We start from the raw sequence: 56518 nt of genomic DNA on the forward strand, positions 1-56518 counted from the left end.
GGGGGTTTTCTATAACACATAATTTTCGTTTTTCGGGGACCACGCCCTCCCCCCCTCGCGGGGGGGGGGCCCGCCCCCCCCCCCCCCCCGGGTCGAGGGCCGCGCCCCAGTCGTCGTCGTCCTGCGAGGGGTGTCCGGCCCACTTGTAGAAGAGGTACGCGCTGTAGGGGACCGTGGGGCGCACGGCTCCCCCCAGCAGATCGGAGACGGGCCGGCCGACGAGCTTGCCCTGGATGTCCAGGCACGCGACGTCGAACGGCGACATGACGCGGTCCACGGTGCTGCTGCCGGTGACCATCCCGGACATGCCGTCGCCACCTGTGGTGTCCACCCCCAGCGCGCGTGTGGTGCGGGCGATCAGGTCGTTGAGGCTCCAGACGTCCATGCCGGTCAGTTCGGTGGCGGCGCGGCGCAGCCGTTCCAGATGCACCGTGCCGCCGTAGGTCTCGCCGATGCCGCTGATCCCGCTCTCCGTGGTGATCTCCACGACGGTGCGCAGCGCGTACGGCTCGTGCACGCCGACCGTGTTGAGCAGGGGGTGGTCGCGGAAGGCCACGGGGGTCACGGTGACGTCGGCGATGCGTTCGGAGGTGTGCGTCATGGTGACCGTCCTCATCAGATCGACGTTCTCATCCATGGACATCATTTGTATGTGTGGACGTATGTCGGCGTCAATGGGCTGAGGGGGAGGCTTCCGGTACCGGGGTGAGCAGGACCCCCTCCGTCATGAACCGCCGCAGATTGCGCAGGGCCAGATCGCCCATGGCCGCACGGGTCTCATGGGTCGCGCTGGCGATGTGCGGGAGCAGCACCACCCGGTCCGACTCCAACAGGGCCCGGGGCACGTTCGGTTCGTCGGCGAACACGTCGAGCGCCGCGCCCGCGATCCGCCCCGCCGCCACCGCCGCGACCAGGGCCGGCTCGTCGACGACACTGCCCCGTGCGACATTGACCAGGTATCCCTCGGGGCCGAGAGCGTCCAGCACCGCCGCCGACACCAGCCCCTCGGTGCCGCTCCCTCCCGCGACGGTGACGACGAGCGCGTCGGATGCCTCGGCCAGGGCCTCCGCGGTGGGCAGGTGGCGGTAGCCGACGCCAGGAACAGGTGAGCGCGTGCAGTACGAGACCCGCACGCCGAAGCCGTCGAGCCGTCGCGCGACGGCCCGCCCTATGCGTCCCAGCCCCAGGACGCCCACCCGCTTCCCGCTCATCCGGGAGGCGAGCGGGAAGGGCGCGGTGCCCCAGCCCCCGGCGCGCACGTAGCGGTCGGCGGCCGACATCCGGCGCATGACGTCGATCAGGGCGCCGACGGCGAGGTCCGCCACACAGTCGGTGAGCACGTCGGGGGTGTTGCTGACGTCGATGCCCCGCGCCCTCGCCCGGACCACGTCGGTGGTCTCGTAGCCGACACCGAAGTGCACGATCGCCCCCAGCCGCGGCAGGGCGTCCATCAGGACGTCGTCGACGCCGACCCGGGCGCTCGTCACGGCGGCCACCACGTCCCCGCCGTGGTCGCGCAGGTAGGCGGCGGGGTCCGGCAGGTCCGGCAGGCGGACCGTGCGGAAGTGCTCCGAGAGGGTCTCCTCCAGGGCGGGAAGCAGGGCGGACACCTGGAGGACGGTGTCCGGGGCGCATGCCGGGAAGGGTGGGTTCGGCAACGTGGCACTCCGGTTCTTCGTCGACGGTTTCGGGGGTGTTCGGCGCTCGGCGGCGTCCGCGAGGGACCCGGCGCGTGTATGCCGGATCTTCCGCATGTCTTGACGCTGCCGCCGCACCGGTTTAGCTTCGCGTTCACGGATACGGACTGAGTACGCAACCATAGACGGCTGATGGTGGTCGGCCTCATACCCCAGTGCTCGGAATGCGACACATCAGCGATCCCCGGAGACATGTGACGATGAAGTCCTCCGTTTCATCCACCCGGCGCGCTGCGCCGAAGCGACCCCGCAGGCTGACAGCGACCCTGCTGGCAGGCGCTGTCCTCACGTCCAGCGGGTGCGCCGTGGCCGACAGCGCCGGCGGCGGGACCGGCCGCGCCGACGGCCGCACCCTGAGGGTGGTGCTCACTCAGGAACCGCCGACCCTGGAACCCTGTGAGGCATCACTGACCGGCACCGGCGTCGTCGTCCGGTCCAACATCACCGAGCCCCTGGTCGAACGAGATCCCACCTCCGGCGAACTGAACCCCCTGCTGGCGACCGGCTGGAAACAGACCGCGCCCCGCACCTGGGCCTTCGACATCCGCTCCGGGGTGACCTTCCAGAACGGCGCACCCTTCACCGCCGAGGACGCCGCCTTCTCCATCGAGCGAGCGGTCAACTCCGACCTCGCCTGCAACGTCGAGGGGTACGTCTTCGGTGACGAGGACCTCCAGGTGAAAGCGGCGAACGACGAGCGGCTGACCGTCACCACCGAGAAGCCGGACCCCATCCTGCCGCTGAGGCTGAGCTTCGTGGAGATCGTGCCCCGTACGACCGACACGGACGCCAAGGTGCGCATCCCGATCGGGACCGGACCCTACGCCGTCCGCTCCTGGCAGCCCGGTGCCGCGATCTCCCTCGACCGCTTCGGCGACTACTGGGGTGAGGCCCCGCCCTTCGCACGGGCCCGGTACGTCTGGCGCAGCGATGCCGGTGTCCGTGCCGCCATGATCGACAAGGGTGAGGCGGAGATCGCGGTGGCGCTGGACCCGATGGAGGCGGAGAAGAGCACCACGGTGGCCTACCCCAACAACGAGACGACCGCCCTGCGGCTGGACGGCCGCGAGGCTCCGCTCGACGATCTGCGGGTGCGGCGGGCCATCGACCTGGCCGTGGACCGACAGGGCATCACAGGTGCCCTGCTGGGCGGTCTCGCCGAGCCGGCCGGCCAGCTGGTCCCGCCCGGAGTGGTGGGACACAGCGATGAGATCGAACCGCCGCAGCAGGACGTCGCCGAGGCCCGCGCGCTGGTGGAGGAAGCGGCTGCCGACGGCGTACCCACCGGCCGGCAGATCACCCTGGTCGCCCGCAACGGCATGTTCTCCGGGGTGTCGGAAACGGCGGAGGCACTTCAGTACCAGATGGGGCGGATCGGGCTGAACGTGCAGGTCCGTATGGCCGACACCGCCACCCAACTCCAGTACCAGCTCCGCCCGCTGCCCGAGGACGTCGGACCGATCGCCCTGCTGATCATGCACGGGAACCAGGCCGGTGACGCGGCCTTCACCACCAGCCAGTACCTGCTCAGCGACGGCCCCCAGTCCGCCTTCGGCACGAAAGCCCTCGACAGGCGCATCACCGAAGCGGCCGTGCTCTCCGGCGAGGAGCGGCAGCAGGCCTTCGCAGGTCTGCTCGCGGAGCAGAACGAATCCGTCGTCCAGTACACACACATCGCCCACATGACCGGGCTGCTCGGCCTGTCGCCGTCCGTCCGGTACCGGCCCGACTCCGCCACCGGGGACGAACTGCGGCTCGCCCAGGTCGGCCCGGCCGAGGGGGCGAAGCGCTGATGATCTTCTTCCTGCGCAAGCGCGTGCTCTCCAGCGCCGTACCCCTGGTCTGTGTCGTCCTCGGCGTGTTCCTCCTGGCCCGGATGACAGGCAACCCCGTCGACCTCTACCTCCCCCTGAGCGCCACCCCCGAACAACGCGCGGAGTTCTCCGCCGCGCAGGGTTTCGACCTCTCGATCCCGGCACAGCTGTGGAACTACCTCGCCGATGCCGTGCGTTTCGACTTCGGCACCTCGCTGCGGACCGGCCGGCCGGCGAGCTCGATGGTGCTCGACGCCTTCCCCGTCACCCTGCAACTCGCCGGCGTGACCATGGTGCTCGCGATCACCGGGGCGTTGCTGGTCGGCAGCCTGGCCGCCTACCGTCCCAACTCCCTGATCGACAGGATCGCCAGCCTGCTGTCGATGACGGCCGCCAGCATCCCCGACTTCTGGTTCGCCATCATGGGTGTACTGGTCTTCGGTGTGAGCCTCGGACTGCTGCCGACCTCGGGCACGATGGGCGGCCCCGAGATCTGGGTCCTGCCCATCGCTACCCTGCTGATCCGCCCGTTCGGCGTACTGGTGCAGGTGGTCCGGGGCAGCATGGTCACCGCGCTCTCCGCGCCCTACGTCAAGATCGCCCGGAGCAAGGGCGCCACGCCCGTGCGGGTGGTCTTCGGCCATGCCCTGCGCAACGCCGTCACACCGGTGCTGACCGTGGCGGGCGACCTGGCGGTCGGACTCGTCAACGGCGCGGTGATCGTCGAGACGATCTTCGGCTGGCCCGGCATCGGAAAGCTCATGATCGACTCCATTCTCCAGCGTGACTTCGCGGTCCTCCAGGCGGCCGTCCTCCTGACCGCCGTGACGATCTTCGCCCTCAACATCCTCGTCGACGTCTGCCACGCGCTGACCGACCCCCGAGTGCGTCAGGCGGTGCCGGCGTGAGCGAAGGAAGCACCATGACCCGAGAAGAGTCCTCCACCGAGGACAACCCCGCCCCCGCCCGCACGACGCGGCCGAGCCGGTGGCGGATGCTGGGCCGGGACAGAGCCGCGGCCGTCGGCGCCGCGGTCCTCACCGTGGTCGCCCTCGTGGCCCTCTTCGGCAGGCTGGTCATCGGTGACCACGCACAGCGGCAGGACCTGGACGCCTCCCTGAGGCCGCCGTCCCTGGCCGACGGGGTGTACGGGCTGCTCGGTACGGACGTCCTGGGACGCAGCATGGTCGCCCGGCTGATCGAGGCCTCCGCCACGACGCTCTCCGTGGCCGTCCCGGCCGTCCTGTGCTCCCTGGTGATCGGCTCAACCGTGGGCCTGTGGGCCGGTTACCACGGGGGACGCCGCGAGAGCGTGGCCATGCGGATCGCCGACGTGATCCTCAGCTTTCCCTCGCTGCTGATCGCCGTGGTGGTGCTGTACGTCTTCTCACCCAGCGCGCTGAACCTCGTGCTGATCCTGGCCGTGACCCGTATCCCCGTGTACCTGCGCACCGCGCGGGCCGAGGCGGCAGAGCTGCGGAGCCGGCTGTTCGTCGACGCGGCGCGGACCTTCGGTACCGCCGGACGGATGATCATCTACCGGCACATCCTGCCGATCGCCCTGCCGACCCTGCTGACGGTCGCCACCCTCGACTTCTGCTTCGTGATGCTCACCGAGTCGTCGCTGAGCTTCCTCGGAATCGGTATCCAGCCCCCGGACGTGAGCTGGGGCCTGATGGTCGCCCAGGGGCGGCAGTACCTCCAGACCGCATGGTGGATCACCGTGCTGCCCGGGCTGGCCATCGTGCTCACGACGGTGTCCGCCACGGTGCTCGCCGCCTGGGCCCGCATCGCCACCGACCCCGCCCAGCGCTGGCGCCTGACGCTGCCGAAGAAGCGCAGGGCCCCGTCGGCCGCCGTCCCCCCGGAGATGATCCAGTGACGACCACCACCAGCCCCTCCCCGTCCGGCACCGACACCCCGGCCCTCGCCGTCGAAGGGCTGTGCGTGGACCTGACCACGCCGTCCGGGACCGTACGGGCCGTCGACGGGGTCAGCTTCAGCGTCCGCCGCGGACGCACCCTGGCCCTCCTGGGCGAGTCCGGCTGCGGCAAGTCGATGACCGCCCTGTCCGTGGTCGGACTGCTGGACCCCGCGGCCGCGGTGACCGGCGGAGCCGTCCGGGTGAGGGGCGAAGACACCCTTCGCATGAGCCCGGCCCGACGCCGAAAGCTGGCCGGACCCGTTCTGTCGATCGTCTTCCAGGACGCCCTGACCGCCCTCAACCCGGTGCAGCCGGTCGGCAGACAACTCGGCGAACCCTTCCGGATACACCGTGGGCTCTCCCGGCGCCAGGCCCATGAGAAGGCCGTCGAGCTGATGACCCGGGTGGGCATCCCCGAACCGAGGCAGCGGGCCCGCTCCTACCCCCACCAGTTCTCCGGCGGGATGCGGCAGCGGCTGCTGATCGCGATGGCCGTCGCACTCGCCCCCGACGTGCTCATCGCCGACGAACCCACCACCGCTCTCGACGTGACCGTGCAGGCGCAGATCATGCGGCTGCTGCGGGATCTCCAGGACGAGGGGGACATGGCCCTCGTGCTGATCACCCACGACCTGGCGGTGGTCGCCCGACGTGCTGACGACGTGGTCGTGATGTACGCGGGCACGGTCGTGGAGAACGGACCGGTGCACGACGTCTTCTCCGCGCCCCGCCACCCCTACACCCGGGGACTGCTCGAATCGGTTCCGGAGGACAGCGTGCGCGGGCGCCCGCTGCCCGCCGTGCCCGGCAGCCCGCCCGAGCTGAGCGCGGTGCCGTCCGGCTGTGTCTTCCAGGCCCGTTGCCCGCTGGTGCGGGACCGCTGTGTCCAGGAACGGCCGTCCCTGCGTGCAGCGGGCGACGGCCGTTCGGCCGCCTGCCACTTCTCCGAGGAGCTCGCCCGTGTCTGAGTCCCGTGCCACCACCGCCGCGTCCGGGGCCGGCGCGGACGGTCCGCAGGAGAACCCTCCGCTGCTGGAGGTCCGAGGGGTCACCAAGACCTTCGGCAGCGGCCGGCGCCGGCTGACCGCCCTGGACGGGGTGGACATGCGGGTCGGCCGCGGGGAGACCCTCGGGCTCGTCGGGGAGTCGGGCTGCGGCAAATCGACCCTGGCCCGGGTGCTGCTCGGGCTGGAGCGTCCGGACGCGGGCACCGTGCGCTTCGACGGAACCGACCCCTTCGCCCTGCACGGCAAGGAACTGCTGGCCTGGCGCCGCCGTGTGCAGATGGTCTTCCAGGACCCCTTCGCCTCGCTCAACGCCCGCATGTCGGCCGCCGACCTGATCGGCGAGCCCTGGGCCACCCACCGGGACGTCGTGCCGGGCGCCAAGGCCCGCGAGAAACGGATCCGTGAACTGCTGAACCTGGTCGGACTCAGGGAGAGCGACGCCCACCGCTACCCCGCCGAGTTCTCCGGCGGGCAGCGCCAGCGCATCGGCATCGCGCGCGCCCTGGCCCTGGACCCCGACCTCATCGTGTGCGACGAACCGGTCTCCGCGCTCGACCTCTCGGTGCAGGCACAGGTCCTCAACGTGCTCTCGGAGCTGCGCACCCGCCTGGGCGTGACCTACGTGTTCATCTCCCACGACCTGTCCGTGGTGCGCTACATCTCCGACCGGGTGACCGTGATGTACCTGGGGAAGGTCATCGAACAGGGAGACACGGAGAGCGTCTTCGAACGGCCCCAGCACCCCTACACCGCCGCGCTGATGTCGGCGGCTCCCGTCCTGAAGCCCGCCCGCGACTCCCGCCGCCAGGAGATCCACCTCCAGGGGGAGATCCCCTCACCCTTCGACATCCCCTCCGGGTGCCGCTTCCGTACCCGCTGCTGGCGTGCCGAGGACCGGTGCGCGACCCACACCCCTCCGGTCGTCACCAGGGAGACGGAGGGTGTGGCCGAACCGCACACAGCCCTGTGCCACGTGCCCCTGGAGGCAGAGTCCGCGTGGGTGTGACCGGCCTGGAATTCGCCCTGCTCTGTGTGACGGTGGGGGCGGGCGCCCTGCTCCAGGTCTCCATCGGCTTCGGCCTCGGGATGATCGCCGCACCGGTCTTCTCCCTGGTGGATCCGGCGCTGGCCCCGGTCGCGGTCCTGATGCTCGCCGGCGGGGTGACGGCCACGGTACTGGCGAGCGAACGCGGCCGGGCGGACCTGCGCGGCTGCGGATGGGCACTGGCCGGACGGGTGCCGGGAGTGCTGGCGGGCACCCTGCTCGTGGTCACCCTCCCTCCCCGGTACCTCGCCCTGCTCATCGCCGGCGTGGTCCTCGCGGGTGCCGCGGTGAGCACGGCCGGCTACGTTCCCCGGCAGCGGCGGTACGCGGTGGTCCTGGCAGGTGCGGCCTCCGGCCTGATGGGCACGGCGACATCCATCGGCGGCCCGCCCATGGCGATGGTGTGGCAGCGGCTGCGCGGACCGGAACTGCGCGCCACGATGAGCGCGTTCTTCCTCGTGGGCTCCCTCATGAGCCTCGCCGCGCTGACGGCAGCCGGTACGGTCGACGCCCATGCCCTGTGGGGCGCCGTGCTGCTCTCACCCGCCGCCGCGGCCGGGGTTCTGCTCGCCCGGCCGCTGACCCGGCGGCTGAACGTGCGGCGCACCCGCACGGCAGCCACGGCACTGGCGATCGCGGGTGCCTCGCTGCTGGTGGTGCAGCAGTTCGTCTGACCGGTACGGACGCGCGTACCGACGGCCTCTCAGGCGGTCAGGAGACCGTCGTCCGGCTGCGTACCGGCGGGCCTGCGGAGCGCGGGGGAGACCGTGGCCCGCAGGCCGAGCATGGTGTCGGCGACGTGGAGGGCCTGTGGAACGGCCCGGGTTCCGGTCATCACGCACAGCGTGTAGGCCGCGTCCTCCAAGGCCCGGACGGTCGCGTCCGTGGAACGGCGCGCGTCCTCGATCCGCGCGTCGGCGTAGCGGGCGAGGGCCACTCTCAGGTCCTGGGGACCGGGTGTCAGCACAGCGGGTCTTCCTCCGGTTCGATCCATGTCCGAACGGCGCGCCGGGAATCGGGGCCGTCGCCGGGCCGCCGGGGCGGTGTCGTTCACACGCCGTCAGGTGACCTGGTGTCCGGCGCCTACCCGCTCCTGGGCGGAGTACGCACTCGACCTGCGTGTACAACGGCGCCTGCCGGTTCGGGCGTTCTACGGTTCACCGATGTGCTCTGTCCCTCGGTGGGTCCTGTTCTCCTCGTTGTCCGCCCCGATCCTCCTCGTCGGTGGCTGGGCCGTCTCCGGAGAGCTTCAGGGCCCTGGCTACGATCCCGGGTCGGCGACGATCAGTGTCCTCGCCGCCGACGGCGCCGACGGGTACTGGGTGATGACATCGGCGCTGCTCGCCCTCGGCGCCTGTCATGTGATCACCGCTTGCGGACTGCGACCCGCCGCGCGGGCCGGGCGGGTGGTGCTGGCCGGCGGCGGACTCTCGGCGATGCTGCTCGCCGTGTTCCCGGCGCCGAGCAGCGGTGGCTCGTTCGCCCACGGAGTGGTGGTGGCCGTGGCGTTCTCGCTGCTCGCGATCTGGCCGGTCCTGGCCGTGCGACGTGGCGAGCCCGCTCGGCGCACCGGGGCCGGGCGCCGGGCGGACGACGGCCCGCGTGCCGCGGAACCGCCGTGGGGTCTGCGGACCCGGCCGTCCACCACGGCGGCGGCGCTGATGTGGCTCGGCGGTGCCTGGTTCCTGCTCGCGCTGTTCGTACTCGACAGCGCGGGAGCGGCCGAGCGTGCCCTCACCTTCGCCCAGTCGTTCTGGCCCCTCGTCGTGGTCCTCTCCTGCGTCCGGAGCGGTGACCGACCGGAGTGACGGCAGGGTCCTGCTGGCCCGTCCCGGGCCGTCGCCCTCGATCAGGGCGGCGGTCCCGGACGCGGGGACCGGCTACGGCTTGCGGCCCACCGCCACGTAGCCCGCGCTGACGATGTCGTCCTGGCCGGGAATCGGCTCACCGAGTCCGGGATGCCAGGCTTCCGCCGCCACGATGCCGGGCTCGACGACGTCGAGGCCGTCGAAGAAGCGGGCGAACTGGTCGTGTGTGCGGGGCGCCAGGGTCAGCGTGTTGGCCTTGTACATCTCGTTGACCTTGCCGGCCTCCGCCGGGTGGAAATCGGCGGTGAGGTGCGAGATCACCACGTGGCTGCCCGGCGCGAGCACCTCGGTCAGCCGCTCCACCAGCTCGTAGGCACCGTCCTCGTCGCTCACGAAGTGCAGCAACGAGATCAATGAGAGCGCCACCGGCTGACCGAAGTCCAGGGTCTTGCCGGCGTGTTCGAGAATGGCGTCCACTTCGCGGGCGTCCGCCTGCACATAGTCGATGGCACCCTCCGGAGAACCCTTCAGCAGGGCTTCGGCATGGGCCAGGACGATGGGGTCGTTGTCGCAGTAGACCACCCGCGCGGACGGCGCAGCCTGCTGGGCCACCTGGTGCAGATTCGGTTCGGTGGGTATCCCCGTCCCGATGTCGAGGAACTGCCGGATGCCCTGGCCGGTCAGCCATCGCGTGGCGCGGTGCATGAAGGCCCGGTTCACCTTCGCCATGACGGGGACCGAGGGCTCCACGGCGAGCATCTGCCGGCCCAGGGCCTCGTCCACCGGGTAGTTGTCCTTCCCACCGAGGAACCAGTCGTACATCCGGGCGGGGTGGGGTCTGCTGGTGTCGATGCGCGGGGTGGTGGCATCGTTCTCCGGTCGGGACATGACGAACTCCTGGGTGTGCGCGGCAGCGGATGATCGGCTTGCGAACAGAATAGGGAACGTACGTGCCCACCGAGGCCCGTGTCGGCTCATGAAGGAGCCTGTGAACGAAGGTTGTCGAAGCCGGAGGGCCGGCGGCAGGGCCGCCGCCCCTCCGGTGATGTGTCCGGGTGTCAGCCCGTTCCGCAGGTGACGGTGGGCCAGGTCCAGTTGCCGTTGGCCTGGATGGTGGTGCCCCAGGTGTTGCCGTTGCCGTTGGGTGTGGCGGTGAGTGTCTGTGCGCTGGGGTAGGTGGCCGCGGTGTTCCAGGTGGAGAGGACTCTCGCGGGGGAGGGGATGTTCATGGTGACGGTCCAGTCGGCGGCGCCGGTGACCGAGACGTTGAGGTTGTAGCGGTCGCTCCACTTCTCGCCCGCGGTGACGGTGGCCGTGCAACCACCCCCACCTGCGCCGCCACCGTCGGGGGCCACCGCGCGGCCGGTCTGCGGGGAGATCATGCCGGCGCAGAGTCCTCGGCTCGCCAGACCCTGCGCGATGCGCGGCACGGCGGCGAGTGTGTTGGCCGACCAGTCGTGCATGAGGATGATCTGGCCGTCGGTGAGCCGGGCGTTCGCCTGAACGATCGCGTCGGTGCCTGCGCCGTTCCAGTCCTGTGAGTCGACGTCCCACGTGATCTGGGTGAGACCGTACCGGGCGGCGGCCGCCCGCACCGTGGCGTTGGTCTCGCCGTACGGAGGCCGGAACAGTTTGGGTGTGCCTCCGCCGCCGGCCGCGATGGCCTGCTGGGTCCGGGAGAGCTCCGACTCGACCTGCGCCTGGCTCTGCTGGGTCAGGTGCGGGTGGGTGTAGCTGTGGTTGCCGATCCACATACCCGCGTCCACCTGCGCCCGGACCAGTGCGGGGTTGGACGCGGCGTGCTGGCCCTGGTTGAACATGGTGGCCCGCAGCCCGTTCTGTCTCAGGGCGTCGAGCAGGCCGGGGGTGCTGCTCGACGGGCCGTCGTCGAAAGTGAGCCCGACGTACCCGTTGCACACGGCTGAGGTGGCGGCATGGGAGGGCGTGGTGTCGACCGCGGTGGTGACGGTCGCTGCCATCGAGGCGACGGCCAGTGCCGTGACCACGGGCCGTAGGAACTGACGTGGCGTGATACGCATGCGGGTGAGCCCTTCTCGTCCAGGCGGACATGGGGAAAAGGCCGGGTGCGGGACGGCGGCGAGCCCGGGCAGGCCGCGTGGTGCGTGTGCGTGTTTCCTCCTCGTCCTCGTGGTACCGGGTGGGGTCCGGGCAGAGCGGGACGCCGTGTGGGGGTGCGAGTGGACAGGCGTTGACCCCGACCGCGCGTCGATGTCGCTTGTCCCGGCCGGTGATTGAGGTCTGCCGACGGCGAACAGTGTTGATCTGGCCTCGATGGGTGTCAATGGTTGCGGCAGGAATTACGAAACCATCGCTTCTGGATCCTGCGACACCGTGAGGTATTACGCCAGGTCAACAGGTGTTGCATGTCGGCGTTAACGCTTCATGTGTGATGGGCATGGAAGGTCTGATCGAATCAGGAGCGTCATCCAGTTCGAAAGTTTCGATAACTTCCGGGATCCTCGTGTGCAGGGGGCTGGCCATGGAAGCGGGCGGTGGCGGTTCCCTCCGGAACCGCTACCGCCCGCGACCGACGTCGCGCCGTGTCAGCGCTTGCTCGCCTCCCTGAGCGCGATGTTGAGCTCCAGTACGTTCACCCGGGGTTCGCCCATGAATCCGAGGACGCGGCCCTCGGTGTGCTCGGCCACGAGCTTCGCGACCCGGTGGACGGGGAGGCCGTTGCGCTCGGCGACCCGGTGGACCTGGAGCTCCGCGTACGCGGGGGAGATGTGCGGGTCGAGACCCGAGCCGGATGACGTGACCGCCTCGGCGGGTACGTCCTCGGGTCGCACCGTGTGGGACGGGGTGGAGTTGTCCGCGATGACCGCGGCCTTCGCCTCGGTGACCCACGTGATCAGTTCGGCGTTGTCCGCGGAACGGTTGGTGGCACCGGAGAGGATCAGCGAGTACCGCAGATTGACGCTGTTGCCGCCCAGACCGTTCGAGGGGCGCGGCTGGAACCACTTCAGGTCCGGCTTCGCCGCCTCCTGCGGATCGTCCGGGTTCTGCTTCGGCAGGTCGTACGTCTGCCCGATCAGGGACGACCCGACCGTGCGTCCGCTTCCGTCGCCGATCTCGGAACCGTTGGCCTTTCCGCTGAAGAGCGCCTGGGCGGCGCCCGTGACGGCGAGAGGGTAGAGGACGCCGCAGATGACGCTCAGGACGAGCAGGGCGCGCAGCCCCGCCCCGAGCAGCCGAGCGGTGTTACTGAGGGAGGTGTTCATGGCTGATCAGCCGTTTCTGGTTCAGGAGAGCCCGGGAACGAGGGAGAGGAACAGGTCGATGATCTTGATGCCGACGAACGGGGCGATCAGGCCGCCGAGTCCGTAGATCCCGAGGTTGCGCCGGAGCATCCTGTCGGCGCCGGCCGGCCGGTACCGGACACCCCTGAGTGCGAGCGGTACGAGGGCGACGATGATCAGTGCGTTGAAGATGACGGCGGACAGGATCGCGGATTCCGGCGACGCGAGACCCATCACGTTGAGCTTGTCCAGGCCGGGGTAGACCACCGCGAACATGGCCGGGATGATCGCGAAGTACTTCGCCACGTCGTTGGCGATCGAGAACGTGGTCAGTGCGCCCCGGGTGATGAGGAGTTGCTTGCCGATAGCGACGATCTCGATGAGTTTGGTGGGGTCGGAGTCCAGGTCCACCATGTTCCCGGCCTCCTTGGCCGCCGAGGTGCCGGTGTTCATCGCCACACCGACATCGGCCTGCGCGAGCGCGGGGGCGTCGTTGGTGCCGTCTCCGGTCATCGCGACGAGCTTGCCGCCCGCCTGCTCCCGCTTGATGAGGGCCATCTTGTCCTCGGGGGTGGCCTCGGCGAGGTAGTCGTCGACCCCGGCCTCCTCGGCGATCGCCTTGGCGGTCAGCGGATTGTCACCCGTGATCATGACGGTCTTGATGCCCATCCGGCGCAGTTCGTCGAACCGCTCCCGCATTCCGTCCTTGACGACGTCCTTCAGGTGGATGACACCCAGGACCCGGGCCCCCTTCGCGTCCTCGACGGCGACCAGCAGCGGCGTACCGCCGGCCTCCGAGATCCGGTCGGCGAGCAGGCCGGCGTCATCGGCGACACGGCCGCCCCGCTCCCGCACCCAGGCGATGACCGAACCGGCGGCTCCCTTGCGGGTCCTCACGCCGTTCAGGTCCACTCCCGACATCCGGGTCTGAGCCGTGAAGGCGACCCACGTGGCCTGGGTGAGCTCGTCCCGGCCGCGTTCGCGCAGACCGTACTTCTCCTTCGCGAGCACCGCGATCGAGCGCCCCTCCGGGGTCTCGTCCGCCAACGACGACAGTTGTGCGGCATCGGCCAGTTCGGCCTCGGTGACACCCTCGGACGGTACGAACTCCGCGGCCTGCCGGTTTCCGAGCGTGATGGTGCCGGTCTTGTCGAGGAGGAGTGTCGAGACGTCACCCGCAGCCTCCACCGCACGCCCCGACATGGCCAGGACGTTGCGCTGGACGAGACGGTCCATCCCCGCGATGCCGATCGCGGAGAGGAGAGCGCCGATGGTCGTCGGAATCAGGCAGACCAGCAGGGCGGTGAGCACGATCATCGACTGGCCGGCGCCGGCGTACACGGCGAACGGCTGGAGGGTCACGACGGCGAGCAGGAAGACGATGGTCAGCGACGCGAGCAGGATGTTGAGCGCGATCTCGTTGGGGGTCTTCTGCCGGGCGGCTCCCTCGACCAGGGCGATCATCCGGTCGATGAAGGTCTCGCCGGGCTTGGTGGCGATCCTGACGACGATCCGGTCGGAGAGCACCTTGGTGCCACCGGTGACCGCGCTGCGGTCGCCGCCGGACTCCCTGATCACCGGGGCGGATTCACCGGTGATGGCGGACTCGTCGACGGACGCGACCCCCTCGACGACGTCGCCGTCGCCCGGGATGATGTCTCCGGCCTCGCAGACGACCAGGTCGCCGACGCGCAGGAGTGCTCCCGGCACCTCCACCTCGTCGTGGCCGTTCAGCCGACGGGCGACCGTGTCGCTCTTGGCCCTGCGCAGGGTGTCGGCCTGGGCCTTCCCTCGTCCCTCCGCGACCGCTTCGGCGAGGTTGGCGAAGACCGTGGTCAGCCACAGCCAGGCCGTGATGGCCCAGCCGAACCAGTCACCCGGATCCTGGAGTGCCAGCACGGTGGTGAACACCGAGCTGACGAACACCACGAACATGACCGGGGACTTGACCATGACCCGCGGGTCGAGTTTTCTCACCGCGTCCGGGAAGGACGTGAGCAGCTGCTTCGGGTCGAAGAGCCCACCGCCGACACGGCCTGACGCGGCGGTCGTGTCGCCGGGCGGTTCGTGCGGGGCACGGGTGGGGGTGACGGTACTCATGAGGCGAGTCCTTCGGCGAGCGGACCCAGCGCCAGGGCCGGGAAGTAGGTCAGACCGGTGATGATGAGGATCGTGCCGACGAGCAGGCCCGCGTAGAGGGGCTTGTCGGTCCGCAGGGTGCCCGTGGTGGCCGGGACGGGGCGTTGCTCGGCGAGTGAGCCGGCCAGTGCCAGGACGAACACGATCGGCAGGAACCGGCCGAGCAGCATCGCGATGCCGATGGTGGTGTTGAACCACTGCGTGTCGGCGTTCAGCCCGGCGAACGCGGAGCCGTTGTTGTTGGCGCCGGAGGTGTAGGCGTAGAGGATCTCGGAGAACCCGTGGGCACCGCTGTTCGTCATCGAGTCCGCCGGAGTGGGCAGCGCCATCGCCATCGCGGTGAAGCCGAGGACCAGTGTCGGCGTGATCAGGAGGTAGCACGCGGCGAGCTTGATCTGACGGGTGCCGATCTTCTTGCCGAGGTATTCGGGGGTACGACCGACCATGAGGCCCGCGATGAACACCGCGATGACGGCCATGACCAGCATGCCGTAGAGGCCCGATCCCACACCCCCGGGGGCGATCTCACCCAGCTGCATGCCCAGCATGGTGATGCCACCGCCCAGCCCCGTGTACGAGGAGTGGAAGGAGTTGACCGCGCCGGTCGACGTGAGCGTGGTCGCCACCGCGAAGATCGATGACCCGGCTATGCCGAAGCGGGTCTCCTTGCCCTCCATCGCCCCGCCGGCGATCTCGGGAGCAGGACCGTGGTGGGCGAACTCGGTCCACATCATCAGGGCCGTGAAGCCGATCCAGACCGTGGCCATCGTGGCGAGGATCGCGTAGCCCTGCCGCAGGTTGCCGACCATGCGGCCGAAGGTGCGGGTCAGCGCGAACGGGATCAGAAGGATCAGGAAGATCTCGAACAGGTTGGAGAAGGGGTTCGGGTTCTCGAAGGGGTGGGCGGAGTTGGCGTTGAAGTAGCCGCCGCCGTTCGTCCCCAGCTCCTTGATGACCTCCTGCGAGGCGACCGCACCGCCGTTCCACTGCTGGGTGCCGCCCGTGAACTGTCCGACCGTGTGGATGCCGGAGAAGTTCTGGATGACACCGCACGCCACCAGCACGAGCGCGCCGATCACCGCCATCGGCAGCAGGATGCGCAGGGTGCCGCGTACCAGGTCCGCCCAGAAGTTGCCGAGCTCGCCGGTGCGGGCACGCGAGAAGCCGCGTACGAGGGCCACGGCCACGGCCATGCCGACGGCGGCCGAGACGAAGTTCTGCACCGCGAGGCCGCCGGTCTGCACGACGTGCCCCATGGCCTGTTCGCCGTAGTACGACTGCCAGTTGGTGTTCGCCACGAAGGACGCGGCGGTGTTGAAGGCCTGGTCCGGGTCGATCGACACGAAGCCGAGAGAACCGGGCAGGACCCCCTGCAGGCGCTGGAGCGCATAAAGGAAGAGAACGCTCACCGCGGAAAAGGCGAGTACGCCGCGGAGATAGGCGGGCCAGTGCATCGAGGCCGACGGATTGGCTCCGATGGCACGGTAAATCCACTTCTCCGGCCGGTAATGCTTTTCCGAGGAGTAGACCCGGGCCATGTAGTCACCGAGCGGACGGTATGCCAGGGCCAGCGCGGAAATCAGCGCGAGGAACTGGAGCACACCAGCTGTTACGGGGCTCATATCGGGCTCAGAACCTCTCCGGGTACACGAGCGCGAGCACGAGGTAGACCAGCAGGGAGACGGCCACGACCAGGCCGGCGATGGTTTCGGCGGTCACAGCTTCGTCACCCCCCTTGCGATGAGAGCCACCAGCGCGAAAACCGCGATCGTGATGACGACGAAGGCCAGATCGGCCATCGTGAGCTCCTGTAGGAAGTGAACGAGTGGAATCAGCCGGTGCGGCCGATCAAAAGCAAACCCCAGGAACAGTCGCGTGGTGAGCGCCTTTGACGGGCTCCATACGAGCCCCGCTGATTCCTTGACGCGGTCCGTACGCGGAGACGCCGGATTTCCGGGTGGCCGCGGGCCTCATGGAGATCGAGCCGGTCACGGTCACGGTATCGGGGGCGGGCGGGTTTGCCGGGCTCCGGGCCGTGCCCCGCGGGGCACGCCGGGGACTCCGGACGCGCTCAGGCTCCCGGGCTGTCGCCCTCTTAGGGGTACCAGCCATTTGCCTAAGCCTCCTAGGAAACCGCATAATCGAACCCGACGATCAGGAGGGTGGCCATGGCAAGAGCAGGACTGTCAGCAGAACGCCTCACGCGGGCCGGGGCCGATCTGGCCGACGAGGTCGGCTTCGACAAGGTGACCGTCGCGGCACTCGCCCGGCAGTTCGGCGTCAAGGACGCGAGTCTCTACTCGCATCTGAAGAACTCCCAGGACCTCAGGACGAGGATCGCCCTGCTGGCCCTGTCCGAACTCGCCGACCGCGTCGCCGCGGCTCTGGCCGGGCGAGCCGGAAAGGACGCGCTCGAGGCGTTCGCGAACGCCTACCGCGACTACGCGCGGGAACATCCGGGCCGTTACGCCGCGGCACAGCTCAGGCTCGACCCGGAAGCGGCCGCTGCCAGCGCCGGCGTCAGGCACGCCCAGATGACACGGGCGATCCTGCGCGGCTACGACCTGACGGAGCCGGACCAGACGCACGCGGTCCGGCTGCTGGGCAGCGTATTCCACGGCTACATCAGCCTGGAGTCCGGCGGAAGCTTCAGTCACAGCGCCCCCGGCACGCAGGAGACCTGGTCACGGGTCCTGGACGCACTCGACGCACTGCTGCGGAACTGGCCCGCATCCTGATCCCGCCCGGCATCTCCTATCGACCGGTCACACACCCCCGGAAGGCGGCACGAATGAGCACCCGGCCCCAGCTGATGGACACCCCCCTCACCGAAGACCTCCTGCGTGGCGCCCTGGAGCTGGAGCGCACCGGGCGAGGCCTGCTGCCGCACCGGCTGCCCGCCCGCGCCCGCGCACAGAACACCGACGACCGGCTCGCCATGGCAGAGGTCCAGCCCTCCGGCGTACGGATCGTCATGCGCACGCGGGCTACCGTCGTGGAACTGGACACCCTGCCCACCAAGCGGGTGTACGTGGGTGCCCCGCCCAGGCCGGAAGGGATCTACGACCTGCTCGTCGACGGCCGCCCGGCGGGCCGGGCCGGCGCGGCCGGTGGCAACACCCTGACCATCGACCTGGCCACCGGATCGGCGGACGTCCGGCCGGGGCAGGTGAGTACCCTCCGCTTCGGTGGTCTGTCCGCCGCGTCGAAGGTTGTGGAGATCTGGCTGCCGCACAACGAGACCACCGAACTGATCGCTCTGCGCACCGATGCCCCCGTGGAGCCGGTGCCGGACCGGGGCCGCGCGGTGTGGCTGCACCACGGAAGTTCGATCAGCCACGGGTCCGACGCCGCGAGCCCCACCACCACCTGGCCCGCGCTGGCGGCGGCCCTCGGTGGCGTGGAGCTGGTCAACCTCGGGTTCGCCGGCAGCGCTCTGCTCGACCCGTTCACCGCCCGCACCCTCCGCGACACCCCCGCCGACCGGATCAGCGTCAAGCTCGGAATCAACCTGGTCAACACCGATCTGATGCGGATGCGCGCCTTCACACCGGCCGTCCACGGCTTCCTCGACACGATCCGTGAAGGCCACCCCACCACTCCGCTGATGGTCGTCTCGCCCATCCTGTGCCCCATCCACGAGGACACGCCCGGACCCAGCGCACCCGACCTCGGCGCACTGGGCGAGGGCAAGCTGATGTTCCGTGCCGGAGGGGACCCCGCGGAAACAGCTGCCGGAAAGCTCACCCTGACCACCATCAGGGCCGAACTCGCCCGTGTCGTGGCGCAGAGGGCGGCCGAGGACCCGAACCTGCACTACCTCGACGGCCGCGGACTGTACGGCGAGGAGGATGCCGCCGAACTGCCGCTCCCCGACTCCTTGCACCCCGACGCCGCCACACACCGGCGCATGGGCGAACGCTTCGCGGAGCTGGCCTTCCGTGCGGGCGGCCCGCTCGCGGTCGAGGCCGTCTGACACACACGAGCGGGCACGGACCTCCGGCGCCCTTCCACGCCGGCTCCGGGACGGATACCCTCCTGTGCGGCGAGTGACCGACGAGGAGTTGAGGGCATGCCCGGTCGTCCGAGCGCGCGTTGACGTCGTAGGCCGTGAGCGGCCCGTCATCGCGTGCTGCCCCTGACATGCGGCACAGCGAGCCCTCCCCGACCCCCTGGACTGCCGGCGTCCGTTACCGCGCGCCGGGTGGCGGGCCTGTATCCCCGCGCTCCCGAGGGGCACCGTGCCGTCCACTTCCTCCGCTTCGTCTTCTTCCTCCGCGTCCGGTTCCGATGGCCCGGTCCCACTGAGGCGTCTGTCGTCCGACCGTGACTTCCGCAGGCTCTGGGTGGGCCAGACGGCCTCCCAGCTCGGTGAACACACGGGACTCGTGGTCCTGCCGCTGTTCGCTGTGCTGACCCTCGACGCGAGCGCCGGGCAGGCCGGCGCCCTCCGCGCGGCGGGGCAGGTGCCCGTGCTCCTGCTCGCGCTCCTCGCCGGGGCGTGGGTGGACAGCCGACGGACCCTCACGGTGATGGTACTGACCGACATCGGTCGGGCCCTGGTACTGGCGGCCGCTGCCGTGGCCGGGTTCCTGGGCACGCTCGGACTGCCGGCCCTGTTCGTCGTCGTCTTCCTCGCCGGTGCCCTGTCCGTCTTCTTCGACGTGGCGTACCAGGCCGCACTCGTGCGTCTGGTGGACCGCGATCAGCTGCTGCGCGGCAACAGCGCGCTCGAGGGCAGCCGGTCGGCCGCCCAGTTCGGCGGCCCCGCCCTGGGCGGCGCGCTGGTCTCGTTCCTTTCGGCGTCGGCCGGTGCGGCGACGAGCGCCGCGTTCTTCGCCCTGTCCTTCCTGTCGATCAGGCGGATCCGCCGCCGCGAGCCGGTCCCCGGGAGCCAGGAACGCCCCCCTCGCGTCCTGCGGCGGATCAAGGAGGGCCTCGGTTTCGTGGCGGGAGACGCCGCGCTGCGGGCCGTGAGCCTGGCCTCGGCGGCCTTCCAGCTCTTCCTCGCCGCCACGATGACCGTGTATCTGCTCTTCCTGCCCCGGGAACTGCATCTGTCCGGCGCCGCCATCGGGCTGGCGCTCGCCGCGACGGGGCCGGGTGCGCTCCTGGGCTCGTTCCTCGCCGCGCGGCTCCCGGGCCGTCTGGGATACGGCCCGGTGCTCGTGTGTGCGGCAGGGGCCGGCGACGCCGTGATGCTGTGCGTGCCCGCGCTGCACGGATCACCGACCGTGACGGTCCCTGCCCTCATGGCGGTCAATTTCGTGTTCGGGGCCTTCGGTCAATTGGTCAACGTCATGCTCATGGCCGTCCGGCAGGCCGTCACACCGCACGGGATGCAGGGCCGGGCGGCAGCGACGATCAACTTCGCCGGGCTGGGACTCGCCCCGTGCGGATCCCTGCTCGGCGGCTGGCTCGCGCAGGGGTGGGGGCTGCGTACCGGACTCCTGGTGGCGGGCGCGGGCATGCTGGTGTCCCCGGTGGTGCTGGCGCTCTCTCCGCTCGCCCGCATGGGGCGGGCCCTGCCCGTACCGGATACCGGAGCTGAGCCAAACGGCTGCGACGGGGCGGGGGCGGTTGAGAGAGGGGGCACACCCGGGCATTCTTGAACAAAGGTCGCGTATGTGTGTTCGTGGGCGGCCTGCCGAGGCGGTGAGGACGAGTGATGGGCCCATGAGCATGGACGAGCCGGGCCGTGCGGATCCGCCTGCGGGCAGCGGCGAGTCCTCGCCGTCGGGTGCGGGTGACGGACGGCCCGCCCCCGCGGCACTGCCCGATGAACTGCGCCGCCAGATCCTGGAACAGCTACCGGTGCCGGTGGCCTACTTCGGCAGGGACCAGCTGCTCGCCATGGTCAACAGGGCGGCGGCCGATTCGGTCAGCAAGCCCGAGGGGGCGATCCTGGGGCTGCGGCCCGGAGAGATCGAGCCCGGACTGTTCCTGGAGGGCGGGGAAGGCCTTGCCGAAGCCATCGGACGGGTGCTGCGGACGGGGGACGGTGAGCCTTACGAGACGCACCTCATGATGTCGGGCAGCGAGCACATCTGGCAGGCGGCGATGACGCCGGTGCGGGATGCCTCCGGCGCGGTGCAGGGAGTGGCCGTCGTGACGCTCGACACGACGGACCAGTTCTGGGCGCGCCAGCGCCTGAACATGCTGAACAAGGCCAGCCTGCGCATCGGCAGCACTCTCGACGTGGGCCGCACCGCCGAGGAGCTGGCGGAGCTCGGCATCGAGGGCTTCGCCGACTTCGTGACCGTCGACCTGCTCGCCGAGGTGATGGCGGGTGACGAGGCGCGCTCCGTGCTGCACCGGGACAGGATCTCGTTCCACCGGGCGGCCCAGCGCTCGGTGCTCGAAGGCTGCCCCGAATCGGTCGTCCCGCTCGGAGAGATCCATGAATACGACCGGGACTCCGTGGTGGGCCGCGCTCTGATCGCCGGAGAGCCGTCGCGCCACACGGTCGACGAAGAGGCTCTGCAGCGGTGGACGGCGGAGAAGCCGGAGCGAGGGCGGTACATGCGGGAGAACAAGGTCCATTCGGTGCTCGTCATCCCGCTGCAGGCACGAGGCATCACCCTCGGTATCGTGATCTTCTCCCGCCACCGGGCCACCAAGGGATTCGGCAGGGCGGATCTGCAGCTCGCCGCCGAGCTGGTCTCGCGAGCCGCGGTCTGCGTGGACAACGCCCGGCGTTACACCCGTGAACGGGCCACGGCACTCGCACTCCAGCGCAGCCTGCTGCCCCGTCGGGCCGCCCGCCAGCAGGCGGTCGAGGTCACCGCGCGCTACCTCCCGAACACCAACGGCGCCGGCATCGGAGGGGACTGGTTCGACGTCATCCCGCTGTCCGGCGCCCGGGTCGCCCTGGTCGTCGGAGACGTCGTCGGCCACGGCCTGCACGCCTCGGCCACCATGGGCAGGCTCCGCACCGCCGTACGGACCCTCGCCGATGTCGACCTCGCCCCCGAAGAGCTGCTCACACAGCTCGACGATCTGGTGCTGACCCTGGACCGTGAGGAGCCGGCGGACAGCGGCGTGGGCACGACGGTCGCCGGTGCCACCTGCCTCTACGCCGTGTACGACCCGGCGGCCGGATGCTGCACGATGGCCAGGGCCGGCCACCCCCCGCCGATGCTGGTCCTCCCCGACGGCACCGTCGAACAACTGGCACTGCCCGCCGGGCCGCCTCTCGGCGTGGGAGGCCTGACCTTCCAAGCGGCTGAGTTCGAGCTGCCCGAGGGCAGCCGGCTGGCCCTGTACACGGACGGTCTGATCGAGGCGCCCGGCAGGGACGTCGACGCCGCACTGGCCGAGCTGCGTGAGCTGCTCGGCCGGCCCACCGACTCCCTCGAAGAGACCTGCGACACCGTCATGGACGCGCTCGTTCCCGAGCAGCCGGACGACGACGTCGCCCTGCTGCTGGCCCGAACCCGGCGACTGGACGCGGAACACTACGCCTCGTGGGACCTGGCAGCGGACCCGGCCGTGGTGGCGACCGCCCGAAAACGCGCCTCCGCGCAGCTGCTGGAGTGGGGGCTGGGCGAGGCCGTGTTCACCACCGAGCTGGTCGTCAGCGAGCTGGTCACCAACGCCATCCGTTACGGCGGTGATCCGATCAGGCTCCGCCTCATCCTGGACACCGCACTCATCTGCGAGGTCTTCGACGGCAGCAGCACCGCCCCCCACCTCCGCCGTGCCCGGATCTACGACGAAGGCGGAAGGGGCCTTCTGCTCGTCGCGAGCCTCACCGAGCGCTGGGGCACCCGCTACACCGGCACGGGCAAGACCATCTGGGCCGAACAGCCGCTGCCGGAAGCGGACGAGTCGAACCTGGTGTGAGCTCGTTCCCGCCTGACAGCCGCGAGGCTGTCGCGGCAGCCGCAGGGCACGCAGCCTGACCGCGCGTCGATCCCGGCCGCGGTCGACGGTTCCGTACAACGCGCCGTGGCCGTGGCGCTGTTCAGGCACCGGCGTCAACCGATGAAGTGATCATGGGGCCGTGGGCGGTCCGGGTCACTACGCTGAGCGCCTTCAGGCCCTGGGAGGTTCGGTTGGTGCGGCGGAGCGCGCTCGGGCAGGACTTCCGGCGGTTGTGGGGCGCCTACGCGGTCAGTGCGGCAGGCAGTGCCGTCGGCATGGGGGCGTTGCCGCTGATCGCCCTCCTGGTGCTGGATTCCTCCGCGTTCCAGGTCTCTCTGCTGGCCGCGTTGTCCGCTGTGGCCAGCGGGGTGATCGCCCTTCCGCTCGGTGTGCGCATCGAGCACCGGTACAAGCGGCCGGTCATGATCGCCGCTGATCTGGCCCGCTGCGCGGTGCTGGCGAGCATTCCGGTCGCCATGGCTCTCGACAGGCTCACCTTCACCCAGCTGTGTGCGGTCGGTATTCTCCAGACAGCGGCGTCAGTCGCGTTCGACGCGGCGAGTGGGGCGCACCTGAAGGCACTTGTCCTGCCCGAGCACCGTCTTCGTGCCAACAGCCTTTTCGAGACGACCAACTGGATCAGCGTCAGTGCCGGCCCGCCGGTCGGCGGGCTCCTGATCGCGGCAATGGGCGCGGCCGCCACGATGGTCGTCGACGCGCTGTCCTTCCTCGGATCGGCCCTGGGTATCCGTCGCATCCGGCAGCCTGAACCCGTCCCGCCTGCGCGCGCCGCCACCTCTCACCCGGGCCGCGACATCGCTGCCGGCTGGCAGTACCTCCTGCGGCACCCAGGACTGCGGCCGTTGTTCTTCAACGCGCTGCTCTGCGGCGGCTCCGTCATGATGGCCTCACCGCTGATGGCCGTCCTCATGCTGGACGACCTCGGTCTGGCACCGTGGCAGTACGGACTCGCCCTGGGACTGCCGTGCCTGGGCGGCGTGCTGGGATCACGACTGACCCCGCTGCTCACCCGGCGATTCGGACAGCGTCGCATTCTGCTGCTGTCCGGTGTCGCGCGCACGCTCTGGACGGTCCTGCTGCCTCTGATGCCCTCCGACGCCCTCGGCGTGTTCGTCGTCGTGGCCGCCGACTTCGGCCTGCTCTTCTCGGCCGGGATCTTCAACCCGTCGTTCACGACGTACCGCATGGCTGCCACACCGGACACTCTCATGTCCAGGGTCGGCACCTCCTGGTCCGTCGGCTCGAAGGCATGCCAGGCCGCCTTCATGATCGCCGGTGGCCTCGTCGCCGCCGCAGCGGGGGTACGTGGCGCCCTGCTCATCGCCGGCCTGTTGTGCATGGCGAGCGCGCTGCTCCTGCCATGGCGAAAGGTGCGCCTTCCGGCCGGGCACCTGCCGGCGTCCGCGACGGAAGCGGTTCCGTCCCTGGCCACGGACAGTCCCTCCGCGTAGCGGTTCCCGTCAGGGGTGGGGCAGCGGGAGGTCAAGGCGGAAGGGGCACCGGCCGAAGACTCAGGTATGTCACACGCACACACACGAAGGACCGTCCTGGCGAGCGGTGCCCTGCTGGGCGCGGGTGCCCTGCTCGGCGCCGCCGGCCCCGCCCGTGCCACCGGGCAGGCCATCACCGAACGACGACTCGACGAACGACTGGTCGAACTCACCCTTGACTCACCGGCCCTGGGCGCGCGGAGCACCGTGGCCCTGCTGACACCGCGGGGCTGGGACCGGCGCCGTCCCGGTGACCGCTGGCCCACGCTCTACCTGCTGGCCGGCGGGGACGGCGATCACACGACCTGGACGAACTTGTTCAAGGTGCAGGAACTCGCCGAGCTGCGTGATGTCCTGGTGGTCATGCCGGCCATGCCGCTGTTCGGCTTCTGGACCGACTGGTGGAACCACGGAGAGGCGGGCGCACCCCGAGTCCGTACGTATTTCCTCCGTGAAGTCGTGCCCCTGGTGGAGCGGGACTACGGCGCGGGGCCGAACAGGGCCGCCGCGGGGGAGTCACAGGGAGGGTTCGGTGCCCTCGGGCTCGCGGCGCGGGTCACGGGGCTGTTCGGTGCCGTCGCCGCTTTCGGGGCGCCCGTGCATCCGGTCCGGCATCCGGAGATGTGGCTCTCCGGGGCGAAGTTCGTCGGAGTGGACGGCTACGCGATCTTCGGCGACCCGTGGAAGCAGTGGAGGACGTGGATCGACTGGGACCCGTATCACCATGCAGCGGGACTGCGCCGCACCCCCGTCTATCTGGCCTCAGGCGACGGGAAGCCCGGCCCGCTCGACGGTGACGAACCCGACCCCCACATCCCCGGCACCGAGAAGTGGGTGGCGCTCGCCGACGACGGTGTCACGTCCGTCACCGAAGCCGTCTGCGGCGAGGAGACGCGCATGCTCGACGCCCGCCTCACCTCCCTGGGCGCACCCGTGACCACCCATCTCTACCCGGGCGGTCACAGCGGAACCTACGGATACAGGGAACTGCGCCTCGCCCTGCCGATGCTGACGGCGGCCCTGCGCCGGTGACCGTCCGGGGCCGGCGGCTCCCCGCTGCTGCCTCGCGGCACAGGGAACCGCCGCCCGGACGGATCAGACCGCCGGAGCCGGGTAGGTCGGGTACTCGACGCCGGAGACGTGCTGGACGACCCGGACGACCTGTGAGGAGTAGCCGAACTCGTTGTCGTACCAGAGGTAGAGGATGGCGTTGTCGCCCTCGACCTTGGTGGCGCCCGCGTCGACGATCGAGGCGTGGCGCGAACCGATGAAGTCGCTCGAGACCGCGTCGGGGGCGGTGATGAAGTCGATCTGGCGCCTGAGCGGTGAGGTCAGTGACACGTTGCGGAGGTGGTCGAGGACTTCCTCCCTGCTGGTGCCGCGCCCGAGCTGCAGGTTGAGGATCGCGATGGAGACATCCGGCACCGGTACGCGGATGGAGCTTCCGGTGATCTTCGCCTGGAGGTCTGGCAGCGCCTTGGTGACGGCGGAGGCGGCGCCCGTCTCGGTGATGACCATGTTGAGCGGCGCCGAGCGTCCCCGGCGGTCCGAGTTGTGGTAATTGTCCAGCAGGTTCTGGTCGTTGGTGAACGAGTGGACGGTCTCCACGTGACCGCGCAGCACGCCGTACTCGTCCGCCATCGCCTTCAGCGGCGGGACGATCGCGTTGGTGGTGCAGGAGGCGCAGGAGATGATCTGCTCGTCCGGCTTGATCGTGTCGTGGTTGACGCCGTGCACGATGTTGGGGACGTCACCCTTGCCGGGGGCGGTCAGGACGACCTTCTCGATGCCGGGGCGGAGGTGCCTGGACAGGCCCTCGCGGTCGCGCCAGCGACCCGTGTTGTCGATGAGGATGGCGTCCTTGATGCCGTGCGCCGTGTAGTCCACCGACGTCGGGTCGTCGGAGTAGATCACCTGGATCTCGTTGCCGTTGGCGATGATCCTGCTGTTCGCCTCGTCGACGGTGATGGTGCCCTGGAACTGGCCGTGGATGGAGTCGCGGCGCAGCAGCGAGGCGCGCTTCACGAGGTCCTGGCCGGCGCCCTGGCGTACGACGATGGCGCGCAGCCGCAGTCCGTTGCCCGAGCCCGTCTTCTCGATGAGCAGGCGGGCCAGGAGGCGGCCGATGCGGCCGAAGCCGTAGAGGACCACGTCGCGCGCCTCGCGGCGCTCCGTCTTGTTGGCGCCCGTCGCCCCCGCCACGGCTTCGGCGGTGAAGTCGTCCACCGAGAGGCCGCGGTCGTCGGTCCGGTACGTCGCCGCGAGCATGCCGATGTCGATCTGTGCCGGACCCAGGTCGAGCGCGGTGAGGGCGTCCAGGAACGGCAGCGTCTCGGTGACCGAGAGCTCCTCGCCGGCGATCTGCCGGGCGAAACGGTGGGTCTTGAGGATGCTGACCACCGACTTGTTCACCAGGGAGCGGCTGTGGAGCAGGATCGTGACGTCCCGCTCCCGGTGCAGCTTCCCGATGATCGGGATCATCGACTCCGCGATCTCCTCGCGGGTCTTCCAATTGGTGAACGAGTCCTCGGTGGCAGTCACAAGTCCATCTTTCGAGCTAGGCGGTGCTCATATGTTAACCGTACTCGATTTTGATCATGCAATCGGTGCGGTGTCCCGAGACCGATCCACCGAGCGCCGCGGCGTCGAGGATCGAGATCTCCAGCTTGCGCAGCAGCCGTGCGAGCTGCCGGCGCACGGAGGGGGAGAGCCCTCCGAGCATCCGGTTCTCGTTGTCCAGGTGTTCGGCGAACGCCGTGTCCACCGTGGCCAGCCCCTTCTCCGTAGAGGAAGAACGTCGTGCACGAGGCGAACAGGGCGACCTGGACGCGTGGGCTCAACGCCCGCCAGGTCCACGCCGCCGACGGCAGCCCGTGGACCGAGGAATCCTTCCGCGCCGAGATGAACCGACTGGGAGCCTGACCATGACGCTGTCTTCCTCGGCCTCCGCCGACCACATCTACGCCACCGGTCTGCGCAACCAGTGGCACCCGGTCGTCCCTTCCCACTTCGTGGCCCCGGGCGCGATGCGCAAGGTGACCGCGCTCGGCGAGGAGTGGCTGCTGTTCCGGCGCTCCGACGGCGCCCTGTCCATGCTGGCCGACCGCTGCCCGCACCGCGGCGCCCCGCTGTCGCTCGGCAAGCACCTCGGGGACCGTGTCGCCTGCTGGTACCACGGCGTGGAGGTCGATCCCGACGGCACCGTCTCCGCCGTCCCCGGCCTGCCGGGCTGCAGCCTGGAGGGCAAGAAGCTGGTGACCTCGCTGCCGGTACGTGAGGTCGCGGGCGCGATCCTCGCCTACTTCGGTGACGAGGAGCACCCCGAGCCCGTCGAGCTGACCCTTCCGGAGCCGCTGACCGACCCCGGCGTGGACGCCTTCCTCTGTTACGCGGAGTGGGACGCGCCGTGGCGGTACGCGGTGGAGAACCTGCTCGACCCGATGCACGGCGCGTTCCTCCACCACGATTCACACACCATGTTCGACGGTGACACGACGGCCAAGTTCCGCATCCGGGAGACCGCGCGCGGCTACTTCTTCGAGAAGACCGACCAGCGTGGCGTCAACTTCGACTGGGTGGAACTCTGCCGGACCGGGGTGGACTGGGTCGACCTCTCCATCCCGTACCCGCCGTCGGCCGGCCCCGGGGGGCCGTTCGGTATCGTCGGCATGGTCCGTCCGGTGGACGAGAGGCGCAGCGGCGTCTTCTTCTGGCGCTACCGCCGCGTCGAGGGCTGGCAGCGCGCGTCGTGGCGCTTCCTGTACCGGACGCTGATCGAGCAGCGGCACTGGGACGTCCTCGAACAGGACCGCGTCATGCTGGAGGCCATGCCCGCCGATGCCGACCCGCGGGAGAATTTCTACCAGCACGACCTGGGCGTGGTGCGGCTGCGCCGGCTCTACCGCGCCGAGGCCGAGGCCCAGTCCACGTCGGGGGTCTGACAGGGGCGTTCATTCCCCGTGGACCGTGCCGGCCGGACCGTCGTCCGCCCGCTCCCGTTCGAGGTGGGCGTGGACGCGGCGCAGCAGGGAGGCGAACCGGTCACGCTCCGCCTGGGACAGCGGGGTGAGGAGACCGGCCTCGGCGGCGGACACGGCGGAGTCGAGCCGGGCCAGGGTCAGCCCGCCCGCGGGTGTCAGGGCGACCTCGATCCGGCGGCGGTCCAGGGGGTCGCGGGCGCATTCCACGTAGCCGGCCGTGTCCAGGTCGGTGACGGTCCTGGTCAGATCGCTCTGGTTCATGTCGAGTCGTGCCGCGAGGTCCCCCTTGGACAGGGGGCCTGCCTCGTCCAGCATGGCCAGGACGGTCAGGTGCCACATCCGTAGTCCGTGAGGACTCAGCGTGTCCGTGAGCGCGCGGCGTGCGGCCTTGCCCGTCGCGTACACGAGGTAGGCGTTGAGGCCCAGCACGCGCGACGGCGTCGCGCCCCCGGCCCGGGGGGCGCGATCCGTGACCGGGGGGCTCGGCTGTCGCATGGTTCTTCCTTGACGTGACGAGGCGGGAGACCGGAAGGTCAGGGCCGGCCGGTGAGGTAGCCGCCCATCGAGGTGAAGTACTCGGTGGCGGGCATCTCCTCGCCCTCCTCCGTACGCACCCGGGTGATGGCCAGGCCGCGGTTGCGGCCCGTCCTGGCGTCCGCCCCGGCGACGATCACCACACCGTCACCCTCGCGGTAGAAGATCCGGCCCGGGGTGCCGCCGTAGCGCCCTTCCGACACCACCGCCGTCACGATCTCCAGACGCTTGCCCCTGTGGTGGGTGAACGCGCTGGGGTAGGGGGCGGACTGGGCGCGCACGAGACGCTCCAGGTCCTCGGCCGGCCAGTTCCAGTCGACGCGGATGTCCTCCTCCGCCCGCTTGTGGAAGAAGGTGGCCAGGGACCGGTCCTGCGCGGTGAAGTCCGTACGCCCCGAGGCGATGAGCTCCAGGGCGTCCGTGACGACGGGGGCGATGAGGTCGACGGTCTTGTGGAACAGGTCCGTGGCCGTGTCGGCGGGACCGACCTCCACGGCGCGCTGCACCACGATGTCGCCGGCGTCGAGTTCGGCGTCCATCAGGTGCGCGGTCACGCCCACTTCGCGCTCCCCGTTGATCAGTGCCCAGATCAGCGGCGAGAAGCCCGCGTACTTCGGCAGCAGCGAATCGTGCACGTTCAGCGTGCCGTGCCGGGGGAGCCCGTAGATGTGCGGGGGAATCCACGTACGCCAGTTGTTGGCCACGATGATGTCCGGATCCACCTCCTTGAGGCGGGCGAGCAGCTCCTCGTCGTCGGGCCGGCTGCGGATGAGGACGGGCACGCCGTTCTCCTCGGCGAGGTCGGCGACCGAGTCGCTCCAGATCTTCTCGTAGGCGTGCTCACTCCTGGGGTGCGTCACCACCGTCACCACGTCATGGCCGGCGTCCAGGAGAGCCCGCAGGGTCCGGTGTCCCCACGTCTGATAGCCGAACATGACAACCCGCATGAATTTCTCCTCGGAACGACGATGGGTGATACTTAGTAAAGCAAGCCTAACCTAAGCGTGCAATCCCTATGGCGCAAGCGCGAGTTGACGTGCCCTCGCGCGAGAGCTGCCCGTTTTGCCCGGTCGACAGCGTGTCATGATGAGGTTAGCTTTACCTAAGTTGCTATGCGGCTGCCGCTCCGGCGGTATGCCCTGTTGCTGTCCCCACGTCCGCCAAGCGGCTGCCCCCGCACGATGGGAGTCCCATGTCACAGCCTTCACCCGACGACGCACCACTGGTTCATGACCTCATAGGGATCGGCTTCGGGCCGTCCAACGTGGCCATGGCCATCGCGCTCACCGAGCGCAACTCGCGCGTCGGCAGGCAGCAGGCCGTCACCGCTCACTTCTTCGAGAAGCAGCCGCGATTCGGCTGGCACCGAGGGATGCTGATCGACGACGCCACGATGCAGGTGTCCTTCCTCAAGGACCTGGTGACACTGCGGAACCCGTCGAGCGAGTACAGCTTCCTCTGCTACCTGCAGAGCCAGGGGCGCCTGATCGACTTCGTCAACGGCAAGAGCCTGTTCCCGCTGCGGGTCGAGTTCCACGACTACTTCGAATGGGCCGCCGCCAAGGTGGACGACATGGTGTCCTACGGGCACGAGGTCATCTCCGTCCGGCCCGTCGTGTGTGACGGTGTCGTGGAATACGTGGACGTGACCTCGCGATCGGGATCGGAGGTCGTGGTCCACCGGGCGCGCAACCTCGTCATCGGTACGGGCCTGCGGCCCCAGATGCCCGACGGCGTCAAGCGGACGGACCGGATCTGGCACACCTCCGATCTGCTGACAAGGGTGGACGGCCTGGACGAGGCGGGGGCCCCGACCCGCTTCGTCGTGGTCGGTGCCGGTCAGAGCGCCGCGGAGAACGTGGCGTACCTGCACCGGCGTTTCCCCGACGCCGAGGTCTGCGCGGTCTTCTCCCGCTACGGTTACAGCCCCGCCGACGACAGCGGTTTCGCCAACCGCATCTTCGACCCGGGCGCGGTCGACGAGTACTTCACCGCCCCGGACGAGACCAAGCGCAGGTTGATGGACTACCACGGCAACACCAACTACGCCGTGGTGGACATCGATCTGATCGACGACCTCTACCGCACGGCGTACCAGGAGAAGGTGCTCGGCAGGGAGCGGCTGCGGTTCCTCAACGTCTCCCGAGTGGTCGACGCCGTCGAGACGCCGGACACGGTCAGCACCACGGTCGAGTCGCTGGTCACGGGGGAGCGGACCACGCTGGACGCCGATGTGGTCGTCTATGCGACCGGCTACCGGCCGGCCGACTCCCTCGGCCTCCTCGGCGAGATCGGGGAGCACTGCCTGCTCGACGAGCAGGGGCGTGTCCGCGTCGAACGCGACTACCGCGTGGCGACCGATCCCGGCCTGCGGTGCGGCGTCTATCTCCAGGGCGGCACCGAGCACACCCACGGCATCACGTCGTCCCTGCTGTCGAACACCGCGATCAGGGTCGGCGAGATCCTCGACTCGATTGTGGAGCGCGGACCGAAGGACGCGTCCGGGCCGGCTCACGACGCCGTCGGCGAGGTCAGCACACCTCTCTGAGTGGCGCGGCCCGGCCCGCTGACGCCGCCGCCGGCGGGCCGGGTAGAGGGGTCAGCCGGGAATCCGTCGCCGGCCGCCCCTGGCCGCCGCCACCAGCTCGGGAAGGGTAGCCAGCTTGACCCGGGGGCGGCCGGCACGGCGCCCCAGGGCCAGTTCGGCACGCTCGATCTCCGCCAGGCCGCGGGCGTCCACGGTCTGCGGGTTCCGGCGCCGCACGAGCCGCTGGAACGCCTTGGCCCCGTGCTCCGGCGCGGGCAGCGTGCCGCCGACGGCGTCGTCCAGCAGCGTGCCGACGGTCTCGGCGGCGCAGGTCCGGTTGGCCCCGATGCCACCCGAGGGGCCGCGCTTGATCCACCCCACGACGTACGTCCCGGGCAGGCCCGCCACCCGGCCGCCCTCGTGCGGAACGGTGCCCGTCGCCTCGTCGAACGGCAGCCCGTCGACCGGTAGTCCGCGCCGGCCGACGGCCCGGAGCAGCAGCCCGGCCGGGATCTCCCGGCCGTCCGTGCTCCCCGCGCCGTCCGTGACCCGTACGGCGGCGAGGGCGCCGCCGGTGCCGTCGCCGATTGCCTCCACCGGCGCGGAGTGGAAGCGGAACACGATGCGGCGTCCCGTCGGCGGCGGGCAGGACCAGTCCACCGGTTCCCGGGCGACGCCCCGCAGCAGCGCGGCCCTGTCGCCCGGGCCCGCCGCGTCGATCGATGCCCCGGTCCGGGGGTCGTGGTCGTCGACGACCAACTCCACACCGGCCAGGTGTTTCAGCGCGAGCAGCTCGGACCGGGTGTACGCCGCGTCCTCGGGCCCCCGCCGCCCGAGCAGCACCACCTCGCGTACCGACCCGGCGCGCAGCGCCTCCAGAGCGTGGCCGGCGATGTCGCCGGTGGTCAGGTCGTCGGGGTCCGAGACCAGGATCCGTGCCGCGTCGAGGGCGACGTTGCCGTTGCCGACCACGACGACCCGCTCCGACGACACGTCCACGGCGTCCTGGGCGACCTCGGGGTGGGCGTTGTACCAGGAGACGAACGTCGTCGCGCAGATGCTGCCCGGCAGGTCCTCGCCGGGAATCCCCAGTCGGCGTCCGGCCGAGGCGCCGACGGCGTAGATCACCGCGTCATGATGCGCGGCGAGCTCCTCCGGAGTGATGTCCCGTCCCACCTCCAGACCGAGGTGCATGCGCACCCTCGGGTGGGTGTGGAACCTGGCGAAGGTGTCGCCGGCCTTCTTGGTCGAGAGGTGATCGGGCGCCACGCCGTAGCGGATGAGCCCGCCCGCGACGGGCAGCCGGTCGATCAGGGTCACCTCGGCGCCCGTGTGCAGCAGCAGATCCTCGGCGGCGTACATGCCCGCCGGTCCGGTGCCGACGACCGCGACCCGGATCGGCGCGAAGTCCGACGGAAGGCTGCGCCTGAAGGAGGGCTCACCCCACACGTGGAAGTTCGGCCCCTCCGGGGGTTCCTGCCCTGTTGCCCTGTCGGCGAAGTACGCCGCGTTGAGCGGACCGTACTCCTGCTGTCCGGCAGGGATGCGGTCGAGCGGGAAGATCGCCTCCACCGGGCAGGCGTCGGCGCAGGCACCGCAGTCGATACAGGACTTCGGATCGATGTACAGCATCTCGGTCCGGCCGAAGTCCGGTTCCTCCGGCGTCGGATGGATGCAGTTGACGGGGCACACCGAGACACAGGTGGCGTCGCTGCAGCATGTCTGGGTGATGGCGTAGGTCATGATGTCCGCTCAGATCAGGTGGGCACGCTTGTAGAACATCAGGGCGGGCCTGGTGAGCAGGCGGGCCGATGCCAGGAAGTCCATGAGGCCCGAACAGCTCGACCGCATCATCGACCTGTGGTGCTCATTGGCCTTCGCCTCACCGAGCGCACGCTTCCCGTCGAGTCCCGCGTTGGCGTAGACGTCCTTGTTCACCATGCTGGTGACGATGACGTACGAGGCGATCGCGATGACGAGCGCGTTGATCTGCCGTCGTACGGGACCCGCGCCGCTGAGGTGCTTGCGGGTCTCCGCGCGGGCGAACTTCATGTGCCGGGACTCCTCGACGACATGGATGTTGTTGATGGTGCGGACGAAGGGCACGACCCGTTCGTCCCGCATCCAGTCGCGCTGCATGACGTCGAGGACCTCCTCGGCGACGAGGATCGCCGCGTAGGCCGCCTCGCCGAACGCGAGCGTCTTGAAAGCGCGGCCGAGCTCCACCGCGAGCCGGTGGGGACGGTAGGGCGGGGCGCCCAGCTTCTGCGCACCGCGGGCGAACATGATCGAGTGCCGGCACTCCTCGGCTATCTCGGTCAGCGCCCACTGGACGTCCGCGCCCGTCGGGTCCTTCGCGTAGACGTCCCGCAGGATCATCTGCTGCAGGATCATCTCGAACCAGATGCCCGTGCTGGCCACCGAGGCGGCTTCCTGACGCGTCAGTTCCTTGCGCTGCTCCTCGGACAGCTCGCCCCAGTAGGCGGTGCCGTACAAGGTGCTCCACTCCGGGCTCGCACCGTGGAAGTCCTTGTCCAGAGGTGTGTCCCAGTCGACCTCCGTAGCCGGGTCGTACGCCAGTGTGGCGGCCGATTCGAGCAGGCGGCGGGTGAGGTGGTCCTCGGACGGACGGCCCTCCGCATCCGGTCGTGCAGTGCTGCTTGCCATGGTGCGGCTCCTCGGTTCGTCAGTGATGTCCTTGGTGCTGTCTCATGAGCTTTTCGGTGACGGGTCGTCATATGCCGTGCTGCCGACGTGAAATGCCGGAAGCGGAGGGCGGTGGACCGGCCCCGGACAGGCCGGACGGCCGTACGTCCCGCTTGTTAGACGGAAGGTATAGCAAGGATGCCGGGTGGGCCTACCCTCCGGTAGGAAATGTGAGCGCATCCTCGCGATATCTCCTCGGGTGCGACCATGTGTTCGCGATGTCGAACATCGTTCGCAATTTCAGCGCGAGTCATTGACGCCGCGTTTTCCCGCGCCTACGGTCCCGTCCGAAGTGACGGGCGCGCGTCGAGATATCGAACACGTCGCCTCTCCTTCACGCGTCCCCGCACCCCAGAGACGAGCCGAGACGAGACGAGACGAGCCGCCATGCAACCACCTCTCCTCAGTCGGCGCCGAGCCCTCGCGGGCGGTGCAGGAGCCCTGGCCGCCACCGGAGCCCTGGGCTCCCTGTCCGGATGCGCCGCGCCCGCGACCGCCGCGGGCCCGGGGCAGACCCTGCTGCGGTACTGGCACCTGTTCGGCGGCGGTGACGGCGTCAACATGCAGGGCATGCTGGACGACTTCCGGGCCGCGCACCCGGACATCGCTCTGGAGTCCTCGACCCTGCAATGGGGCGCCCCGTACTACACCAAGCTCGGCATGGCCGGCGCCGGCGGCAGGGCCCCCGAGATCGCCGCCCTGCACCTCGCCCGGCTCGCGGGTTTCGCCCCCGGCAGGCTCCTCGACCCGTTCGACCTCGGTCTGCTGGCCGAACACGGGGTGCGGGAGCGGGACTTCCCCCCGGAGATCTGGCGCCGTGGCCAGGTGGGCGGCAAGCAGTACGCCGTCCCGTTCGACACCCACCCCTTCGTCCTCTACTACCAGACCGAGATCTGCGAGAAGGCCGGACTCCTGTCCGGCGGCCGGCTCAAGCCGATCAGCGGTGCGGAGGAGTTCGCCGACGCGCTGCGCGCCGCGAAGAAGGCGACCGGGCGGCCGGGCCTGGTGACCGAGACGCTCGGACCCGACTGCATCACCCCCTGGCGCCTCTTCTCCAGCTTCTACGCGCAGACCGGCGGCGCGGTGCTCTCCGCCGACGGCAAGCGCCTCGCGCTCGACGACGCCAAGGCGCTGCGGGTGCTGGAGTACCTGGCCCGGCTCATCGAGGAGGGGCTGATGGTGCGCCGCGTCGACTACACCGGATCCGTCGGTGTCTTCAGCGGCGGGAAGACCGCCTTCCACCTCAACGGCGAATGGGAGATCTCCACCTTCAGGACCACCGGACTCCCGTTCTCCATGACCCGGATCCCCGCGCTGTTCGGGACCGCGGCCACCCAGGCCGACTGCCACGCCTTCGTCCTGCCGCACCAGAGCGACCGCGGCGGCGCCACGAACGAGGCGGCGCACACCCTCGCCGCGTGGATGCTGAAGAACTCCGTGGCCTGGGCCGAGGGCGGACACGTCCCCGCCTATCTGCCGGTGCTCGACGATCCTGCCTACCTCGCACTCAAGCCGCAGTCCGAGTACCGCTCCGTCATCGACGACGTGGCGCTCGACGAACCCGCGTGGTTCGCCGGCTCCGCCTCCCGGATGTGGATCGAGCTCGGCGCCGTCTTCTCCGGGGTCCTCACCGGGTCCAGGAGCCCACGCAGCGCCCTGGCCGAGGCGAAGTCCCGGCTGCGGACACTCCTCGACACCCGCAACCCCCTCCCGGGAGCCGCGTCATGACCTCCACCACCGCGGCGGCGCCGGCGCCCGTGGCGAAGCCCGACGGGGACGAGGCCGGGCGGCAGCCCCGAGGTGCGCGCGGGAAGTGGACCGAACACGGTCTGGTGTTCATCGCACCCTTCTTCCTCGTGTACGCCGCCTTCCTGATCTGGCCGCTGATATCCGGCCTTGGCATGAGCCTGACCAGCGATAGCATCACCGGCACCGGTGGTGAGTTCGTCGGCCTCGACAACTACGCGGAGGCGGTGCGCGACCCCGAGGTCTGGTCCTCGCTGTGGAACACCGTGTGGTTCACGGTCCTGTCCACCGTGCCCCTCGTCGTCGTCGGTTTCGTGCTGGCCCTCCTCGCCCACCAGCTCCAGGTGGTGCAGTGGCTGTGGCGGCTCAGCTGGTTCGCGCCCTTCCTGCTGCCGTCCGGCGTCGTCTGCCTGCTGTTCCTGCACATGATCCTGCCGTCCGACTTCGGTCTCGCCGACCAGCTGCTCGCCGCCGTCGGACTGACGCCGGAGATCGGCTGGCTGACCGACGAGCGGTACGCCATGCTCAGCGTCGTGGCCACCACCGTCTGGTGGACCGTCGGCTTCAACTTCCTGCTGTACCTCGCCGCCCTCCAGGCCATCCCGGCGCATCTGTACGAGGCCGCCGAACTGGACGGTGCCGGCGCGGGGAAGCGTCTCCTGCACATCACCGTGCCGATGCTCCGCCGCGCCACCGGAGTGATCGTGGTCCTCCAGGTGCTGGCCTCGCTGAAGATCTTCGACCAGGTCTACATCTTGACCGGCGGCGGCCCCGACGACTCCACCCGGCCGATCCTCCAGTACGTCTACCAGCAGGGCTTCACGGGCTACCGCATCGGCTACGCCTCGGCCGTCTCGTACATCTTCTTCGCCCTGATCCTGACCGTCTCCCTGGTGCAGCCGCTGCTGTCCCGGCGCCGAGCTGAGGAGGCCGCGAAGTGAGCGGTTCCACCACCGTCACCACCCCCGCCGCCCCACGGGCGGAGCGGTCCACCGACGCCGGAGGCCGCCGCCCGCGCTGGACGCGCGGCAGGATGGTCCTGCTGGTCATCGCCCTGTTCCTCACCGCGGCCTGGCTCCTGCCGCTCGCCTGGGCCGTCGCCACCTCCCTGAAACCGGAGGGCGAGACCGCGAAGACCCCGCTCTCCTGGATCGGCTCGCGCGTCACCTTCGACGCGTACAGCAAGGTCTGGGAGTCGGGCGATCTGATGGTCTGGCTGATGAACTCGGCGTACATCTCCGTCATGACCACCCTGCTGACCGTCGTGACGTGCGCGATGGCCGCGTACGGATTCACCCGCACCGACTTCCGCGGCCGGAAGCCGCTCTACGGGCTGGTGCTCGCCGGGATCATGGTGCCCCCGCAGGTGCTCATCGCCCCCCTGTTCCGCGAGATGGTCCAGCTCGGCCTGGTCGACACCTACTGGGGGGTGATCCTGCCCCAGGTCGCCGTGCCCGCCATGGTGTTCATCCTGGTGAAGTTCTTCGAAGGCGTACCCCGGGAACTGGAGGAGGCGGCCTTCGTCGACGGCGCCGGCCGCTGGCGGGTGTTCTGGACGATCGTCATCCCGCTGTCCCGGCCCGTGCTGGCGGCCGTCGCGATCTTCACCTTCATCTCCACCTGGAACAACTTCCTCTGGCCGTTCCTCGTGACCACAGACCCGGGCGGTATGACCCTGCCCGTCGGCCTCGTCAACGTCCAGTCGAGCTTCGGGGTGCGGTACGCCCAGATCATGGCCTCGCTGGTGATCGCCGGCATGCCGCTCCTGATCGTCTTCGCGTTCTTCCAGCGGCAGATCGTGCGCGGTATCGCGCACACCGGTCTCGCCGGTCAGTGACGGCACGGCCCCATCCGACGGTCCGCACGGACGGCACGGCGTCCGTACGGACCGTCAGGCGATCTCCGTGCCCCGCGCCAGCAGCAGCGCGACATCGGCGGCCGCCACCCCCACCGTCCCCGCGAGCGCCGCCTTGCGCCGGGTCCGCACCGGCCCCGGACCCGCGCACACCGCCGTCGCCACGACGGCGCAGAGGGCGACCCCGGAGAGGACGGCGACACCCCGCCCGACCGGTGCTCCCGAAGGTCCCAGGACCAGTACGGCGGTGGCCGCCACCAGCGGGACGGGCAGCAGGAGACGGGTACGGGCCGGGCCCAGCCGCTGGGGCAGCCCGCGGATGCCCGCCCGCAGATCCGCCTCGATGTCCGGCAGCACGTCACCCAGATGAGCCGCCACGCCGAGCAGCGCACCCGCCGCCACCGCCCACCACGCCGGCCACGGGCTCCCGGGCAGGCTCAGGGCGACCAGACACGGAAGGCACCCGAAGCCGACCGCGTACGGCAGCCAGGACAGCACCGTCTCCTTGAGCTTCAGGTTGTACGCCCACGCGGCCACGACCCCGGTCAGATGCGCCGCACCCGCCGCGGCGCCGCACGCGAGGGACAGCACCACGCACAGGAACAGCGCGGCCACCGCCGCGCCCCACACCACGCCCGGGTCCACCGCACCCCGGGCCACGGGCTTCCCCGGGCGCGCGGCCTCGGCGTCACGGCGGGCGTCGAACGCGTCGTTGCACCAGCCCACCGAGAGCTGCCCGGCCAGCACGGCCCCGGCGACCAGCGTCCGACGACCGCCGCCCGGACCGGAACTGACGGCCAGTGCGGCGGCGAGCGCGGTGACCGCCGCCACCGGCCCCGGATGGCAGGACCGCGCCAGGGCCGCCGACCGGCGGGGCGGACGTGGGGCGGGGGCGTGCGCCAGCGGCCGGTCCATGATGTCCACAGGGCGATCGTAGGGACACCAGCCCGTTCGGACACGGCAGCCGTGTGTCGCATGTGCACGGAATTGCCCCGCTCTGTGGGCAGGATGTGCATCATGACCTCTCGGAAGCGGTGGCCACGGTGACCCGGATCGCGGCGGTGCACGGAGTCCTGCCGCCACGCCGCCACTCCCAGCGGGCGGTCACCGACATGGTGGCGCGGACCTGCCTGCCCACCGGGGCCGACCGCCGCGTGCTGGACCGTATCCACGCGAGCGCGGGCGTGCGCACCCGGAACATGGTGCTGCCCCTGGAGCGCTACGGCGAACTGGACGGCTTCGGGGCGGCCAACGACGAGTTCATCCGCGCGGCCGTCGATCTCGGCGCCGAAGCGGTCCGCGGCGCCCTGCGCGAGGCCGGGCTGCGCCCCGCCGACGTGGACCTGCTGATGTTCACCTCGGTCACGGGGATCGCGGCACCCTCCGTCGACGCGCGCCTCGTCGGACGGCTCGGCCTGCGCCCCGACGTCAAGCGTCTCCCCGTCTTCGGACTGGGCTGCGTCGCCGGAGCCGCCGGGGTGGCCCGGCTCCACGACTACCTGCTCGGCCGGCCCGGGCAGGTGGCCGTGCTGCTCTCGGTCGAACTCTGTTCCCTGACCTTCCAGCGCGACGACTCCGGCCCCGCCAACTGGGTAGCCACCGCGCTGTTCGGCGACGGAGCCGCGGCCGTGGTCCTCGTCGGCGGCGAGCACGGGACAACGGCGCACGGCCCCGAGGTGGTGGACTCCCGCAGCCGCCTGTACCCGGACACCGGCCACGTCATGGGCTGGGACATCCGGGACTCCGGCTTCACCGTGGTGCTCGACCCGGCAGTCCCCGACGTCGTACGCCGCTACCTGGCCGAGGACGTCAGCGGATTTCTGGAACAGCACGGGCTGAAACCGAAGGACATCGCCCGCTGGGTGTGCCACCCCGGCGGGCCCAAGGTCCTGGAGGCCGTCACCGACGTCCTGGACCTTCCTGAGGGCGCGCTCGACATCACCCGGCGCTCGCTGGCCGAGGTCGGCAACCTTTCGTCGTCCTCGGTCCTGCACGTCCTGCGGGACACGATGGAGCAGCGGAGGCCCGAACCCGGCACGCCCGGTCTCCTGATGGCCATGGGGCCCGGCTTCTGCTGCGAACTGGTGCTGCTGCGCTGGTAGTCCGGAGGAACGCATGATCTGGTACACGGCCCTCGTCCTGGTCGTCGCCGCCGAACGCCTCGCCGAGCTCGCGGTGGCCCTGCGCAACGCCCGCTGGAGCCTGGCGCGGGGCGGCACGGAAGCAGGCCGTGGCCACTACCCGGTGATGGTGGCCCTGCACATCGCGCTGCTCACCGGATGCCTCGCCGAGACGTGGTCGGCCGGCCGGCCGTTCGTGCCCTGGCTCGGCTGGACCATGGTGGCGGTGGTGGCCGCCGCGCAGGTGCTGCGCTGGTGGTGCGTCCGCACCCTCGGCCGCCGCTGGAACACCCGGGTCATCGTCGTCCCCGGCCTGCCCCCGGTGACCGGCGGGCCCTACCGGTGGCTGCGCCACCCCAACTACCTCGCGGTCGCGGCGGAAGGGGCCGCCCTCCCGCTGGTCCACGGAGCCTGGCTGACCGCCGTCCTGTTCACCGGGTTCAACGCGGCGCTCATGGCCGTACGCATCCGGTGCGAGGACGGCGAGCTGGCCCGCCTCCCGGGCACGGAGGCACGCGCATGACCGACATCCTGGTGGCGGGGGGCGGACCGGCCGGCCTGGCGGCGGCGATCCGGGCCGCCCTGGCCGGCCTGGAGGCCGTCGTGGTGGACCCCCGCCCCGCACCCGTGGACAAGGCCTGCGGCGAAGGAATCATGCCCAGCGGGGTGGCAGCCCTGAGCGCGCTGGGCGTCACGCCGCCCGGCAGAGCGCTCCGGGGGATCCGCTACGTCGAGGGTTCCCGGCAGGCGGAGGCGGCCTTCCGGGGCGGCCCCGGGCTCGGCGCCCGGCGTACCGAGCTGCACGCCGCCCTGCACCGGCGGGCCCTGGAGCTCGGGGTGCGGGTCGTCGAGGGGCGCGTGGGAGAGGTGCGCCAGGGACCGGACGGCGTCACGGCGGCGGGACTGACGGCGCGCTGGCTGATCGCCGCCGACGGCCTGCACTCACCGGTGCGCCGCGCGCTCGGCCTGGAACGCCCCTGCTCCGCACCGCGCCGGTACGGGCTGCGCCGTCACTACCGGATCGCGCCCTGGACGGACTTCGTGGAGGTCCACTGGTCGCGCCGCGGCGAGGCGTACGTGACACCGGTGGGGGAGGGGCTGGTGGGTGTCGCCGTCCTCAGCCGCCTCCGGGGGTCCCACGCACAGCACCTCGCCGCCTTCCCCGGGCTGGCCCGCACACTCCGGGGCCTGGAGGCCGGGCCGGTACGCGGCGCGGGCCCCCTGCGCCGCACCGCGAGTACACCGCGCGCCGGGCGCGTCCTGCTGGCCGGTGACGCGGCGGGCTACGTCGACGCGCTCACCGGCGAGGGCATCGCCATGGCCGCGGCGACCGCGTCGGCGGCGGTGGACTGCCTCGTCGCGGGACGGCCCGAGGACTACCCCGCGAGATGGGCGCGGCTGACGCGGCGCCACCGGCTGCTCACCAGGGCACTGCTGGGCGCGGCGGGGCATCCGCTGACCGCCGGGCTGATCGTGCCCGCCGCACACCGGCTGTCCCCGCTCTTCGGCGCGGCGGTACGCGCCCTGCAGTAGCCGCGGGTGCCGGGGCCAGGACCCGCCGCGGCTCCGCGGCCACAGCCGGGCCGCGCCTCAGTCCAGACAGAACTCGTTGCCCTCCGGGTCGGTCATCACGAGGAAGCCTGCGCTCATCGGGGGAGCGGGCTCGTGGCGACGTACCCGCGTCGCCCCCAGCGCGACGAGCCGGTCGCACTCCGCCTCCAGAGCCGCCATCCGCTCCGCACCCTGAAGTCCGGGAGCCGCACGGACGTCGAGGTGCACGCGGTTCTTGGCCGTCTTGCCCTCCGGCACCTGCTGGAAGAACAGCCGTGGGCCGTGCCCGTCCGGGTCCTCGACGGCCGATCTCGTGTTGCGCTGCTCCTCCGGTACGCCGATCCGCGCGAGGAAGTCGTCCCACGCGGCCAGCGGGTCGGCGCCCTCGGGCAGGTCCACTCCTGGCGGGCCGGGGTGGACGTAGCCCAGTACGTCGCGCCAGAACGACGACAGCGCCCCGGGATCGTGGGCGTCGAAGGTGACCTGGATGTGGCGGCTCATCGGATCGCTCCGTACGTAGGAGGGTTGGTGTGCGGGCGGACGTTCGCGTCCGTGGAGCCACCGTGACATCCCTGGCGGACAGGTTCGGTCCGCCACGTCTGGCAGAGTGGGCGCCATGGGCGCGGCGAACGGTGACGAGCGGGGTACGACGGAGCGCGTACTCACCCTGCTCGGGCTGCTGCGACAGCGCCGGGCCTGGAGCGGCCCCGAGCTCGCCGAGCGGCTCCGGGTCACGCCGCGCACGGTACGGCGTGATGTCGAACGGCTGCGCACGCTCGGCTATCCGGTGCATGCAGGCCAGGGCGTCGGCGGCGGCTACCGACTCGGGCCGGGGCAGGACCTGCCGCCGCTGCTCCTCGACGACCAGGAGGCGATCGCCACCGCGGTATCGCTGCTGACCGGCGCGGGCGGCGCGGTCGTCGGCGTCGGCGACGCCGCACTCCGGGCGTTGACCAAGCTCGACCAGGTGCTGCCCACCCGGCTGCGGCACGAGGTGCGCACGCTCGCGGGCTCGGTGGAGTCCTTCCACGGAGGCCGGACCCCGGTCGACCCCGAGGTGCTCGTGACGCTGGCCGGGGCCTGCCACGACGAGGTCGAGGCCGGCTTCCACTACCGGTCCGGCGGCGCTGTGGCACGACGACGACGGGTCGAGCCCTACCGCCTGGTCGCCTCCGACCGGCGCTGGTACCTCCTCGCCTACGACCTCGATCGCGACGACTGGCGCAGCTTCCGCGTCGACCGGATGACCGACGTGTCCGCACGGACCTGGCGCTTCTCCCCGCGCGCGGCACCCGACGCCGCGACGTACGTGCAGGAGGGAGTGGCGAGCCGCGTCCACCCGCACCGGGCGCGCTTCCTCGTACACGCGTCGGCCGACACGGTGCGCGCGCAGATACCGGCGTCCGCGGCCGTCGTACGACAGTGCGGGAGCGATTCCTGCGAGGTGCTCAGCGGTGCCGCCGGCCTCGACGCGGTGCTGATGCACGTGCTCCTGCTGGGGCACGACTTCGAGGTACTCGACCCTCCGGAGCTCGGAACGCGCTGTCGCGTGCTGGCGCGGAAACTGCTGTCGGCCGGTGCGACGATCTCGCCCGTTCCGGACACGGAGAACACCGCAGCCGTGGCCCACGCCCCCGCCGGGGAGACTCCTGGACGGCGGGGCGGCGAGGAAGCAGGATGCCGTGTAGAAAGGGGAGCATGGCCGGACGCTACGGCCGCCCGCGTTCGATTCTCCGAATGAGAACCCTCGCTGGTCAGGTCTTTCTCCTGCAAGTGGCGATCGTGGTGCTGCTCGTCACCGCGTCCGTGGCCGCGCTCGTGCTGCAGTCCCGGGCCGACAGCGAACACGAGGCCCGTAATCGCTCGGTCGCCGTGGCCGAGGCGTTCGCGAACGCTCCCGGTACGGAAGCGGCGCTGCTTGGCCCCGATCCGACGGCCGTGCTCCAGCCGAAGGCCGAGGCGGCGCGGAAGGGCTCGGGGGTCGACTTCGTCGTCGTCATGAACCTCGATCTCGTCCGCTACACCCATCCGCTGCCCGACAGGATCGGCAAGACGTTCGTCGGCGACGCGGCCCCGGCCCTGAACGGCCGCGTCGTCACCGAGAGGATCGACGGGACCATCGGTCCGCTCGTCCAGGCCGTGGTCCCTGTGACCGGCGCGGACGGTGAGGTCGTGGGCCTGGTGTCCGCGGGGATCACCATCAGGAACGTCAGCGGGGCCGCCGAGGGCCAGTTCCCCCTGCTGTTCGGCTCGGCAGCGGGCATTCTGCTGCTCACCACGGCAGGCACCGGACTCGTCACCAGGCGGCTGAACCGTCAGACGCACGGGCTCGGCCCGACCGAGATGACCCGGATGTACGAGCACCACGATGCCGTTCTGCACGCCGTACGCGAAGGCGTGGTCATCGTGGACGGCCACCGTCGGCTGCTGTTGGCCAACGACGAGGCACGTCGGCTCCTCGGCCTTCCCCAGGACGTCGAGGGCGCACCGGTGGCCGGGCTCGGCCTCGACCCGGTGATCACCGACCTGCTCGAGTCCGGACGCAGCGCGACCGACGAGGTGCACTCCGTGGGTGCGCGGCTGCTGGCCGTCAGCCAGCGGGCCACCGACAGGAACGGCGGACCGCCCGGCAGCGTGACGACCCTGCGCGACACCACGGAGCTGCAGGCACTCACGGGCAGGGCCGCGGTGGCGCGCGGCCGGCTGAAGCTCCTCTACGACGCGGGAACGGAGATCGGCACCGCCCTGGATGTCGTACGGACGTGCGAGGAACTGGCGGACTTCGCCACGGCCAGGTTCGCCGACCACGCCACCGTCGATCTCGCCGCCGGCGTGCTGCGGGGCGAGGAGCCCACAGCCGCCCGCGCCACCACCGAGGGCATGCGCCGCTCGGCCTTCAGCGGTCCCCGCGACGACACGGGGCTCTACCCGCTGGGCTCGGTGATCCGCTTCAGGCCGACCACGGTCGTCGGTTCAGGGCTGCTCAGGGGCGAAGCCGTCCTCGACACCGACCTGACGCAGTGCTCCGGCTGGCAGCAGCAGGACCCGGAACGTGCCGAGCGCATCGTCCGGTCCGGATTCCACTCGATGATCGCCGTACCGATGAGGGCCAGGGGCGTCATCCTGGGTGTGGCCACGTTCTGGCGGTCCGGGAAGCCCGAGCCGTTCGAGGACGAGGACCTGTCCGTCGCGGAGGAGCTGGTCGCCCGCGCCGCGGTGAGCATCGACAACGCGCGCCGCTACGCGCGCGAGCACAACGTGGCGGTCACCCTGCAGCGCAGCCTGCTGCCACAAGGACTCCCCGACCAGAGCGCCATCGACGCCGCCTACCGTTACCTCCCCGCACAGGCCGGTCTCGGAGGGCTGGGCGGGGTCGGCGGCGACTGGTTCGACATCATCCCGCTGCCGGGCGCCCGGGTCGCGCTCGTGGTCGGCGACGTGGTCGGCCACGGGCTGCACGCCGCGGCCACCATGGGGCGCCTGCGCACGGCGGTCCACAACTTCTCCACCCTGGACCTGCCCCCCGACGAGCTGCTCTGGCACCTGGACGAACTGGTGACACGGATAGACCTGGACGAGTCGGCCGACGGCTCAGAGGGAGGCGGCGTCACCGGGGCCACCTGTCTCTACGCGATCTACGACCCGGTGTCGGGCCGCTGCACCATGGCGCGGGCCGGTCATCTGCAGCCGGTGATCGTCGGCCCCGAGGGCGACGCCGTGTTCGCGGATGTGCCCGGGGGCCCGCCGCTGGGGCTCGGCGGCATGCCCTTCGAGACCCTCGACGTGCATCTGGCGCAGGACAGCCGGCTGGTGCTCTACACGGACGGGCTCGTCGAGGACCGGCACCGTGACATCGACGAAGGGCTGGAGACGCTGCGCGCCACCCTGGCCGGACATCCCGACCGGACGCCGGAGGAGACGTGCGAGGCCGTCATCCGCGTCCTGGTACCCGCCAGGGCGCGGGACGACGTCGCGCTGCTCGTCGGCCGCACCCGCTGTCTCCCCGCCGAGAACGTGGCCGAATGGGACGTGCCCTCCGACCCCTCGGCGGTCGCCCGGGTCCGCTCCGACGTGTCCCGCAGGCTGGCCGAGTGGAATCTCGTCGAGGAGGCGTTCACGACCGAGCTGATCCTCAGTGAACTGGTCACCAACTCCATCCGCTACGCCGACGGACCCATCCGCGTGCGGCTGATCCATGACAGGACACTGATCTGCGAGGTGTCCGACCGCAGCAGCACCTCACCCCATCTGAGGCAGGCGGCCACCATGGACGAGGGCGGCAGGGGCCTGTTCCTCGTCGCCCAGCTGGCCGAACGCTGGGGCACCCGCTACACCGACGACGGAGGCAAGGTCATCTGGACGGAGCAACTGCTGCAGCCGGAGGGGCACGGCCCGGCGTGACGGAAGACCGCCAGGTCACCGGCGGCAGTCGAGGAAGAGGTGGGGCTCGGGTACCGCCCCCGGGTGCGACGGCGTGAACACCGTGCTGTCCTCGTGCAGGACGGTGAGCCCGGCGCCCGTCACGAGCGCCCTGAACGCCTCGGGACCGAAGCTGTTCACCCGTACCTCCTGGCCCATGAAGACGGCGCTCACCCCCTCCACATCCAGCGGCACCGTCGCCAGGGCAAGCCGGCCGCCCGGCTTGAGCGCCGCCGCCAGGCGGTGCACGAGTGCACGCTGCTCGTCGCGTGACATCTGCAGGAGCGAGAAGTAGACGCAGACCGCGTCGAAGCTCTCCTCCTCCAGCGGGACCTCTCGGATGTCGGCGCAGCGGAAGGACGCCTCGGGAACACGCGCGGACGCCAGTTCCGCCATGACGGGCGAGACGTCGACCCCCGACACCTCGTGCCCGGCTGCCGCCAGTGTGTGGGCTGTCGGCCGGCCCGTTCCGCTGCCGACGTCCAGAACCCTGCTGTGCGGGGGCAGCACCTCCAGCAGCCGGTCCAGCGAAGCGCGGTGCGCGGCCGAGCCGGCGAAGGCCGTCTCGTAGTCGGCCCCGATGGCGTCGAACGCCTCGGCTGCCGCGTGCCGGCTGTCTTCGGTCATGACTGCGTCCTCTTCCGGACCGGTGCTACGGGATGCGGGCGACCGCGACGTAGACGCCGCTCATCTCCGGATCGGGGGCGGGCGTGGAGCGGAACCACTCGGGGGCCGTCACCAGACCCGGCTCGACGATCTCCAGGCCCTCGAAGAAGCCGGCGAACTCGGCGCGGGTGCGCAGCGCGAGCCGGATGCCGCCCTTGCCGTACTCGGCCGTCCCCTGCTCGCCGCGCTCGGGGTTCACGTCCGAGGCACCCTGGGACAGCACCAGGTAGCTGCCCGGCCGCAGAGCGTCCGTCAGGGTGCGCACGATGGCCCGCGGGTCCAGGTCGTCGGGGAGGAAGTGGAGAAGACCCAGGAGCGACAGGGCCACGGGGCGGTCGAAGTCCAGGACCTTGCGGGCCGCGTCCAGAATGGTGCCGGGCCGGAGGACATCCGCGTGTACGTAGTCCGTGGCCCCCTCCGGGGTGCTGATCAGGAGGGCCTCCGCGTGCCGCAGGACGATCGGGTCGTTGTCGCAGTAGACGACCCGAGACCGCGGATTGATCCCCTGGGCGATCTGGTGGAGGTTCGGCGCGGTCGGGATGCCCGTGCCGATGTCCAGGAACTGGCTGATCCCCTCGCCCGCCAGCCAGGCCGTCGCGCGGTTCATGAAGGCACGGTTCTGGAACGCCCCCGCCTTCGCCTCGGCCGGCAGCTGCCGGGCCACGGCCTCGTCCACCGGGTAGTTGTCCTTGCCGCCGAGCAGCGAGTCGTAGACCCGGGCCGAGTGAGGCCTGCTGGTGTCGATCGGTGGCTGGGGCGTCCCAGTTGTCATGACGAGCTCCGTTGCAGATGAGGTGAACTGCTCCACCTGCGAAGTCTGCCACAGCAACTGACAGGGGTGAGGCTGTCGTTGAGGCGGCGAAATGACCTCGGCGCAGGCGGGTGCCGACTCGCCGCACAGGCCCGCCGGGCGCCTGAGTGACCGCTGACGGGCACCGAACGGGCGCGGAACGGGCGTGGACGTCGGCGATGCGGACACCGGACACGGGCCCCGGTGCGGGGACGACGTCACCCACCAGCGGGGGAGCTGTGAGGAAGCGGGCATGAACGGGCACAGCCCGTGGCGCGAAGAAGCTGGCCGAACAGCCGTCACTGCTTGTACAAACAATGCGTGGCCCGAACGGACACCGGGACCACGGCAGATACGCACTAGCGCAGGGATGGTGTCGTGGGCACCGAGGAACGCCGACGAGGAATTCTGGAGACGGCTCGCCGGGACGGTGCGGTCGATGTGAGCCGGCTGGCCGAACGGTTCGAGGTGGCCAAGGAGACCATCAGACGCGATTTGCACATCCTCGAGGAACACGGCCTCGTGCGCCGCACGCACGGTGGTGCGTACCCGGTCGAGAGCGCCGGGTTCGAGACCACCCTGGCGATGCGCACCACGCACCACGTGCCGCAGAAGTCGCGTATCGCGACGGCGGCCGCCGGTCTGCTCGGTGACGCCGAAACGGTCTTCGTGGACGAGGGTTTCACCCCGCAGCTCATCGCCGAAGCGCTTCCCCGCGACCGGCCGCTGACGGTGGTCACCGCCTCACTGGCCGTCGCGTCGGTCCTCGCGGACGCCGAGAAGACCGCCGTCCTCCTCCTGGGCGGGCGCCTGCGCGGCAGCACCATGGCGACCGTCGACCACTGGGCCACCCGCATGCTCGCCGACTTCGTCATCGACCTGGCCTACGTCGGCGCGAACGGCATCTCGCGCCAGTACGGGCTGACCACCCCGGACCCGGCGGTCGGCGAGGTCAAGGCGCAGGCCATGCGCAGCGCCCGCCGTCGTGTCTTCGCCGGGGTGCACTCCAAGTTCGGTGCGGTGAGCTTCTGCCGTTTCGCCGATGTCGGAGACTTCGAGGCCGTGGTCACCGACACCGGGCTGCCGTCCGCGGAGGCCCAGCGCTACTCCCTGCTCGGCCCGAACGTCATCCGCGTCTGAACCGACCGACGGCGGTCGCCGGACCTCCGTCCCCCCACCCCGCCGAACCGTCCCCGCCCGCCTCGCCGTTTCCGGCAGGAGGCCGGAGGACCGCCCCGCCATGCCCTGAACCGTGAGGAGAGCCGGAGGGCACGGGCCTCGATCCGCCAGCCGTTACGACCGATCAGGAGAACTACTTATGCCCCACCAGCAACGACGCCGTGGGACCCGCGTGCGTGCGGTCGCGGGCACGGCGGTGATGACCTTCCTCGCCGCCGGGTGCGCCGGAGCAGGCGGCACCGCGTTCGGAGGCGGTGACGCGCTGAACGTACTGATGGTGAACAACCCGCAGATGGTCGAGCTGCAGAAGCTCACCGCGGAGCACTTCACCGAGGAGACCGGCATCAAGGTCCACTTCACGGTGCTCCCGGAGAACGACGTCCGGGACAAGATCAGCCAGGACTTCTCCAACCAGGCCGGACAGTACGACGTCGGCACCATCAGCAACTTCGAGGTGCCCTTCTTCGCGAAGAACGACTGGCTGCACCCGCTCGACACCTACGCGGCGGAGGACACCGCCTTCGACCAGGACGACATCCTCGAACCCCTGAGGGAGTCGCTCACCGCCGAGGGGAAGCTCTACGCCGAACCCTTCTACGGCGAGTCGTCCTTCCTCATGTACCGCAAGGACCTCTTCGAGGCGAAGGGGCTGACGATGCCCGAGCACCCCACCTGGGACCAGGTGGCCGGACTCGCGGCACAGGCGGACGGCGCCGAACCCGGCATGAAGGGCATCTGCCTGCGCGGCCTCCCCGGTTGGGGTGAACTCATGGCGCCGCTCACCACCGTCGTCAACACCATGGGCGGCACCTGGTTCACGGAGGACTGGCAACCCCAGCTCACCTCACCCGAGTTCAAGAAGGCCACGAAGTTCTACGTCGACCTCGTGCGCGAGCACGGGGAACGCGGAGCCTCCCAGGCCGGGTACGCCGAGTGCCTGAACAACATGACCCAGGGCAAGACCGCCATGTGGTACGACGCCACGGCGGGTGCCGGCTCCCTGGAGGCGGCCGGCTCCCCGGTCAAGGGGAAGATCGGCTACGTACCCGCGCCGGTCGAGCAGACCAAGAGCTCGGGATGGCTCTACACCTGGGCCTGGGGCATCCAGAAGGCATCCAAGAAGTCGGACGACGCCTGGAAGTTCGTCTCCTGGGCCTCCGGCAAGGAGTACGAGGCACTCGTCGGTGCGACCAGCGGCTGGTCCAACGCGCCCGCCGGCAAGCGGGCCTCCACCTACGACAACCCCGAATACCGCAAGGCGGCGGGCGCGTTCGCGGACGTCACGGAGCAGGCCATCTCCGGCGCCGACCCGAAGAACCCGGGCGTCCAGCCGCGCCCCGTGCCCGGCATCCAGTTCGTCGGCATACCCGAGTTCACCGATCTCGGCACCAGGGTCGCCCAGGAGATCAGCGCGGCCATCGCCGGCCGCCAGTCCGTCGACAAGGCGCTGGCCACTTCCCAGAAGCTGGCCGAACAGGTCGCCAAGGAGTACCGATGACCACAGCAGCCGACACCATCCCCCAGTCGCCGCCCCGGCCACCCGCCGCCCCGGCCCCCGCCCGCAGGAAGACCGGCCCCCGGGCCTGGGCCACCAGGGCTCCGCTGCTACCGGCGCTGATCTTCCTGATCGTCGTCACCCAGCTGCCGTTCGTGGCGACCCTGGTGATCTCCCTCTTCGACTGGAACTCGCTCAACCCCGACAAACGCGCCTTCAACGGGCTCGACAACTACGCCTCCGTCTTCACCGACGCCGCGCTCCGGGACTCGGTCCTCACCACGATCCTGCTGACCGCCGGTGTCGTCATCACCACCGTGGTCCTCGGACTGGCCCTCGCGCTGCTCCTCGACCGCACGTTCTTCGGCCGGGGCATGGTCCGCACCCTGCTCATCACGCCGTTCCTGATCGTGCCCGTCTCCGCCGCCCTCCTGTGGAAGCACGCGCTCTACAACCCCGAATACGGCCTGTTCAACGGCGCGCTCAGTTGGCTCGGAGACCTCTTCGGCGACACGAGCCCCAGCCAGCCGGACTGGATCGCGGACATGCCGCTGCTCGCGGTCATCGCCGCGCTCGTCTGGCAGTGGACGCCGTTCATGATGCTGATCCTGCTCGCGGGGCTCCAGAGCCGGCCCGCCGAGGTCGTCGAGGCAGCACGTCTGGACGGCGCGAGCGTCTGGCAGACCTTCCGCTACCTCACCCTGCCGCACCTGCGCAGGTACCTCGAACTCGGCGTCCTGCTCGGCGCCGTCTACATCGTGCAGAACTTCGACGCGGTGTTCACGATCACCGCCGGCGGACTCGGCACCGCCAACCTTCCGTACACGATCTACCAGACCTTCTACCAGGCCCACGAATACGGACTGGCGTCCGCCGCGGGGGTCGTGGTGGTGATCGGCACGATCATCATCGCCACCTTCGCGCTCCGGACCGTCTCGTCCCTCTTCAGTGAGGAGGCGAACCGCGCATGACCACCGCCACCGTCCCCGCTCCGTCCGCACAGCGGATCCAGCGGCGGGCCAAACGCCGCTCCACCGCACTGGGCCTGCTGGCCTGGGCCGCGGGACTCGCCTTCTGCCTGCCCGCTCTGTGGATGCTGCTGACCTCGCTGCACGCGGAGTCGGACGCCGCCACCAACCCGCCGTCCGTCTTCGCGCCCCTCACCCTCGACGGCTACCGTGCCTTCTTCGGCTCCGAAACCGGGGTCACTCCGTGGCCGCCCCTGCTGAACTCCCTGGGCGCGTCGTTCTTCTCCACGGTCCTGGTGCTCCTGCTGGCGCTGCCGGCGGCGTACGCCCTCTCCATCCGGCGCGTCCCCAAGTGGACGGACGTGATGTTCTTCTTCCTCTCCACGAAGATGCTGCCGGTCGTCGCGGGCCTCCTCCCCATCTACCTGTTCGCCAAGAACGCCGGGATGCTGGACAACATCTGGCTCCTCGTCCTGCTCTACACCTCGATGAACCTGCCGATCGCGGTCTGGATGATGCAGTCGTTCCTCGCGGACGTACCGGTGTCCGTCATCGAGGCCGCCCAGGTCGACGGCGCGAGGCTGCCGACCGTCCTCGCCCGGGTGGTCGCGCCCATGGCCGCGCCGGGAATCGCGGCCACCGCGCTGATCTGCTTCATCTTCAGCTGGAACGAGTTGCTCTTCGCGCGGGTGCTCACCGGTGTCGTCGCCCAGACGGCACCCGTCTTCCTCACCGGATTCGTCACCAGCCAGGGCCTCTTCCTCGCCCAGCTGTGCGCCGCGTCCGTCGTCGTGTCCCTGCCGGTGCTCGCCGCCGGCTACGCAGCCCAGGACAAACTCGTCCAGGGCCTGTCTCTTGGAGCAGTGAAATAATGCGGGCAGCGATCGTCGAAGCCCCCGGCAAGGTCTCCGTCACCACCGTCCCCGACCCGACGCCCGGCCCCCGTGACGTCGTCGTGTCCGTCGCGTCGTGCGGGCTGTGCGGGACCGATCTCCACATCCTGCAGGGCGAGTTCGCTCCCACCCTGCCGATCGTCCCCGGCCATGAGTTCGCCGGGGAGATCGTGGGCGTCGGCCGGGACGTCACGGAGCTGGCCGTCGGCGACCGGGTCGCCGTCGACCCCTCCCTGCACTGCCACGAGTGCCGCTACTGCCGCGTCGGGCGCGGCAACCTCTGCGAGCGATGGGCCGCGATCGGCGTCACGGTGGCCGGCGGCGCGGCCGAGTACGCCGTCGCCCCCGTCGCCAACTGCGTCAAGCTGCCCGAGCACATCGACGTGAAGGACGCGGCCCTCATCGAGCCGCTGTCCTGCGCGGTCCGCGGTTACGACGTGCTGAACAGCACCCTCGGCGCGGAGGTGCTCATCTACGGCTCCGGGACCATGGGCCTGATGATGCTGGAACTCGCCAAGCGCACCGGGGCCGCCGGAGTGGACGTCCTGGACGTCAACCCGGACCGCCTCGCCACCGCGGCGCTCCTCGGCTGCTCCCGGTCCGCGGCCGCGGCCGACGAACTGGACCGCCCCGGCGGCTGGGACGTCGTCATCGACGCGACCGGCAACGCGGCCGCCATCCAGGACGGCCTGGGCCGCGTCGCCAAGGGCGGCACGTTCCTCCAGTTCGGAGTCGCCGACTACGCGGCGAGAGCGGTCATCGAGCCGTACCGGATCTACAACCAGGAGATCACCATCACCGGCTCGATGGCCGTCCTGCACAGCTACGAGCGAGCCGCCGCGCTCTTCGCCGCCGGGGTCCTCGACCCCGCCGTCTTCATCAGCGACCGGCTGCCGCTCGACGCGTACCCGCAGGCCATCGACCGCTTCAAGGCGGGTATCGGCCGCAAGATCGTGGTCCAGCCGTGACGGGCGGGCCCGGCGCCGTCCTCGTGCTCGGCGAGGCGCTCGTCGACCTCGTACCCGTGGCAGGCGACGGCGGCGTACGGTCCGCGCAGTTCGGTGGGGCCCCGGCCAACGTCGCCGTCGGACTGGCCAGGCTCGGCACCCCGGCGTCGTTCGCCGGGGGGCTCGGGGGCGACGGGTTCGCGCGGATGATCGAGGACCGGATGCGGGCGGCCGGGGTCGACCTCGGCCTCTGCGAACGCTCCGGCCTGCCCACCGCGCTGGCCGTCGCCGAACCGGGCGACGCCGGAACGGGGTACCACTTCCACCTCCAGGACACGGCGACCTTCCGGCTGCCGGACCTGTCCACGAGGGCCGCGGGGTTCGGGGCCGTGTACGTGGGCGGTCTCGCGGCCGTGGTCGAGCCGTCGGCGTCGGCCGTGCGGGCGACCGCTCTCGCGGCCGTCGAGCACTCCCTGCTCGTCGTGGACCCGAACGTCCGCCAGGACCGGACCCTGGGCGCGGACCACGGATCGGCGACGCTGCGCGAGCTGTGCGGCCTCGCCCATGTCGTGAAGGCCAGCGACGAGGACCTGGAAAGGCTGTGGCCGGGAACCGATCCGGAGGAGACCTGCAGGAAGCTCGCGGCACCGGGACGGCTGGTCGTCCTCACCCGGGGCGCGGAGGGCAGTACGGCGTACACGGCGACCGGGCCGCCCGTCTCCGCGCCGGCCGTGCCGGTCGAGGTCGTCAACACGATCGGCGCGGGGGACGCGTTCACCGCGGGCCTGCTGAGCCGCATGGGCGCGCTCGGTACGTTCACCGCGACACCGACTCCGGAGGAGGTGAGGGACATGCTGTCGTTCGCCGCCCGGGCCGCCGCCTCGGTGTGCGCACAGGCGGGCACGGAACCTTCACCGCCCGTGTGAGGAGCAGCCCTCGGAGGCGGTCCCGCGCCCACGCGCGGTTCACGCCTCATCGCTCACAGCACGGGTCCGCGGTCCGGCCCCTCGGGTGAGGCGTCGCCGGGGAGGAACCGGCACCTCACGGGGGGCCGACCGCGCCGAGCGTGGACATGTGCCCACGTGAGGGCCCGCCCGGCGGCTGCCCGCTGATTCCCGCCGGCCGCGACCGGACGCGGTGTCCGGCATACGGAACGAGTCCGGTGCGGACTGCGCCCGTGGCGCCCGGGTGAGGCATTCTCTGCTGGTCGGGCAGAACGGGCCCGCGGCGATGAGAGGATCTTCCGCCGCGGTCCGTGAGCGAGAAGGATGCGGAACCAGATGGCAGACAATTCGGACCTGTTGGCCTTCGTGCGGGCACGCCTCGCCGAGGAGGAGAGTGTCGCGCGGGAAGCGGGCGGCGACGGCTGGCGCACCCCGGCCGAGGCGCCCGGTGAGGTGCACGACCGCACCGGCGGCATCGCGTTCGTCGTACGGGCGCGCGGCTACGACCGGCACATCGCCCTCCAGGACCCGGCGCACACGCTGCGCCGCATCGAGACCACCAGGGTGCTCCTGGACGAGTACGAGGAGATCGCGGTTCTGGACTCCGATCGCCCGGCCCAGGACTTCACCTCGGGCCGCGCCGTCGGGCTGGGGTTCGTCGTCCGCCAGATGGCCGCCGAGCACGCCGGGCACCCCTCCTACCGGGTGAAGTGGCTGCCCCGCTTCTCCCACTGGGGCCCGCCCTCCCCTCCGGAATGAAGGCCGGCCAGGGCGTCCCCGCGGGGGCCGGTTCGCCTCGCGGGGCGGCCGGGCACCAGGAATGCTGGGGGAGGCACCACCGTCGCCGACCCCGAGGAGACATGGATGACGGGCACAGTCGGTCCCCTGGAGGGCCGTGTCGCCGTCGTGACCGGCGCGGCGCGGGGCGTCGGCGCGGCCATCGCGCGGGACCTGTGGAGCCGGGGCGCCACGGTCGCTCTGCTCGGCCTGGAGGAACCGGGCCTGGCAGCGGTGCGGGACTCGCTCCCCGGCCGTGCGCGGTGCTGGGAGGCCGATGTCACCGACGAGACCGCCATGGCGGAGGTGGCCGACGACGTCCGGAGGCAGCTCGGGCCCGTCTCGGTCGTGGTCGCCAACGCGGGGCTGGCCGAGGGCGGCCCCTTCGCGGAATCCGACCCGGCGACCTGGCGGCGCGTGGTCGAGGTCAACCTGATCGGCAGTGCGATCACCGCACGTGCCTTCCTGCCCCAGCTGCGCGCCACGCGTGGCTACTACCTCCAGATCGCCTCGCTGGCCTCCATCGGTGCCGCGCCCATGATGAGCGCCTACTGCGCTTCCAAGGCCGGTGTGGAGTCCTTCGCGCACGCGCTGCGCGCCGAGCTCGCCCACGAGCACGTCGGGGTGGGCATCGGCTACCTGAACTGGACCGACACCGACATGATCCGCGACGCCGACCGGTACGCCGTGCTGCGTGAGCTGCGGGCGCACATGCCCCGGCCTGCGCGCAAGGTCTACCCCGCGGAGTTCGTGGCGCGCCGCATGGGGCGCGCCGTGGAGCGGCGCAGCGCCGCGGCGTACGTGCCCGCGTGGCTCCGCACCACGCAGTGGGTGCGTGCCGCGATGCCCCCGGTCGTGACGGCCGTCTCGAAGCGCGTGCTGCCCGGCCTGGAGCGGCGGAGCCCCTTCGAGGCCACGGGGCTCCTGGGAGCCGGCGGCCGGGCCGACGCCGTGGGCCGACGGCACCCGGAGTGAGTACGGGGGAGCGGCTCGTCTGAGTACGTGACCCGATGGCGGCACGGGCCCCCGGCGGTCGAATGGGGTCATGGCCCCCGACGCGCCGACGCGCCCCCGCATCCAGAACCTGACCACTGCCGGAACGGCCCTGGCCGTGACCCTGCTCCCGCTGGCCGTCGGCGTCCTGCTGGCCAGGACGATGGCGCTGGATCCGATGACGCCCGTGAACGCGCTGGTCACCAGCGGCGGACAGCGCGTCCGTCTGGCCCCTTCGCGATGGATGCTGAAGGCCCGGACGCACGAGCTTCTGTCCCGGACCGGTGTCGGCAAGGGGGAAGCGGTATTCTCCTCACCGGTTCCCTGGCCGAAACGGCGTGGCACGGCTCCGACCGGTGGAACGCCTCCCATCGCGCGGCCGGCGGCTCCAGTGGGTGGGGCCTGTGCATCGGGGGACGGCAAGTGATGTCAGGATGGGCACATGACCATCAAGGCGTATTTCGACATCACCATCGACGACCAGCCCGCAGGGCGGATCGTGTTCAACCTCTTCGACGACGTGGCCCCCAAGACCGCGGAGAACTTCCGTGCGCTGGCCACCGGCGAGCAGGGCTTCGGTTACGCGGGCTCCCCGTTCCACCGGGTCATCCCGGACTTCATGCTCCAGGGCGGCGACTTCACCAACGGCAACGGCACCGGCGGCAAGAGCATCTACGGCGAGAAGTTCGCCGACGAGAACTTCACCCTGAAGCACAACAAGCCCGGTCTGCTCTCGATGGCCAACGCCGGCCCGAACAGCAACGGCTCGCAGTTCTTCATCACGACCGTCGTCACCCCGTGGCTGGACGGCAAGCACGTCGTGTTCGGTGAGGTCGCCGACGAGGAGAGCATGGGCCTCGTCCGCAAGATCGAGTCGTACGGCTCCTCGAACGGCAAGACCAAGGCGAAGATCGCCGTCTCCGGGTCCGGCGTTCTCTGACGCACTCGACGGGGCTCCCGGCCGGGTCGTGCGGCTGGGGGCCCCGAGTCACGTCCGGGCGTGGCCCGGCCCCCAGGGGGCCGGGCGTCCGGAAGGCGTACCGTACGCCGACTCGATCGTGACCCGGCCTCCAGGGCTGGCATGATCAGGGCATGAACGAGCGCATCATCGCCGCGTGTGACGGGGCATCGAAGGGCAATCCGGGACCTGCCGCCTGGGCGTGGGTCGTGGCCGATGACCTGGGCAACCCTCAGCGGTGGGAGGCGGGTCCGCTGGGTACCGCCACGAACAACGTCGCCGAGCTCACCGCCCTGCTGGAACTGCTGAGGTCGACCGATCCCGCTGTGCCCGTAGAGGTGCGCATGGACTCGCAGTACGCGATGAACGCGGTGACCAAGTGGCTGCCGGGGTGGAAGC

At 70.7% G+C, this 56518-nt stretch carries 54 protein-coding genes (1 of these 54 cut by a window edge); 35 read left to right on the top strand and 19 right to left on the bottom strand.

Annotation, left to right across the window (positions count from 1 at the left end):
• Together ABT001_RS08595 and ABT001_RS08600 are read right to left on the bottom strand one after the other, a co-directional pair.
• A partial coding sequence (locus ABT001_RS08595) for an enolase-like domain-containing protein (RefSeq protein WP_502967442.1) occupies positions 1 to 637 on the bottom strand: 637 nt, incomplete at its 3' end.
• A 34-nt stretch (positions 638 to 671) separates the two neighbouring features.
• The gene (locus tag ABT001_RS08600) at positions 672 to 1658 is read right to left on the bottom strand and encodes a 2-hydroxyacid dehydrogenase (RefSeq protein ID WP_351274309.1); all 987 of its coding nucleotides are present in this window, start codon (positions 1656 to 1658) and stop codon (positions 672 to 674) included.
• Positions 1659 to 2002: 344 nt separating this feature from the next.
• On the opposite strand from ABT001_RS08600, the gene ABT001_RS08605 reads away from it, so the two are divergent.
• From ABT001_RS08605 to ABT001_RS08630, 6 genes are read left to right on the top strand one after another with little or no spacing between them, the layout of a single operon-like run.
• A complete protein-coding gene (locus tag ABT001_RS08605; protein ID WP_351274312.1) occupies positions 2003 to 3490 on the top strand; it encodes an ABC transporter substrate-binding protein in 1488 nt (495 codons plus the stop codon).
• Positions 3490 to 4419, top strand: coding sequence for an ABC transporter permease (locus ABT001_RS08610; RefSeq protein WP_351274314.1), 930 nt, complete (start codon positions 3490 to 3492; stop codon positions 4417 to 4419). Before ABT001_RS08605 ends, ABT001_RS08610 begins: the two co-directional genes overlap by 1 nt.
• 14 nt (positions 4420 to 4433) lie before the next feature.
• On the top strand, positions 4434 to 5393 hold the full coding sequence (locus ABT001_RS08615; RefSeq protein WP_351274317.1) for an ABC transporter permease: 960 nt from the start codon (positions 4434 to 4436) through the stop codon (positions 5391 to 5393).
• Positions 5390 to 6403, top strand: coding sequence for an ABC transporter ATP-binding protein (locus tag ABT001_RS08620; protein ID WP_351274320.1), 1014 nt, complete (start codon positions 5390 to 5392; stop codon positions 6401 to 6403). The genes ABT001_RS08615 and ABT001_RS08620 overlap by 4 nt, the downstream gene beginning before the upstream one ends.
• Positions 6396 to 7448: an ABC transporter ATP-binding protein gene (locus ABT001_RS08625; RefSeq protein WP_351274322.1), complete on the top strand. Its 1053-nt coding sequence runs from the start codon at positions 6396 to 6398 to the stop codon at positions 7446 to 7448. The genes ABT001_RS08620 and ABT001_RS08625 overlap by 8 nt, the downstream gene beginning before the upstream one ends.
• The gene (locus tag ABT001_RS08630; RefSeq protein WP_351274325.1) at positions 7439 to 8161 is read left to right on the top strand and encodes a TSUP family transporter; all 723 of its coding nucleotides are present in this window, start codon (positions 7439 to 7441) and stop codon (positions 8159 to 8161) included. Before ABT001_RS08625 ends, ABT001_RS08630 begins: the two co-directional genes overlap by 10 nt.
• Positions 8162 to 8190: 29 nt before the next feature.
• On the opposite strand, the gene ABT001_RS08635 is transcribed toward ABT001_RS08630, so the two are convergent.
• Entirely contained in the window at positions 8191 to 8454 is a 264-nt protein-coding gene (locus ABT001_RS08635; protein ID WP_351274328.1) for a DUF5133 domain-containing protein, read from the bottom strand.
• Positions 8455 to 8650: 196 nt separating this feature from the next.
• Between ABT001_RS08635 and ABT001_RS08640 the strand changes: the two genes are divergently transcribed.
• Complete coding sequence (locus tag ABT001_RS08640; protein ID WP_351274330.1) at positions 8651 to 9295, top strand: DUF998 domain-containing protein; 645 nt, start codon at positions 8651 to 8653, stop codon at positions 9293 to 9295.
• A 72-nt stretch (positions 9296 to 9367) separates the two neighbouring features.
• Here ABT001_RS08640 and ABT001_RS08645 read toward each other — a convergent pair whose 3' ends face one another.
• The 6 genes from ABT001_RS08645 to kdpF all read right to left on the bottom strand — a co-directional run bounded on the left by ABT001_RS08645 (position 9368) and on the right by kdpF (position 16413).
• Positions 9368 to 10183 carry an SAM-dependent methyltransferase gene (locus ABT001_RS08645; RefSeq protein WP_351274333.1) on the bottom strand — a complete coding sequence of 272 codons (816 nt, stop codon included), beginning with the start codon at positions 10181 to 10183 and terminating at the stop codon, positions 9368 to 9370.
• A gap of 170 nt (positions 10184 to 10353) precedes the next feature.
• Positions 10354 to 11334 carry a polysaccharide deacetylase family protein gene (locus ABT001_RS08650; protein WP_351274336.1) on the bottom strand — a complete coding sequence of 327 codons (981 nt, stop codon included), beginning with the start codon at positions 11332 to 11334 and terminating at the stop codon, positions 10354 to 10356.
• Between the two features lie 525 nt (positions 11335 to 11859).
• Positions 11860 to 12537, bottom strand: a complete 678-nt coding sequence (locus ABT001_RS08655; RefSeq protein WP_351274339.1) for a potassium-transporting ATPase subunit C — start codon at positions 12535 to 12537, stop codon at positions 11860 to 11862.
• Positions 12538 to 12558: 21 nt separating this feature from the next.
• Complete coding sequence (gene kdpB, locus ABT001_RS08660) at positions 12559 to 14655, bottom strand: potassium-transporting ATPase subunit KdpB (protein ID WP_351274341.1); 2097 nt, start codon at positions 14653 to 14655, stop codon at positions 12559 to 12561.
• Entirely contained in the window at positions 14652 to 16316 is a 1665-nt protein-coding gene (gene kdpA / locus ABT001_RS08665; protein ID WP_351274345.1) for a potassium-transporting ATPase subunit KdpA, read from the bottom strand. Before kdpA ends, kdpB begins: the two co-directional genes overlap by 4 nt.
• 7 nt (positions 16317 to 16323) lie before the next feature.
• Positions 16324 to 16413, bottom strand: a complete 90-nt coding sequence (gene kdpF, locus ABT001_RS08670; RefSeq protein WP_351274347.1) for a K(+)-transporting ATPase subunit F — start codon at positions 16411 to 16413, stop codon at positions 16324 to 16326.
• Between the two features lie 449 nt (positions 16414 to 16862).
• Here kdpF and ABT001_RS08675 point away from each other — a divergent pair, with 449 nt between their 5' ends.
• From ABT001_RS08675 to ABT001_RS08700, 6 genes are all read left to right on the top strand, one after another.
• Positions 16863 to 17432 carry a TetR/AcrR family transcriptional regulator gene (locus ABT001_RS08675; RefSeq protein ID WP_351274350.1) on the top strand — a complete coding sequence of 190 codons (570 nt, stop codon included), beginning with the start codon at positions 16863 to 16865 and terminating at the stop codon, positions 17430 to 17432.
• Positions 17433 to 17485: 53 nt separating this feature from the next.
• Complete coding sequence (locus ABT001_RS08680) at positions 17486 to 18670, top strand: GDSL-type esterase/lipase family protein (RefSeq protein WP_351274353.1); 1185 nt, start codon at positions 17486 to 17488, stop codon at positions 18668 to 18670.
• A gap of 328 nt (positions 18671 to 18998) precedes the next feature.
• Entirely contained in the window at positions 18999 to 20306 is a 1308-nt protein-coding gene (locus ABT001_RS08685) for an MFS transporter (protein ID WP_502967451.1), read from the top strand.
• 64 nt (positions 20307 to 20370) lie between these two features.
• Positions 20371 to 22539 carry a SpoIIE family protein phosphatase gene (locus ABT001_RS08690; RefSeq protein ID WP_351274355.1) on the top strand — a complete coding sequence of 723 codons (2169 nt, stop codon included), beginning with the start codon at positions 20371 to 20373 and terminating at the stop codon, positions 22537 to 22539.
• 212 nt (positions 22540 to 22751) lie between these two features.
• Positions 22752 to 24032: an MFS transporter gene (locus ABT001_RS08695; protein ID WP_351274358.1), complete on the top strand. Its 1281-nt coding sequence runs from the start codon at positions 22752 to 22754 to the stop codon at positions 24030 to 24032.
• Positions 24033 to 24098: 66 nt separating this feature from the next.
• Complete coding sequence (locus tag ABT001_RS08700) at positions 24099 to 25103, top strand: alpha/beta hydrolase (protein ID WP_351274360.1); 1005 nt, start codon at positions 24099 to 24101, stop codon at positions 25101 to 25103.
• Positions 25104 to 25166: 63 nt separating this feature from the next.
• Here the strand turns inward: ABT001_RS08700 and ABT001_RS08705 are convergent, their stop codons facing one another.
• Both ABT001_RS08705 and ABT001_RS08710 read right to left on the bottom strand, forming a co-directional pair.
• Positions 25167 to 26612, bottom strand: a complete 1446-nt coding sequence (locus ABT001_RS08705) for a glyceraldehyde-3-phosphate dehydrogenase (RefSeq protein ID WP_351274363.1) — start codon at positions 26610 to 26612, stop codon at positions 25167 to 25169.
• A 34-nt stretch (positions 26613 to 26646) separates the two neighbouring features.
• Complete coding sequence (locus tag ABT001_RS08710) at positions 26647 to 26835, bottom strand: hypothetical protein (RefSeq protein WP_351274366.1); 189 nt, start codon at positions 26833 to 26835, stop codon at positions 26647 to 26649.
• A gap of 35 nt (positions 26836 to 26870) precedes the next feature.
• On the opposite strand from ABT001_RS08710, the gene ABT001_RS08715 reads away from it, so the two are divergent.
• Positions 26871 to 26993, top strand: coding sequence for a recombinase-like helix-turn-helix domain-containing protein (locus ABT001_RS08715; RefSeq protein WP_502967443.1), 123 nt, complete (start codon positions 26871 to 26873; stop codon positions 26991 to 26993).
• Between the two features lie 2 nt (positions 26994 to 26995).
• Positions 26996 to 28012 carry a Rieske 2Fe-2S domain-containing protein gene (locus ABT001_RS08720; RefSeq protein WP_351274369.1) on the top strand — a complete coding sequence of 339 codons (1017 nt, stop codon included), beginning with the start codon at positions 26996 to 26998 and terminating at the stop codon, positions 28010 to 28012.
• Positions 28013 to 28021: 9 nt separating this feature from the next.
• On the opposite strand, the gene ABT001_RS08725 is transcribed toward ABT001_RS08720, so the two are convergent.
• Both ABT001_RS08725 and ABT001_RS08730 read right to left on the bottom strand, forming a co-directional pair.
• Complete coding sequence (locus tag ABT001_RS08725; RefSeq protein ID WP_351274372.1) at positions 28022 to 28546, bottom strand: MarR family winged helix-turn-helix transcriptional regulator; 525 nt, start codon at positions 28544 to 28546, stop codon at positions 28022 to 28024.
• Positions 28547 to 28584: 38 nt separating this feature from the next.
• Entirely contained in the window at positions 28585 to 29532 is a 948-nt protein-coding gene (locus ABT001_RS08730) for a methionyl-tRNA formyltransferase (RefSeq protein WP_351274374.1), read from the bottom strand.
• A 245-nt stretch (positions 29533 to 29777) separates the two neighbouring features.
• Between ABT001_RS08730 and ABT001_RS08735 the strand changes: the two genes are divergently transcribed.
• On the top strand, positions 29778 to 31133 hold the full coding sequence (locus tag ABT001_RS08735) for a lysine N(6)-hydroxylase/L-ornithine N(5)-oxygenase family protein (protein ID WP_351274377.1): 1356 nt from the start codon (positions 29778 to 29780) through the stop codon (positions 31131 to 31133).
• Positions 31134 to 31184: 51 nt separating this feature from the next.
• Here the strand turns inward: ABT001_RS08735 and ABT001_RS08740 are convergent, their stop codons facing one another.
• Positions 31185 to 32855, bottom strand: coding sequence for an FAD-dependent oxidoreductase (locus ABT001_RS08740; protein WP_351274380.1), 1671 nt, complete (start codon positions 32853 to 32855; stop codon positions 31185 to 31187).
• 9 nt (positions 32856 to 32864) lie between these two features.
• On the bottom strand, positions 32865 to 33779 hold the full coding sequence (locus tag ABT001_RS08745) for an AurF N-oxygenase family protein (protein ID WP_351274383.1): 915 nt from the start codon (positions 33777 to 33779) through the stop codon (positions 32865 to 32867).
• Between the two features lie 426 nt (positions 33780 to 34205).
• Here ABT001_RS08745 and ABT001_RS08750 point away from each other — a divergent pair, with 426 nt between their 5' ends.
• The 3 genes from ABT001_RS08750 to ABT001_RS08760 are packed head-to-tail and all read left to right on the top strand — an operon-like array spanning position 34206 to position 37401.
• The gene (locus ABT001_RS08750; protein WP_351274385.1) at positions 34206 to 35546 is read left to right on the top strand and encodes an extracellular solute-binding protein; all 1341 of its coding nucleotides are present in this window, start codon (positions 34206 to 34208) and stop codon (positions 35544 to 35546) included.
• Positions 35543 to 36505, top strand: coding sequence for a carbohydrate ABC transporter permease (locus tag ABT001_RS08755; RefSeq protein WP_351274387.1), 963 nt, complete (start codon positions 35543 to 35545; stop codon positions 36503 to 36505). The genes ABT001_RS08750 and ABT001_RS08755 overlap by 4 nt, the downstream gene beginning before the upstream one ends.
• Positions 36502 to 37401: a carbohydrate ABC transporter permease gene (locus ABT001_RS08760; protein WP_351274390.1), complete on the top strand. Its 900-nt coding sequence runs from the start codon at positions 36502 to 36504 to the stop codon at positions 37399 to 37401. The genes ABT001_RS08755 and ABT001_RS08760 overlap by 4 nt, the downstream gene beginning before the upstream one ends.
• A gap of 54 nt (positions 37402 to 37455) precedes the next feature.
• On the opposite strand, the gene ABT001_RS08765 is transcribed toward ABT001_RS08760, so the two are convergent.
• Entirely contained in the window at positions 37456 to 38334 is an 879-nt protein-coding gene (locus tag ABT001_RS08765) for a UbiA family prenyltransferase (RefSeq protein ID WP_351274813.1), read from the bottom strand.
• A 128-nt stretch (positions 38335 to 38462) separates the two neighbouring features.
• On the opposite strand from ABT001_RS08765, the gene ABT001_RS08770 reads away from it, so the two are divergent.
• Genes ABT001_RS08770 through ABT001_RS08780 form a run of 3 tightly spaced genes read left to right on the top strand, consistent with a single transcriptional unit; the run spans position 38463 to position 41072 of the window.
• A complete protein-coding gene (locus tag ABT001_RS08770) occupies positions 38463 to 39521 on the top strand; it encodes a type III polyketide synthase (protein WP_351274814.1) in 1059 nt (352 codons plus the stop codon).
• 13 nt (positions 39522 to 39534) lie between these two features.
• Complete coding sequence (locus ABT001_RS08775) at positions 39535 to 40062, top strand: isoprenylcysteine carboxyl methyltransferase family protein (RefSeq protein ID WP_351274393.1); 528 nt, start codon at positions 39535 to 39537, stop codon at positions 40060 to 40062.
• Positions 40059 to 41072: an NAD(P)/FAD-dependent oxidoreductase gene (locus tag ABT001_RS08780; RefSeq protein ID WP_351274396.1), complete on the top strand. Its 1014-nt coding sequence runs from the start codon at positions 40059 to 40061 to the stop codon at positions 41070 to 41072. The genes ABT001_RS08775 and ABT001_RS08780 overlap by 4 nt, the downstream gene beginning before the upstream one ends.
• A 57-nt stretch (positions 41073 to 41129) precedes the next feature.
• On the opposite strand, the gene ABT001_RS08785 is transcribed toward ABT001_RS08780, so the two are convergent.
• On the bottom strand, positions 41130 to 41591 hold the full coding sequence (locus ABT001_RS08785) for a VOC family protein (protein ID WP_351274399.1): 462 nt from the start codon (positions 41589 to 41591) through the stop codon (positions 41130 to 41132).
• Positions 41592 to 41706: 115 nt separating this feature from the next.
• Here ABT001_RS08785 and ABT001_RS08790 point away from each other — a divergent pair, with 115 nt between their 5' ends.
• Positions 41707 to 42831 carry a helix-turn-helix transcriptional regulator gene (locus tag ABT001_RS08790; RefSeq protein ID WP_502967444.1) on the top strand — a complete coding sequence of 375 codons (1125 nt, stop codon included), beginning with the start codon at positions 41707 to 41709 and terminating at the stop codon, positions 42829 to 42831.
• A complete protein-coding gene (locus ABT001_RS08795) occupies positions 42789 to 45491 on the top strand; it encodes a SpoIIE family protein phosphatase (RefSeq protein WP_351274402.1) in 2703 nt (900 codons plus the stop codon). The genes ABT001_RS08790 and ABT001_RS08795 overlap by 43 nt, the downstream gene beginning before the upstream one ends.
• 15 nt (positions 45492 to 45506) lie before the next feature.
• Here the strand turns inward: ABT001_RS08795 and ABT001_RS08800 are convergent, their stop codons facing one another.
• Positions 45507 to 46136, bottom strand: coding sequence for a class I SAM-dependent methyltransferase (locus tag ABT001_RS08800; protein ID WP_351274405.1), 630 nt, complete (start codon positions 46134 to 46136; stop codon positions 45507 to 45509).
• Positions 46137 to 46161: 25 nt separating this feature from the next.
• Entirely contained in the window at positions 46162 to 46947 is a 786-nt protein-coding gene (locus ABT001_RS08805) for an SAM-dependent methyltransferase (RefSeq protein WP_351274408.1), read from the bottom strand.
• Positions 46948 to 47343: 396 nt separating this feature from the next.
• On the opposite strand from ABT001_RS08805, the gene ABT001_RS08810 reads away from it, so the two are divergent.
• The 11 genes from ABT001_RS08810 to ABT001_RS08860 all read left to right on the top strand — a co-directional run.
• Entirely contained in the window at positions 47344 to 48105 is a 762-nt protein-coding gene (locus ABT001_RS08810; protein ID WP_351274411.1) for a DeoR/GlpR family DNA-binding transcription regulator, read from the top strand.
• Between the two features lie 178 nt (positions 48106 to 48283).
• Positions 48284 to 49642 (top strand): ABC transporter substrate-binding protein, encoded by a 1359-nt coding sequence (locus ABT001_RS08815; RefSeq protein ID WP_502967445.1) that lies wholly within the window; start codon positions 48284 to 48286, stop codon positions 49640 to 49642.
• Positions 49639 to 50610: a carbohydrate ABC transporter permease gene (locus ABT001_RS08820; protein WP_351274412.1), complete on the top strand. Its 972-nt coding sequence runs from the start codon at positions 49639 to 49641 to the stop codon at positions 50608 to 50610. The genes ABT001_RS08815 and ABT001_RS08820 overlap by 4 nt, the downstream gene beginning before the upstream one ends.
• Positions 50607 to 51479 carry a carbohydrate ABC transporter permease gene (locus ABT001_RS08825; protein ID WP_351274414.1) on the top strand — a complete coding sequence of 291 codons (873 nt, stop codon included), beginning with the start codon at positions 50607 to 50609 and terminating at the stop codon, positions 51477 to 51479. Before ABT001_RS08820 ends, ABT001_RS08825 begins: the two co-directional genes overlap by 4 nt.
• Positions 51479 to 52468, top strand: coding sequence for a zinc-dependent alcohol dehydrogenase family protein (locus ABT001_RS08830; RefSeq protein WP_351274416.1), 990 nt, complete (start codon positions 51479 to 51481; stop codon positions 52466 to 52468). The genes ABT001_RS08825 and ABT001_RS08830 overlap by 1 nt, the downstream gene beginning before the upstream one ends.
• The gene (locus ABT001_RS08835; RefSeq protein ID WP_351274418.1) at positions 52465 to 53373 is read left to right on the top strand and encodes a PfkB family carbohydrate kinase; all 909 of its coding nucleotides are present in this window, start codon (positions 52465 to 52467) and stop codon (positions 53371 to 53373) included. The genes ABT001_RS08830 and ABT001_RS08835 overlap by 4 nt, the downstream gene beginning before the upstream one ends.
• 354 nt (positions 53374 to 53727) lie before the next feature.
• Entirely contained in the window at positions 53728 to 54150 is a 423-nt protein-coding gene (locus tag ABT001_RS08840) for a DUF6221 family protein (RefSeq protein ID WP_351274421.1), read from the top strand.
• 105 nt (positions 54151 to 54255) lie between these two features.
• Complete coding sequence (locus tag ABT001_RS08845; protein WP_351274423.1) at positions 54256 to 55143, top strand: SDR family oxidoreductase; 888 nt, start codon at positions 54256 to 54258, stop codon at positions 55141 to 55143.
• Between the two features lie 70 nt (positions 55144 to 55213).
• Positions 55214 to 55588: a hypothetical protein gene (locus tag ABT001_RS08850; protein WP_351274425.1), complete on the top strand. Its 375-nt coding sequence runs from the start codon at positions 55214 to 55216 to the stop codon at positions 55586 to 55588.
• Between the two features lie 15 nt (positions 55589 to 55603).
• On the top strand, positions 55604 to 56101 hold the full coding sequence (locus ABT001_RS08855; RefSeq protein ID WP_351274428.1) for a peptidylprolyl isomerase: 498 nt from the start codon (positions 55604 to 55606) through the stop codon (positions 56099 to 56101).
• 152 nt (positions 56102 to 56253) lie between these two features.
• Positions 56254 to 56518: the start of a ribonuclease H family protein gene (locus tag ABT001_RS08860; RefSeq protein WP_351274430.1), read on the top strand. It continues 440 nt past the right edge of the window; the window shows 265 of its 705 coding nt (coding positions 1-265); the start codon lies at positions 56254 to 56256; the stop codon falls past the right edge of the window.

The organism is Streptomyces sp. NPDC002793 (assembly GCF_040295485.1).
Classification (GTDB): domain Bacteria; phylum Actinomycetota; class Actinomycetes; order Streptomycetales; family Streptomycetaceae; genus Streptomyces.

Bases quoted from the DNA above. Each gene is read 5' to 3' on its own strand.
- ABT001_RS08815 (WP_502967445.1), top strand. From the start codon at position 48,284: ATGCCCCACCAGCAACGACGCCGTGGGACCCGCGTGCGTGCGGTCGCG.
- ABT001_RS08780 (WP_351274396.1), top strand. From the start codon at position 40,059: ATGACCGACATCCTGGTGGCGGGGGGCGGACCGGCCGGCCTGGCGGCG.
- ABT001_RS08775 (WP_351274393.1), top strand. From the start codon at position 39,535: ATGATCTGGTACACGGCCCTCGTCCTGGTCGTCGCCGCCGAACGCCTC.
- ABT001_RS08645 (WP_351274333.1), bottom strand. From the start codon at position 10,183: ATGTCCCGACCGGAGAACGATGCCACCACCCCGCGCATCGACACCAGC.
- ABT001_RS08615 (WP_351274317.1), top strand. From the start codon at position 4,434: ATGACCCGAGAAGAGTCCTCCACCGAGGACAACCCCGCCCCCGCCCGC.
- ABT001_RS08845 (WP_351274423.1), top strand. From the start codon at position 54,256: ATGACGGGCACAGTCGGTCCCCTGGAGGGCCGTGTCGCCGTCGTGACC.
- ABT001_RS08680 (WP_351274353.1), top strand. From the start codon at position 17,486: ATGAGCACCCGGCCCCAGCTGATGGACACCCCCCTCACCGAAGACCTC.
- kdpB (WP_351274341.1), bottom strand. From the start codon at position 14,655: ATGAGTACCGTCACCCCCACCCGTGCCCCGCACGAACCGCCCGGCGAC.
- ABT001_RS08765 (WP_351274813.1), bottom strand. From the start codon at position 38,334: ATGGACCGGCCGCTGGCGCACGCCCCCGCCCCACGTCCGCCCCGCCGG.
- ABT001_RS08805 (WP_351274408.1), bottom strand. From the start codon at position 46,947: ATGACAACTGGGACGCCCCAGCCACCGATCGACACCAGCAGGCCTCAC.
- ABT001_RS08795 (WP_351274402.1), top strand. From the start codon at position 42,789: ATGGCCGGACGCTACGGCCGCCCGCGTTCGATTCTCCGAATGAGAACC.
- ABT001_RS08830 (WP_351274416.1), top strand. From the start codon at position 51,479: ATGCGGGCAGCGATCGTCGAAGCCCCCGGCAAGGTCTCCGTCACCACC.
- ABT001_RS08740 (WP_351274380.1), bottom strand. From the start codon at position 32,855: ATGACCTACGCCATCACCCAGACATGCTGCAGCGACGCCACCTGTGTC.
- ABT001_RS08610 (WP_351274314.1), top strand. From the start codon at position 3,490: ATGATCTTCTTCCTGCGCAAGCGCGTGCTCTCCAGCGCCGTACCCCTG.
- ABT001_RS08650 (WP_351274336.1), bottom strand. From the start codon at position 11,334: ATGCGTATCACGCCACGTCAGTTCCTACGGCCCGTGGTCACGGCACTG.
- ABT001_RS08700 (WP_351274360.1), top strand. From the start codon at position 24,099: ATGTCACACGCACACACACGAAGGACCGTCCTGGCGAGCGGTGCCCTG.
- ABT001_RS08750 (WP_351274385.1), top strand. From the start codon at position 34,206: ATGCAACCACCTCTCCTCAGTCGGCGCCGAGCCCTCGCGGGCGGTGCA.
- ABT001_RS08800 (WP_351274405.1), bottom strand. From the start codon at position 46,136: ATGACCGAAGACAGCCGGCACGCGGCAGCCGAGGCGTTCGACGCCATC.
- ABT001_RS08730 (WP_351274374.1), bottom strand. From the start codon at position 29,532: ATGCGGGTTGTCATGTTCGGCTATCAGACGTGGGGACACCGGACCCTG.
- ABT001_RS08790 (WP_502967444.1), top strand. From the start codon at position 41,707: ATGGGCGCGGCGAACGGTGACGAGCGGGGTACGACGGAGCGCGTACTC.
- ABT001_RS08855 (WP_351274428.1), top strand. From the start codon at position 55,604: ATGACCATCAAGGCGTATTTCGACATCACCATCGACGACCAGCCCGCA.
- ABT001_RS08820 (WP_351274412.1), top strand. From the start codon at position 49,639: ATGACCACAGCAGCCGACACCATCCCCCAGTCGCCGCCCCGGCCACCC.
- kdpA (WP_351274345.1), bottom strand. From the start codon at position 16,316: ATGAGCCCCGTAACAGCTGGTGTGCTCCAGTTCCTCGCGCTGATTTCC.
- ABT001_RS08735 (WP_351274377.1), top strand. From the start codon at position 29,778: ATGTCACAGCCTTCACCCGACGACGCACCACTGGTTCATGACCTCATA.
- ABT001_RS08720 (WP_351274369.1), top strand. From the start codon at position 26,996: ATGACGCTGTCTTCCTCGGCCTCCGCCGACCACATCTACGCCACCGGT.
- ABT001_RS08655 (WP_351274339.1), bottom strand. From the start codon at position 12,537: ATGAACACCTCCCTCAGTAACACCGCTCGGCTGCTCGGGGCGGGGCTG.
- ABT001_RS08850 (WP_351274425.1), top strand. From the start codon at position 55,214: ATGGCCCCCGACGCGCCGACGCGCCCCCGCATCCAGAACCTGACCACT.
- ABT001_RS08825 (WP_351274414.1), top strand. From the start codon at position 50,607: ATGACCACCGCCACCGTCCCCGCTCCGTCCGCACAGCGGATCCAGCGG.
- ABT001_RS08690 (WP_351274355.1), top strand. From the start codon at position 20,371: ATGAGCATGGACGAGCCGGGCCGTGCGGATCCGCCTGCGGGCAGCGGC.
- ABT001_RS08675 (WP_351274350.1), top strand. From the start codon at position 16,863: ATGGCAAGAGCAGGACTGTCAGCAGAACGCCTCACGCGGGCCGGGGCC.
- ABT001_RS08840 (WP_351274421.1), top strand. From the start codon at position 53,728: ATGGCAGACAATTCGGACCTGTTGGCCTTCGTGCGGGCACGCCTCGCC.
- ABT001_RS08785 (WP_351274399.1), bottom strand. From the start codon at position 41,591: ATGAGCCGCCACATCCAGGTCACCTTCGACGCCCACGATCCCGGGGCG.
- ABT001_RS08725 (WP_351274372.1), bottom strand. From the start codon at position 28,546: ATGCGACAGCCGAGCCCCCCGGTCACGGATCGCGCCCCCCGGGCCGGG.
- ABT001_RS08745 (WP_351274383.1), bottom strand. From the start codon at position 33,779: ATGGCAAGCAGCACTGCACGACCGGATGCGGAGGGCCGTCCGTCCGAG.
- ABT001_RS08640 (WP_351274330.1), top strand. From the start codon at position 8,651: ATGTGCTCTGTCCCTCGGTGGGTCCTGTTCTCCTCGTTGTCCGCCCCG.
- ABT001_RS08755 (WP_351274387.1), top strand. From the start codon at position 35,543: ATGACCTCCACCACCGCGGCGGCGCCGGCGCCCGTGGCGAAGCCCGAC.